Origin of the sequence: Orrella sp. JC864, assembly GCF_037026685.1 — a bacterium.
In the GTDB taxonomy this organism is placed as follows: domain Bacteria; phylum Pseudomonadota; class Gammaproteobacteria; order Burkholderiales; family Burkholderiaceae_B; genus Orrella.
In genome coordinates, this window is sequence record NZ_JBANET010000005.1 from 222268 (window position 1) to 277008 (window position 54741).

At 68.9% G+C, this 54741-nt stretch carries 52 protein-coding genes, 1 tRNA gene and 1 riboswitch (2 of these 54 cut by a window edge); of the genes, 35 read left to right on the top strand and 18 right to left on the bottom strand.

Annotated features, from left to right (window positions below; translation table 11 throughout):
• The 8 genes from grxD to V8Z80_RS07340 all read left to right on the top strand — a co-directional run.
• On the top strand, nt 1–20 hold the 3' portion of the coding sequence (grxD, locus tag V8Z80_RS07305) for a Grx4 family monothiol glutaredoxin (RefSeq protein WP_155197090.1). It extends 307 nt beyond the left edge of the window; the window shows 20 of its 327 coding nt (coding positions 308–327); the start codon falls outside the window, past its left edge; it ends in the stop codon at nt 18–20.
• Nucleotides 17–607 carry a UbiX family flavin prenyltransferase gene (locus V8Z80_RS07310; protein ID WP_336061534.1) on the top strand — a complete coding sequence of 197 codons (591 nt, stop codon included), beginning with the start codon at nt 17–19 and terminating at the stop codon, nt 605–607. The genes grxD and V8Z80_RS07310 overlap by 4 nt, the downstream gene beginning before the upstream one ends.
• Complete coding sequence (ttcA, locus tag V8Z80_RS07315) at nt 604–1521, top strand: tRNA 2-thiocytidine(32) synthetase TtcA (protein WP_336061535.1); 918 nt, start codon at nt 604–606, stop codon at nt 1519–1521. The genes V8Z80_RS07310 and ttcA overlap by 4 nt, the downstream gene beginning before the upstream one ends.
• Before the next feature lie 154 nt (nt 1522–1675).
• On the top strand, nt 1676–2854 hold the full coding sequence (locus V8Z80_RS07320; protein WP_336061536.1) for an acetyl-CoA acetyltransferase: 1179 nt from the start codon (nt 1676–1678) through the stop codon (nt 2852–2854).
• A 10-nt stretch (nt 2855–2864) separates the two neighbouring features.
• Nucleotides 2865–4457 carry a class I adenylate-forming enzyme family protein gene (locus V8Z80_RS07325; RefSeq protein WP_336061537.1) on the top strand — a complete coding sequence of 531 codons (1593 nt, stop codon included), beginning with the start codon at nt 2865–2867 and terminating at the stop codon, nt 4455–4457.
• A 42-nt stretch (nt 4458–4499) separates the two neighbouring features.
• Complete coding sequence (dctP, locus tag V8Z80_RS07330; protein ID WP_336061538.1) at nt 4500–5594, top strand: C4-dicarboxylate TRAP transporter substrate-binding protein; 1095 nt, start codon at nt 4500–4502, stop codon at nt 5592–5594.
• A 73-nt stretch (nt 5595–5667) separates the two neighbouring features.
• The gene (locus tag V8Z80_RS07335) at nt 5668–6198 is read left to right on the top strand and encodes a TRAP transporter small permease subunit (RefSeq protein WP_336061539.1); all 531 of its coding nucleotides are present in this window, start codon (nt 5668–5670) and stop codon (nt 6196–6198) included.
• Between the two features lie 10 nt (nt 6199–6208).
• The gene (locus tag V8Z80_RS07340; RefSeq protein ID WP_336061540.1) at nt 6209–7525 is read left to right on the top strand and encodes a TRAP transporter large permease; all 1317 of its coding nucleotides are present in this window, start codon (nt 6209–6211) and stop codon (nt 7523–7525) included.
• Between the two features lie 42 nt (nt 7526–7567).
• Here the strand turns inward: V8Z80_RS07340 and V8Z80_RS07345 are convergent, their stop codons facing one another.
• The gene (locus V8Z80_RS07345; RefSeq protein WP_336061541.1) at nt 7568–8128 is read right to left on the bottom strand and encodes a LuxR C-terminal-related transcriptional regulator; all 561 of its coding nucleotides are present in this window, start codon (nt 8126–8128) and stop codon (nt 7568–7570) included.
• A 76-nt stretch (nt 8129–8204) separates the two neighbouring features.
• Nucleotides 8205–9284: a DUF6817 domain-containing protein gene (locus V8Z80_RS07350; protein ID WP_336061542.1), complete on the bottom strand. Its 1080-nt coding sequence runs from the start codon at nt 9282–9284 to the stop codon at nt 8205–8207.
• A 146-nt stretch (nt 9285–9430) separates the two neighbouring features.
• On the opposite strand from V8Z80_RS07350, the gene V8Z80_RS07355 reads away from it, so the two are divergent.
• The gene (locus V8Z80_RS07355) at nt 9431–10222 is read left to right on the top strand and encodes a MetQ/NlpA family ABC transporter substrate-binding protein (RefSeq protein WP_336061543.1); all 792 of its coding nucleotides are present in this window, start codon (nt 9431–9433) and stop codon (nt 10220–10222) included.
• Here the strand turns inward: V8Z80_RS07355 and folB are convergent.
• A complete protein-coding gene (folB, locus tag V8Z80_RS07360; protein WP_155197094.1) occupies nt 10204–10587 on the bottom strand; it encodes a dihydroneopterin aldolase in 384 nt (127 codons plus the stop codon). The genes V8Z80_RS07355 and folB overlap by 19 nt on opposite strands.
• Nucleotides 10588–10697: 110 nt before the next feature.
• Here folB and V8Z80_RS07365 point away from each other — a divergent pair, with 110 nt between their 5' ends.
• On the top strand, nt 10698–11633 hold the full coding sequence (locus tag V8Z80_RS07365; RefSeq protein WP_336061544.1) for an NAD(P)/FAD-dependent oxidoreductase: 936 nt from the start codon (nt 10698–10700) through the stop codon (nt 11631–11633).
• A 43-nt stretch (nt 11634–11676) separates the two neighbouring features.
• Here V8Z80_RS07365 and V8Z80_RS07370 read toward each other — a convergent pair whose 3' ends face one another.
• The gene (locus tag V8Z80_RS07370; RefSeq protein WP_336061545.1) at nt 11677–13437 is read right to left on the bottom strand and encodes a M61 family metallopeptidase; all 1761 of its coding nucleotides are present in this window, start codon (nt 13435–13437) and stop codon (nt 11677–11679) included.
• A gap of 45 nt (nt 13438–13482) precedes the next feature.
• Between V8Z80_RS07370 and V8Z80_RS07375 the strand changes: the two genes are divergently transcribed.
• The 11 genes from V8Z80_RS07375 (at nt 13483) to V8Z80_RS07425 (ending at nt 23744) form a co-directional block, all read left to right on the top strand.
• The gene (locus V8Z80_RS07375) at nt 13483–14259 is read left to right on the top strand and encodes an enoyl-CoA hydratase (protein WP_336061546.1); all 777 of its coding nucleotides are present in this window, start codon (nt 13483–13485) and stop codon (nt 14257–14259) included.
• 179 nt (nt 14260–14438) lie between these two features.
• Entirely contained in the window at nt 14439–16007 is a 1569-nt protein-coding gene (locus V8Z80_RS07380) for a DUF1254 domain-containing protein (protein ID WP_336061547.1), read from the top strand.
• Nucleotides 16008–16312: 305 nt separating this feature from the next.
• The gene (locus V8Z80_RS07385; RefSeq protein ID WP_336061548.1) at nt 16313–16759 is read left to right on the top strand and encodes an ATP synthase subunit I; all 447 of its coding nucleotides are present in this window, start codon (nt 16313–16315) and stop codon (nt 16757–16759) included.
• Nucleotides 16760–16864: 105 nt separating this feature from the next.
• Nucleotides 16865–17746, top strand: a complete 882-nt coding sequence (gene atpB, locus V8Z80_RS07390) for a F0F1 ATP synthase subunit A (protein ID WP_155197471.1) — start codon at nt 16865–16867, stop codon at nt 17744–17746.
• Between the two features lie 85 nt (nt 17747–17831).
• Nucleotides 17832–18071 carry a F0F1 ATP synthase subunit C gene (atpE, locus tag V8Z80_RS07395; RefSeq protein ID WP_067757166.1) on the top strand — a complete coding sequence of 80 codons (240 nt, stop codon included), beginning with the start codon at nt 17832–17834 and terminating at the stop codon, nt 18069–18071.
• 136 nt (nt 18072–18207) lie between these two features.
• Nucleotides 18208–18678 carry a F0F1 ATP synthase subunit B gene (locus tag V8Z80_RS07400; RefSeq protein ID WP_336061549.1) on the top strand — a complete coding sequence of 157 codons (471 nt, stop codon included), beginning with the start codon at nt 18208–18210 and terminating at the stop codon, nt 18676–18678.
• A gap of 14 nt (nt 18679–18692) precedes the next feature.
• Nucleotides 18693–19232 carry a F0F1 ATP synthase subunit delta gene (locus V8Z80_RS07405; RefSeq protein WP_155196476.1) on the top strand — a complete coding sequence of 180 codons (540 nt, stop codon included), beginning with the start codon at nt 18693–18695 and terminating at the stop codon, nt 19230–19232.
• Nucleotides 19233–19263: 31 nt separating this feature from the next.
• The gene (gene atpA / locus V8Z80_RS07410) at nt 19264–20805 is read left to right on the top strand and encodes a F0F1 ATP synthase subunit alpha (protein ID WP_155196475.1); all 1542 of its coding nucleotides are present in this window, start codon (nt 19264–19266) and stop codon (nt 20803–20805) included.
• A 111-nt stretch (nt 20806–20916) separates the two neighbouring features.
• Complete coding sequence (gene atpG / locus V8Z80_RS07415) at nt 20917–21825, top strand: F0F1 ATP synthase subunit gamma (protein WP_155196474.1); 909 nt, start codon at nt 20917–20919, stop codon at nt 21823–21825.
• A 59-nt stretch (nt 21826–21884) separates the two neighbouring features.
• Complete coding sequence (atpD, locus tag V8Z80_RS07420; protein WP_155196473.1) at nt 21885–23306, top strand: F0F1 ATP synthase subunit beta; 1422 nt, start codon at nt 21885–21887, stop codon at nt 23304–23306.
• A 9-nt stretch (nt 23307–23315) separates the two neighbouring features.
• The gene (locus tag V8Z80_RS07425) at nt 23316–23744 is read left to right on the top strand and encodes a F0F1 ATP synthase subunit epsilon (protein WP_155196472.1); all 429 of its coding nucleotides are present in this window, start codon (nt 23316–23318) and stop codon (nt 23742–23744) included.
• A gap of 96 nt (nt 23745–23840) precedes the next feature.
• Here the strand turns inward: V8Z80_RS07425 and V8Z80_RS07430 are convergent, their stop codons facing one another.
• Genes V8Z80_RS07430 through V8Z80_RS07440 form a run of 3 tightly spaced genes read right to left on the bottom strand, consistent with a single transcriptional unit; the run spans nt 23841 to nt 27011 of the window.
• The gene (locus tag V8Z80_RS07430; RefSeq protein WP_155196471.1) at nt 23841–24578 is read right to left on the bottom strand and encodes an aspartate/glutamate racemase family protein; all 738 of its coding nucleotides are present in this window, start codon (nt 24576–24578) and stop codon (nt 23841–23843) included.
• Complete coding sequence (locus V8Z80_RS07435) at nt 24575–26020, bottom strand: N-acyl-D-amino-acid deacylase family protein (protein ID WP_336061550.1); 1446 nt, start codon at nt 26018–26020, stop codon at nt 24575–24577. The genes V8Z80_RS07430 and V8Z80_RS07435 overlap by 4 nt, the downstream gene beginning before the upstream one ends.
• 10 nt (nt 26021–26030) lie before the next feature.
• Nucleotides 26031–27011 carry a Bug family tripartite tricarboxylate transporter substrate binding protein gene (locus tag V8Z80_RS07440; RefSeq protein WP_336061551.1) on the bottom strand — a complete coding sequence of 327 codons (981 nt, stop codon included), beginning with the start codon at nt 27009–27011 and terminating at the stop codon, nt 26031–26033.
• A gap of 120 nt (nt 27012–27131) precedes the next feature.
• On the opposite strand from V8Z80_RS07440, the gene V8Z80_RS07445 reads away from it, so the two are divergent.
• The 6 genes from V8Z80_RS07445 (at nt 27132) to V8Z80_RS07470 (ending at nt 35812) form a co-directional block, all read left to right on the top strand.
• Nucleotides 27132–28076, top strand: coding sequence for a LysR family transcriptional regulator (locus V8Z80_RS07445; RefSeq protein WP_336061552.1), 945 nt, complete (start codon nt 27132–27134; stop codon nt 28074–28076).
• A gap of 217 nt (nt 28077–28293) precedes the next feature.
• Entirely contained in the window at nt 28294–29241 is a 948-nt protein-coding gene (locus V8Z80_RS07450) for an N-carbamoyl-D-amino-acid hydrolase (protein ID WP_155196468.1), read from the top strand.
• Between the two features lie 97 nt (nt 29242–29338).
• Nucleotides 29339–30187, top strand: coding sequence for a hypothetical protein (locus V8Z80_RS07455; protein ID WP_336061553.1), 849 nt, complete (start codon nt 29339–29341; stop codon nt 30185–30187).
• A gap of 30 nt (nt 30188–30217) precedes the next feature.
• Nucleotides 30218–31291 (top strand): uroporphyrinogen decarboxylase, encoded by a 1074-nt coding sequence (gene hemE, locus V8Z80_RS07460; protein ID WP_336061554.1) that lies wholly within the window; start codon nt 30218–30220, stop codon nt 31289–31291.
• A gap of 369 nt (nt 31292–31660) precedes the next feature.
• On the top strand, nt 31661–33730 hold the full coding sequence (locus V8Z80_RS07465) for a primosomal protein N' (RefSeq protein ID WP_336061555.1): 2070 nt from the start codon (nt 31661–31663) through the stop codon (nt 33728–33730).
• A gap of 9 nt (nt 33731–33739) precedes the next feature.
• The gene (locus V8Z80_RS07470; protein ID WP_336061556.1) at nt 33740–35812 is read left to right on the top strand and encodes a UvrD-helicase domain-containing protein; all 2073 of its coding nucleotides are present in this window, start codon (nt 33740–33742) and stop codon (nt 35810–35812) included.
• A gap of 228 nt (nt 35813–36040) precedes the next feature.
• Here the strand turns inward: V8Z80_RS07470 and V8Z80_RS07475 are convergent, their stop codons facing one another.
• Nucleotides 36041–36274 (bottom strand): hypothetical protein, encoded by a 234-nt coding sequence (locus V8Z80_RS07475; protein ID WP_336061557.1) that lies wholly within the window; start codon nt 36272–36274, stop codon nt 36041–36043.
• Between the two features lie 207 nt (nt 36275–36481).
• Nucleotides 36482–37447 (bottom strand): NAD(P)H-dependent flavin oxidoreductase, encoded by a 966-nt coding sequence (locus V8Z80_RS07480; protein ID WP_336061558.1) that lies wholly within the window; start codon nt 37445–37447, stop codon nt 36482–36484.
• A gap of 156 nt (nt 37448–37603) precedes the next feature.
• Here V8Z80_RS07480 and V8Z80_RS07485 point away from each other — a divergent pair, with 156 nt between their 5' ends.
• Nucleotides 37604–38833 (top strand): CaiB/BaiF CoA transferase family protein, encoded by a 1230-nt coding sequence (locus tag V8Z80_RS07485; protein WP_336061559.1) that lies wholly within the window; start codon nt 37604–37606, stop codon nt 38831–38833.
• 67 nt (nt 38834–38900) lie between these two features.
• On the opposite strand, the gene V8Z80_RS07490 is transcribed toward V8Z80_RS07485, so the two are convergent.
• A complete protein-coding gene (locus V8Z80_RS07490; RefSeq protein ID WP_336061560.1) occupies nt 38901–39887 on the bottom strand; it encodes a c-type cytochrome in 987 nt (328 codons plus the stop codon).
• 233 nt (nt 39888–40120) lie between these two features.
• On the opposite strand from V8Z80_RS07490, the gene V8Z80_RS07495 reads away from it, so the two are divergent.
• Nucleotides 40121–40195, top strand: a tRNA-Arg gene (locus tag V8Z80_RS07495).
• Nucleotide 40196: 1 nt separating this feature from the next.
• On the opposite strand, the gene V8Z80_RS07500 is transcribed toward V8Z80_RS07495, so the two are convergent.
• The 6 genes from V8Z80_RS07500 to gshA form a co-directional block, all read right to left on the bottom strand.
• Complete coding sequence (locus tag V8Z80_RS07500) at nt 40197–41462, bottom strand: PepSY-associated TM helix domain-containing protein (protein WP_336061561.1); 1266 nt, start codon at nt 41460–41462, stop codon at nt 40197–40199.
• Between the two features lie 36 nt (nt 41463–41498).
• On the bottom strand, nt 41499–44006 hold the full coding sequence (locus V8Z80_RS07505) for a TonB-dependent siderophore receptor (RefSeq protein WP_336061562.1): 2508 nt from the start codon (nt 44004–44006) through the stop codon (nt 41499–41501).
• Between the two features lie 167 nt (nt 44007–44173).
• Nucleotides 44174–45151, bottom strand: coding sequence for a FecR domain-containing protein (locus V8Z80_RS07510; protein WP_336061563.1), 978 nt, complete (start codon nt 45149–45151; stop codon nt 44174–44176).
• The gene (locus V8Z80_RS07515) at nt 45135–45647 is read right to left on the bottom strand and encodes a sigma-70 family RNA polymerase sigma factor (RefSeq protein WP_155196451.1); all 513 of its coding nucleotides are present in this window, start codon (nt 45645–45647) and stop codon (nt 45135–45137) included. Before V8Z80_RS07515 ends, V8Z80_RS07510 begins: the two co-directional genes overlap by 17 nt.
• A gap of 133 nt (nt 45648–45780) precedes the next feature.
• Nucleotides 45781–46299, bottom strand: coding sequence for a lipocalin family protein (locus V8Z80_RS07520; protein WP_336061591.1), 519 nt, complete (start codon nt 46297–46299; stop codon nt 45781–45783).
• 87 nt (nt 46300–46386) lie between these two features.
• Nucleotides 46387–47979 carry a glutamate--cysteine ligase gene (gene gshA / locus V8Z80_RS07525; protein ID WP_336061564.1) on the bottom strand — a complete coding sequence of 531 codons (1593 nt, stop codon included), beginning with the start codon at nt 47977–47979 and terminating at the stop codon, nt 46387–46389.
• A gap of 227 nt (nt 47980–48206) precedes the next feature.
• On the opposite strand from gshA, the gene V8Z80_RS07530 reads away from it, so the two are divergent.
• The gene (locus V8Z80_RS07530) at nt 48207–48722 is read left to right on the top strand and encodes a hypothetical protein (RefSeq protein ID WP_155196450.1); all 516 of its coding nucleotides are present in this window, start codon (nt 48207–48209) and stop codon (nt 48720–48722) included.
• On the opposite strand, the gene V8Z80_RS07535 is transcribed toward V8Z80_RS07530, so the two are convergent.
• A complete protein-coding gene (locus V8Z80_RS07535) occupies nt 48643–49008 on the bottom strand; it encodes a LuxR C-terminal-related transcriptional regulator (protein ID WP_442951949.1) in 366 nt (121 codons plus the stop codon). The two genes, V8Z80_RS07530 and V8Z80_RS07535, sit on opposite strands and share 80 nt — an antisense overlap.
• Before the next feature lie 21 nt (nt 49009–49029).
• Between V8Z80_RS07535 and V8Z80_RS07540 the strand changes: the two genes are divergently transcribed.
• The 3 genes from V8Z80_RS07540 to metW all read left to right on the top strand — a co-directional run bounded on the left by V8Z80_RS07540 (nt 49030) and on the right by metW (nt 52033).
• Nucleotides 49030–49926, top strand: a complete 897-nt coding sequence (locus V8Z80_RS07540; protein ID WP_155196449.1) for an AEC family transporter — start codon at nt 49030–49032, stop codon at nt 49924–49926.
• Between the two features lie 75 nt (nt 49927–50001).
• A riboswitch (SAM riboswitch) is annotated at nt 50002–50080 on the top strand.
• The gene (gene metX / locus V8Z80_RS07545; RefSeq protein WP_336061565.1) at nt 50071–51360 is read left to right on the top strand and encodes a homoserine O-succinyltransferase MetX; all 1290 of its coding nucleotides are present in this window, start codon (nt 50071–50073) and stop codon (nt 51358–51360) included. It overlaps the preceding riboswitch by 10 nt.
• 58 nt (nt 51361–51418) lie before the next feature.
• Nucleotides 51419–52033, top strand: coding sequence for a methionine biosynthesis protein MetW (metW, locus tag V8Z80_RS07550; RefSeq protein WP_336061566.1), 615 nt, complete (start codon nt 51419–51421; stop codon nt 52031–52033).
• A 102-nt stretch (nt 52034–52135) separates the two neighbouring features.
• Here metW and V8Z80_RS07555 read toward each other — a convergent pair whose 3' ends face one another.
• Nucleotides 52136–53008 carry a MurR/RpiR family transcriptional regulator gene (locus tag V8Z80_RS07555; RefSeq protein WP_336061567.1) on the bottom strand — a complete coding sequence of 291 codons (873 nt, stop codon included), beginning with the start codon at nt 53006–53008 and terminating at the stop codon, nt 52136–52138.
• Nucleotides 53009–53237: 229 nt separating this feature from the next.
• On the opposite strand from V8Z80_RS07555, the gene V8Z80_RS07560 reads away from it, so the two are divergent.
• Together V8Z80_RS07560 and V8Z80_RS07565 are read left to right on the top strand one after the other, a co-directional pair.
• The gene (locus V8Z80_RS07560; RefSeq protein WP_155197365.1) at nt 53238–53993 is read left to right on the top strand and encodes an SDR family NAD(P)-dependent oxidoreductase; all 756 of its coding nucleotides are present in this window, start codon (nt 53238–53240) and stop codon (nt 53991–53993) included.
• A 1-nt stretch (nt 53994) separates the two neighbouring features.
• Nucleotides 53995–54741, top strand: partial view of an ABC transporter permease gene (locus V8Z80_RS07565; protein WP_336061568.1) — the 5' portion only. It continues 132 nt past the right edge of the window; only the first 747 of its 879 coding nucleotides appear in the window; it begins with the start codon at nt 53995–53997; its stop codon lies beyond the right edge, outside the window.

A 54741-nucleotide genomic window follows, 5' to 3' on the forward strand; every position in this document is an offset into this window, starting at 1 on the left:
AATCCGGGGCCACGCAGTGACGCAGGCGCGCCGGCGGCTGGTCGTCGGCGTCACCGGCGCCACTGGCGCCGTCTACGCGGTGCGCCTGCTGCAGGCCTTGCGCACGCGGCCCGACGTGGAAACGCACCTGGTGGTCTCCACGGCCGGGGTGCTGAACCTGCAGCATGAACTGGGGCTGTCGCGGGCCGAGGTGCACGCCATGGCCGACGTGGCGCATGGCGTGCGCGAGGTCGGCGCCACGCTGGCCAGCGGCAGCTTCAAGACCGCCGGCATGGTGGTGGCGCCGTGCTCGATGCGCACGCTGGGCGCCATTGCCCACGGCCTGGCCGACAACCTGCTGACGCGGGCGGCCGACGTGACGCTCAAGGAGCGCCGGCCGCTGGTGCTGATGGTGCGCGAGACGCCGTTCAACCTGGCGCACCTGCGCAACATGACCGCCGTCACCGAGATGGGCGGCATCATCTTCCCGCCGCTGCCGGCCTTCTATCACCAGCCCGCCAGCATCGAGCAGATGGTCGACCACACCGTGGCGCGCGTGCTGGACCTGTTCGACATCGAGGTGGATGCGCCGCGCTGGCAAGGCCTGGCCGCCACGGACCCGCAATGAAAGCCTCCAACAATTTCTTCCGCCTGGAAAACCGCCTGCAGACGCTGGCCGGCAAGGCCATTGCCGACTACCGCATGATCGACGAAGGCGACCGCATCCTGGTCTGCATGAGCGGGGGCAAGGATTCGTACACGCTGCTGTCGGTGCTGCGGGCCCTGCAAAAGCGCGCGCCGGTGCGCTTTGACCTGATCGCCATGAACCTGGACCAGAAGCAGCCCGGCTTTCCCGAGCACGTGCTGCCGGCCTATTTCGAGTCCATCGGCGTGGACTTTCGCATCGTCACGGCCGATACCTATTCCATCGTCAAGGAGAAGGTGCCCGAGGGCAAGACCACCTGCTCGCTGTGCTCGCGCCTGCGCCGCGGCGTGATCTACCGCACCGCCAAGGAGCTGGGCTGCAACAAGATCGCGCTGGGCCACCACCGCGACGACATCGTCGAGACCTTCTTCCTTAACATGTTCTTCGGCGGCAAGCTCAAGGGCATGCCGCCCAAGCTGGCCACCGACGACGGCCAGCACGTGGTGATCCGCCCGCTGGCCTATTGCAAGGAATCGGACATCGCCAGCTACGCGCGCGACATGCAATATCCCATCATCCCCTGCAACCTGTGCGGCTCGCAGGAGAACCTGCAGCGCCAGAAGGTCAAGGAGATGCTGCTGCAATGGGAGCGCGAGACGCCTGGCCGCGTGGACAACGTGTTCCGGGCGCTGGCCAACGTGGTGCCCTCGCACCTGGCCGATACCGCGCTGTTCGACTTCCAGGGCCTGGCCACCGACCTGGGCAGGATCGACGAGGCCTCGCTGTTCGGCCGCGCCTCGCATCCGCAGGATCCGCTGACCTTCTCGCACGCCAGCGAGAACCGCATCGAATTCGTGCGCCCGGCCGCGCGCAACGAGTCCCTGGCCGCAAGCTGAGGTTCGCCGGTGGCCGTGTCCCCGCCGCGCGGGTACGGCCACGGGCTTGCGCGTTTTCCCCATACGTATTTTTGTACGTGGCTGCACGTATGGACGTACGGGAGGGCTGCATTCCACACTGGAAAAAAGAGAATTTCCATACGTGGAGACAGTCATGCAGGGCGATTCGATATCGATCGTGGGCAGCGGGCATACCCCCTTCGGGCGGCTGGACGCGCTGAACCTTGAGCAGCTTATCGTCATGGCCGCTTCCCAGGCCATCGAAGAGGCCGGCATCGAGCCGGGGCAGATCGACGCGGTGTTCCTGGGCAACTTCAACGCCGGGCTTGTCCCCGATGCCTTTGCCGCGTCGCTGGTTCTGCAGGCCTCGCCCGCCTTGCGCTTTCGGCCGGCCACGCGCTGCGAAAACGCCTGCGCCTCGGGCGCGGCGGCGCTGCACGCGGGCATGCGCGCACTGCAGGCCGGCGCGGCGCGCACGGTGCTGGTGGTGGGTGCGGAAAAAATGACCTCGCGCAGCACCGCCGAGGTGACCGAGGCCTTGGCCGGCGCCGGCTACAAGAACGACCCGCAAGAGTCGGGGCTGAGCTTCCCGCAGCTGTTCGCCCGGGCCGCCAGCGAGTATGCCCGGCGCTACGAAGACCCCTTGCCCGCCATGGCCCAGATCGCAGCCAAGAACCACGGCAACGCCATGCACAATCCGCTGGCGCAGATGCACCGCGAGGTCGATGCCGATTTCTGCAACACGGTATCGGACAAGAACCCCGTGATCGCCGCGCCTTTGCGCCTGACGGATTGCTCGCTGATCACCGACGGGGCGGCTGCGGTGATCCTGGCCCGCAGCCAGGATGCGGGGGGCTATGCCCGCGAGGTGCGCCTGCGCGCGGCTACCCAGGTCAACGACTTCCTGCCCTTGCGCGAGCGCGACCTGCTGGCCTTCGAAGGCCCCCGCCTTGCCTTGGCGCAGGTCTACGAGCAAGCCGGGATCCGGCTGGACGACCTGGACTTTGCCGAAGTGCATGATTGCTTCACGATCGCCGAGCTGCTGATCTACGAAGCGATGGGGCTGGCGCCGGCCGGGCGCGGGCGCCAGGCGCTGGACGAGGGCATCGTGCAGCGGGGCGGGCGCCTGCCCGTCAACCTGTCGGGCGGCCTGAAGGCCAAGGGCCATCCCGTGGGCGCCACGGGCGTGTCCATGCACGCCCTGGCCTTCCGGCAGCTGACCGGGCAGGCCGGCGCCATGCAGTGTCCCGGCGCCAGCCTGGGACTGGTGTTCAACATGGGCGGGGCGGCGGTGGCCAACTACGCTTCGGTGCTCGAAGCCGTGCGTGCCTGAGGGTCGGCCCATGAACATTGCCACCTGGCTGCATGCGGCGGCGCAGTCCCATCCCCGCAATCCGGCCCTGTACCGCGGCATGCGGCTGCATGCCGACTACGGCCAGTTCGCCGCCCGCGCGCAGGCGCTGGGCCGCTGGCTGGCCCAGGTCCACGGCGTGCGGGAAGGAGAGCGGGTCGCGCTTTTCATGAAGAACCGGGTCGAATACCTGGAACTGTTCTACGCCTGCTGGTGGATAGGCGCCGTGGTCGTGCCCGTCAATCCCAAGCTGCATCCCAAGGAAGTGGGCTGGATCCTGGACGACGCCCAGGCCGGCGTGGTGTTCACCGACGGGCTGGCCGACCTTCCCGCTGGGTGCGTGCCGCAGGCCTGCCGCCATCTTGCGGTGGACGGCGCGGATTATGCCCGGGCCGCGCAGTCGGGGGCCGGTCCTGCGCATGAATCCGCCGGGCAGAGCGCAGCGCCAAGGTTTTCCATCGACCCGCCCCGCACGCTGACGCCGCAGGCGCTGGCCTGGCTGTTCTATACGTCCGGCACCACCGGCCGGCCCAAGGGCGTGATGCTGACGCATCGCAACCTGACGGCGATGGCGTTCTGCTATGCCGTGGACGTCGAACCGGTCGGCCCCGGCGACAGCATGCTCTACGCCGCGCCCATGTCGCACGGCGCGGGCCTTTACCACTTCATGTACGTGCGCAAGGCCGCGCGCCACATCGTGCCCGACAGCCGCGGTTTCGATCCCGCCGAGATCCTGGCATGCGCGCGGCGCTGCGGCGCCATGTCGCTGTTCGCCGCGCCCACGATGGTCAAGCGCCTGGTCGAGCAGGCGCGCCAGGAAGGCAGCGACGGCACGGGCCTGCGCACCGTGATCTACGGCGGCGCGCCGATGTACCGGGCGGATATCGAAGAGGCGCTGCGCGTACTGGGCCAGCGCTTCGTGCAGATCTACGGGCAGGGCGAAAGCCCCATGACCATCACGGCGCTCTCGCGCGAGGTCATCGCGGACACGGGCCATCCGCGCTGGCAGTCGCGGCTGGCGTCGGTGGGGACGGCGCAAAGCTGCGTGGCGGTGCGGGTGGTGGACCAGGACATGAGGCCGCTGCCGCCCGAGGCCGAAGGCGAGGTGGTGGTGCGCGGCGATACGGTGATGGCCGGCTACTGGCGCAACGAGTCCGCCACCCGCGCGGCCCTGTCCGACGGCTGGCTGCGTACCGGCGACATCGGCCGGCTCGATGCCGAGGGCTTTCTCACGCTGACCGACCGCAGCAAGGACGTGATCATCTCCGGCGGCTCGAACATCTATCCCCGCGAGGTCGAAGAGGTGCTGGCGCGCCACCCCGCGGTGCGCGAGGTCGCCGTGGTCGGCGCGCCCAGCGAGCAGTGGGGCGAGGAAGTGGTGGCCTTCGTGGTGGCGCACGAGGGGCGCGCGCTCGATCCCGCCGAGCTCGACCAATGGTGCCGCCAGGAGATCGCGGCGTTCAAGAGGCCCAGGCGCTATTGCCTGCGCGATGCCTTGCCCAAGAACAGCTACGGCAAGATCCCCAAGACCGTGCTGCGCGATGACCTTCGGACCGGCGGCGCCGGACGGTCCGGCCAGGATTGAGGCGGGCGCGCCGGCGCTTTACCAACCACGAGGAGACAAGCCATGAAAAGAAGAGACTTCATCAAGACCGCCGGCCTGCTGGCAGGCGTGGCCGCTCCGGCGGTCTGGTCGGCACGCGCCTACGCCGCCAGCAAGCCGGTCAGCATCAAGTTCGACAGCTATATCTCGGAGACGGCCGGGCCCTCGCGCCTGGACGAATGGTTCCTGCAGCAGCTCGAGCAGCGCAGCAACGGCCAGGTCAAGGTGCGGCGCTATTGGTCGCAGTCGCTCAACAAGGTCGGCGAGCACCTGTCCGCCGTGCGCGACGGCACATCGGAAATGTCGCTGATCTCGCCGGGCTATTACCAGGCCCAGCTGCCCGTCACGCGCGGGCTGGAATGGTACTTCCGCATGCAGCGCGCCGATGCCTTGCAACTGGTGTGCCGCGACGTATACGAGCAGTTCGAGCCGTTGCGCACGGAATGGGAGCAGCGCTACCGGTCCAAGGTCATGTACTGGACCAACTGGTATTACGCGCCGCTGGTCACGCGCGAGCCCATCCGCTCGGTCGAGGACATCCGCGGCAAGCGGATACGCGGCTACGGGGTAGCCAACGACGTGATCCAGCGCCTGGGCGGCACGGCCGTGCCGATGGCCGCGCCGGAGGTCTATACCGCGCTCGAGCGCGGCGTGCTGGACGGCGTATACGGCTTTGACTTCATCACCGCCGTGGCCTACAAGCTGCACGAGATCGCGCCGCATTTCACCGATATCGGCGACGGTCCGCACGGGCCCTCGGCCACCATCATCAACCAGCGTACCTGGCAGTCGTTCCCCGATCCGGTCAAGGCGATCTGCGACGACATCGTCGCCGAGATCTACGCCGGCAAGTACAACGAGATCTTCGATGCGGCGGCGCGCCAGTATGTCAAGACCGCCCTGGCCGAGGGGGCGAAGTTCTCGTCCTTGTCCGACGAGGAAAAGGCGCGCGCCAGGCAGCTGGTCCAGCCCGCGCAGGTGCAATCCTGGGTGGAAAGGGTCGCCAAGCCGGCGGGCATCGATGGCGAGGGGATGCAGGCCCTGATCGGGCAGGCCATCGCCAAGTACGACCCGCAGGGCAAGCTGCTGCGTTTCGACGAACTGGCCGCCCAGGCCTGACCGCCTTGCGGGCAGCATCCTGGCCGGATGCTGCCCGCTCATCCCTGTTGCCGCGTCCTGCGCCGTTCGAACGATGACACAAGACACCCTGATCGCCCGCACCTTGCGCGCCGCCGCCAACCTGACCGGCATGGTGGCGCTGGCGTTCCTGCTGTTCATGATGCTGGGCACCACCGTCGATGCGGCGGCGCGGCTTGCCGCCGGCCGGCCTATTGCGGGCGTGTTCGAGATCTCCGAGCTCGCCATGGTGATGGTCGTGTTCATGGGCCTGGGCTGGACCCAGGCCGACCAGGCCCATATCCGCGTCACGCTGCTCAAGGACCGGCTGCCGCCGCGCGCGGCGCGCATGCTGGACGCATTGGCATGGCTGCTGGCCGCGGTGCTGCTTGCCGTGCTGGCGTATCCGGCCACGGGCGAGGCCATCGAGTCGGTGGCCATACGCGAATTCCGCTGGGGCTATGTCGAAGTGCCCATCTGGTGGGCCAAGCTGGCGGTCGCGGCCGGGCTGTGGTTCGGCGCCTTGCAGATGCTGGCTTGCGCGGCCGCGGCCCTGTGCCGCCCGGCGCCGCCGCCCGAAGCAGGCGCACGCGCGGCGGCGCATTAAGGAGCCCGGCATGGACGCAACGACCGCAACCCTTATCGCCACCGGCCTGATCTTCGTATTGCTGCTGCTGGGCGTGCCGGTATTCGCCGCCCTGGGCCTGGCCGGCGTGGCCGGCATCGTCATGATCGAGGACCTGGCCTTCGTCCTGAACCGCCTGAAGTCATTTTCCTATGCCCAGTCGGCCTCGTACCTGCTGACGGTGATCCCGCTGTTCATCCTGATGGGCGCTTTCGCCCACCATGCTGGCATCGGCTCGCGCCTGTTCGGCGTGGCCCGCAACTGGGTGGGCCATCTGCGCGGCGGGCTGGCCATGGCCAGCGTGCTGACCTGCGCCGGTTTCGCCGCGACCTCCGGCTCGAGCGTGGCCACGGCCGCCACGGTGGGCGCGGTGGCGATCCCCGAAATGAAGAAATCCGGCTACGACCCGCGCCTGTCGGCCGGGGCCATCGCGGCGGGCGGGGTGCTGGGCGTGCTGATTCCGCCCAGCGTACTGCTGATTTTCTATGCCGCGCTGACCGAGGTCTCGGCGGGCAAGATGCTGGTGGCGGGGGTGCTGCCCGGCCTGCTGTCCACGCTGGTCTTCATCGTCGGGATCTGGGCGGTGACGGCCAGCGGCAAGGTGCCGGCCCCGGCCGTGCCCCGCCAGGGCTGGAGGGTGCGGCTGGCCTCGCTCAAGGATGGCTGGCAGGTGCTGGCGCTCTTTCTGATCGTGCTGGGCGGCATCTACCTGGGCGTGGTGACCGCCACCGAGGCCGCCGCCGTGGGCGCCTTCGCGGCTTTGCTGATGCTGTTGTGCGCGCGGCAGGCCAGGCCCGCGCTGGGACGCCGGCTCTACGAGAGCTTTCGCAGCGCCATCACCACCACCGTGATGGTGCTGTTCGCCATGCTGGGCGCGGGCCTGTTCAGCCTTTTCCTGAGCCTGGCGCAGATCCCGCAGCAGATCGCCGAGGCCGTCGTGGCGTCGAACGTGCCGCCGCTGCTGATCGTGGCGCTGCTGCTGCTGTCCTATTTCCCGCTGGGCATGTTCCTTGATGCCTTCTCGATGCTGGTCATTACCTTGCCGATCATGTTCCCCACCGTGGTGTCGCTGGGCTTCGATCCGATCTGGTTCGGCATCCTGGCGGTAAAGATGTGCGAGATCGGCCTGATCACGCCTCCGGTGGGGCTGAACGTCTTCGTCATCGCCGGCATCGACCGCAGCACGCCGCTGACGCGGATATTCCAGGGCGCCTGGTGGTTCGTCATCATGGAGTTCGTGGCCACAGCGATCCTGTTCGCGTTTCCGGCCATCGTCACCGTATTGCCCGAGATGATGCTGGGCAAGTAGCGCCAGCCCGCGCGGCTGCACTGGCGGCCGCACGGCGGGCGGCTAGGTATTGCGGTGGACCATGATGATGCGCGAGACCAGTTCGGCCGTGTTCTTGGCTTCGAGCTTGCGCATGATGCGGCCCCGGTGCACCTCGACCGTGCGGTGCGAGATGTTCAGCCGCGCGGCGATTTCCTTGCAGCTCAGGCCGTTGACCACGTAGCCGGAAATCTCGCGTTCGCGCCGGGTCAGGTTGGCGGTCTTGGCCGGATTGTCGGCGATGCGCTCGAAGCTCCAGATCATCAGTTCGAAGGGATCGTCCGATGTCAGCGTGATGCCGCGCGCCCGCGCCCAGAATATCTCGCGGCTGCGGTGCTGCATGAAGCGCTCGTCCTCGTAGTAGCAGTTGCGCTGCAGGTGCCGCAGGCAGCGCTGGCCGATCTCGTGGTAGTCGGCAAACGAGGGATAGAGCTTGAGGATGGATTCGCCCACCAGCTCTTCGCGCTTGTAGCCGAACAGGTGCGCGAACGCATGATTGCATTCCGAGATGCGGCGCGCGCTGCACACCACCTGCGGAGCAGGGGACTCCTTGAATGCCAGCAAAGCCAGGTGTTGGTCGCTCATGCTCGTCTCCCTTGCGTTTTTCTCCTTGGCGCGCCACCGGAGCCGATTGTAGGTCGGCCCGGCCATCCGGGGGGGCCTAGCCCTGCACCAGCCCCAGCCCGTTCAGCCCGCCCAGCGTGGCCGGCCAATGCCGTTGCCGGGCGCTTTGCAGCAGGATGCGGCCCCAGGCCATCCAGCCGGTCCAGTCGATGCGCTTGTCCCAGGCCGTGCCCCATGCCTGCAGCGCCGCCAGGCCGTCCGCGGCATGTCCGGCGGCCCCGTCCCAGTCGCCGGCGGTCAGCGCCAGCTGGGCCAGCAGCAGGCGCGGCTCGCCCACCCAGGGATTGTGCGCGGCGGCCGCCTGCACGATATGGCGCACGCTGTCCATCTCGGTCAGCGGATGCATGCGGGTGATGGCCTGCCAATACAGGGCGCTGGCGGCCGCTTCGTCGGCGGCCTCCAGGGTGGCCGCGCAGCCGCCGAAGGCCGGCGGCACCGGCAGGCCCGTGCCCGAGAGCCGGGCCACCGGGCGCAGCAGGCGCGAGAGCATGTGCAGCACGTTGGCCGGCGGCTTGAGCGGCCCCGGCCACAGCGAGGCGGCCCAGTTCGGCGCCAGTTCGCGGCGCGCCTGGTGCGGATAGCCGGCGAAGATCTCGTCCTGCCAGCTGTGCCACTGCTCGGCCACGTCGGCGGCCGACACGATGGCGAAGGCGGCGACCTCGCGGCCCGACAGCGCATGGGCCTGGCCGTCCGGACCGGCCAGCGCCAGTCCGGCCGAAAGATCCTCGTCCTGGGCCTGGGCCTGCAGCAGGCGCTGCACGAAGGCCGTGCGCGGCATGGCGCAGAAGCGATGCACCCATTGCTCGGCCTCCTGGCCCAGCGCCTGGCGCAGCACCTCGCGCTCGCGGTCGCGGTCGAACAGGGTGAGATCGACGTATTCGTTGCCGTAGACGCTGTGGAACAGGCCCAGCAGGCGCACCTCGCGCGGCTGGTTCCACAGGGCCAGGGTGCGGTAGACGCCCAGCAGGTGGTGCTTGAACGTGCCGGCCTTGTGCCAGTCCTCGCCGGCGCTGCGCGCGAACAGCAGCGTCAGCAGCTCGGGCAGGTCGGCGTCGATGCCGCTGTAGTGGTCGGCCAGCAGGTCGCGGGCGTGGGGATGAAGCGTGAATTCGGCCATGAGCGCAGTTGCGGGATGATCGTTGTCGCGAAGGCGGCGCCGCCGCGCGGCGCCATGCCCTCTATTGTCGCCCAACGGCCGGTGCGCCGCAGGGCGCCATCCATCGTAAACTGCGCGCTTTCCTGATCGATACGGAGTCTTTTGCCATGCGCTTGCGCCATGCCGTGGCCGCCTGGGCGGCCGCCTTTACGTTTGCCCTGCCTGCCACCGCGCAGGAAAAACCCCTGGTGGTCGGCGTCACCGTCGGTCCCCATGCGCAGATCACCGAGGTCGCGCGCGAGGTGGCCCAGGCGCAGGGGCTGGCCGTGCGCCTGGTCGAATTTAGCGACTTCATCCAGCCCAACGCGGCCCTGGATGCCGGCGAACTGGACCTGAACATCTACCAGCACCGGCCGTTCCTGGAGGCGCAGAACAAGGCGCGCGGCTACAAGCTGGTGCCCGTGGGCAGCGCCGTGGTACAGCAGATGGGGGTGTATTCCAAGCGCCACGCCTCCCTCGATGCGCTGCCGCAAGGGGCCACCGTGGCCATCCCCAACGATCCGACCAACGGCGCGCGGGCCCTGCTGGTGCTGCAGGCCGCCGGCCTGATCGGCCTGAAGCCTGGCGTGACCGTCACGGCTTCGGTGTTCGACATCGTGGAAAATCCCAAGAAGCTCAGGATCGTGGAGATCGAGGCCGCCCAGCTGCCGCATTCGCTCTCGGACGTCGATGCCGCCGCGGTCAATTCCGCCTACGCCATTCCCGCCGGGCTGTCGCCGGCCAAGGACGCGCTGGCGCTGGAAAGCCGCGAAGCGCCGTTCGCGGTGGTGCTCATCGCCGCACGCCAGGACAACAAGGACGATCCGCGCGTGGCGCGCTTCGTCAAGGCCTACCAGTCCGAGCAGGTGCGCCAGTTCGTCGAGCAGACTTTCCCGGGCGCCTATTCGGTGTCCTGGTAATCCGGGCCGCGGGCCACCCGTACCTCCACGCCCACCGCCGCGCAATCCGAGAACGCCATCGGCTTGCTGATGCGCAGCCGCACCGCCTGGATGTCCGGAAAGTCGGCCAGCAGCCGCCTGGCCACCTGCTCGCACAGCGTCTCGATCAGGTTCACGTGCGCCTGGGTGCATTCCTGCACGATGGCTTCGCGCAGGTGGCGGTAATCGAGCACGCTATGGATATCGTGGTCGTTCACGGGGCCGGTCACGCGCAGGTCGATCTCGGCGTCCACGTGCAGCGGCTGGGTGGCGCGGCGTTCGTGTTCGAGGATGCCGATGCGGGCATCGAGCGCGAGACGGGAAAAGAAGATGCGGCGGGTGGACATGATGAAGGCGCGAATGAAGGTGCGCGAATTGTAGTGCGCCCCCGGGCCGCGCGCCGCGCTGTCTACAATCGCGCTTCATGAAGGGACAGCCGGCATCTGGGATGGAGCTCATGCAGCAGCACGGACACGCGCCGCAAGGCGAAATCGATGCGGCCATCGTCGGGGCCGGGCCGGCCGGCGCCTCGTGCGCCCTGTGGCTGGCCCGCCTGGGCCTGCGCCCCTTGCTGCTGGAGGCCGGCCACGCGCCGGGCGGCCTGGAGCGCGACAACCCCTATCCGGACCAGTGGATCGCGGTGCTGCCCGGGGTCACGGGCATGCAGGTGGCGGCCAACATCGGCCAGAGCCTGCGCGAGGCCGGCGTGCCCATGCGCTTGCGCCAGCAGGTCGTGTCGGCGCGGCGGCACGGGCAGGGCTTCGTGCTGGAGCTGGCCGATGCCGCCGGCGGCGGCCCCTGGCGGCTGCCGGCGCCGCGCCTGGTGATCGCCAGCGGCGTGCGCCCGCGCGGCCTGGGGCCGGGCGGGTGCTGCGAGCCCGCGCCGGGCGTGCTGTACGGGCCGGGCAGCCATATCGCCGCGCAGGACTACGCCGGCCTGTCGGTAGCGGTGCTGGGCGGCGGGGACAACGGTTTCGAGAACTACGGCTACGTGCGCGGCCGGGGCGCGCGCCAGGTGCACCTGTACGCCCGCAGCGTGCGGGCCCAGCGCCAGTGGGTGGCGCGGGCGGACGGGCGCGATGTCTTCCTGGGTCCGTATGAGGTGGACGTGCGCGCCCGCACCGTCAACGGGCGGCCCTACGACCTGATCCTGGTGTTCCACGGCTGGGCGCCGCAGGCCGGCTTTGCCGATCCGCTGGGCCTGGTGCGCGATGCGCGCGGCTTCATCCTGACCGATGCCGCCAGCGCCCGGGCCAGCGTGCCCGGGGTCTACGCCATTGGCGAGGCCGCCCAGCGCATGCATCCTTGCGTGGTCACCGCGCTGGCCGATGGCGTGGTGGCCGCCAAGGCGATCCAGGCCGAGGTGGAATCGGCCCGGCTGGCCGACGGCTAGCCAGGCGGGCCCCGACGGCCGGCGCGGCGCGCCCGGCCCGGGCTCAGTCCAGGCGGCATTCCAGCGGCGCGGGCTCGGCCAGCCGAAGCCTGAACAGGCGCAGCTCGTCGCGGCGGAATACGTGGATCGCCACGGTATCGCCGGGGCGGTAGCGCTGCAGCAGCGTATCCAGGTTGCCGCCTTCCACCTTGAGTCCGTCGATGGCCACCAGCACGTCGCCGGCCGACAGGCCCGCGCGGTGCGCCGCGCCATGCTCGTAGACCGTGGCCAGCGCCACGGATTCGCCCTGGCGGCGCGTGCGCACGTCCAGGGATGGCAGGCTCGACGCCGCTTTCCAGGTGGTGGATATGCCTTCGGCCGCCAGCAGCGCCTGCAGCGGCACGTCCTCGGTGCCTTCGACGTGGCGCCGCAGGAATGGCGCGACGTCCACGCCGGTGGCCTCGCGCACCAGGGCCGCCATCTCGTCCTCGCCCACGCCGCGCTGCGCCGCCCCGGCATAGAAGTCGCGGCCATAGCGGCGCCACATCAGGCGCATCACGTCATCGAGCGAGCGGCGCCGCCCCGTGGCCTGCCGGATGGTCAGGTCCAGTCCCAGCGCCACCAGCGCGCCCTTGGTGTAATAGCTGACCAGGGCGTTGGGCGAGTTCTCGTCCTGCTTGTAATAGCGCGTCCAGGCGTCGTGGGAGCTTTGGGCCACGGATTGCTTGCGGCGTCCGGGCGCGCGCATGACGCCGCTGATGGTCTTGCCCAGCAAATCCAGGTAGGCCGAGCGGCCGATCACGCCCGAGCGCAGCAGCAGCAGGTCGTCGTAGTAGGAGGTGAAGCCCTCGAACACCCACAGCAGGCGGGTATGGCTGGGAGCCTGCAGCCGGTAGGGCACGAAGGCGGCGGGCTTGATGCGCTTGACGTGCCAGGTGTGGAAATACTCGTGGCTGACCAGGCCCAGGAAGCGGCGGTAGCCCTCGCCCAGCCCGGCCTGCCCGCGCGCGGGCAGGTCCTTGCGCGCGGCCATGAGCGCGGTGGAAGCGCGATGCTCCAGCCCGCCGTAGCCGTCGGCGGTGACATGGGTCATGAAGACGTAGCGCCGGGCGCTGTCCAGGAACGGCGCGCGCCGCGTGCGCGGCTCGAAGAAGGCGATCTGCGCCTCGCAGATGCGCCGCACGTCCTGCGCGATGCGCGGCAGGTCCAGGTTGGGCGCCTGGCCGGTGAAGACCAGTTCGTGCTCGGCGCCGTGGGCGGTAAAGCCGATGACCTGCGGCGTGCCCATTTCGACGGGGTGGTCGATCAGGGCGTCGTAGTCGGGCGCCAGGTACAGGCCGAAGCCGTGGCGCCGCGCCGCGCCCGGCCAGCCGCGCGCCTCGGGCAGGCTGGTGTAGACCTTCCAGCCGGCGATGCCAGGCGGCTCGGCCAGGTCCAGCAGGCAGGGCAGCATGTCCTGGCCATGCACGCGCAGGAAAACGCTGGTGCCGTTGAAAAAGCCGTGGCTCTCGTCCAGGTGCGCGCCGCGCACCGACAGGTCCCAGGCGTAGACCGTGTACTCCAGCACCAGCGGCCCGGCGCACGGCGCGGCGCGCCAGCTGTGGTCGCCGATCTTTTGCAGCGGCACCGCGCGCCGGCCGGCGCGCGCGGACAGGGTTTCTATCTGGCGCGAGAAATCGCGGATCAGGTAGCTGCCCGGGATCCAGGCGGGCAGCGAAACCACCTGCCCGTCCGGGTCGGGCGCCTCGATGGCCAGCGTGACGCGAAAGCGGTGGCCTGCCGGATCGTAAGGCTGCAGGCGGTAAAGTAGGGGCTTGTTCTGCATGGCGCTATCTTACTTCCCACCCATCCCTGCAAGAGGAGACATCCCATGAGCGAATCCCTGGTGCTGACCGAGACGCGCGGGCGCGTGGCGCTGCTTACGCTCAACCGTCCCAAGGCGCTGAACGCCCTGAACGACGACCTGATGAACCAGTTGGGCGAGGCGCTGCTGCGCTTCGATGCCGACGATGCGGTGGGCGCCATCGTCATCACCGGCAGCGAAAAGGCCTTTGCGGCGGGGGCGGATATCGGCGCCATGCAGCAATGGGACTACATGGATGTCTATCGCGGCGATTTCATCACCCGCAACTGGGAGACCCTGCGGCGCGTGCGCAAGCCGGTGATCGCCGCCGTGGCCGGCTATGCGCTGGGCGGGGGCTGCGAGCTGGCCATGATGTGCGACATCGTCATCGCCGCCGAAACCGCCAAGTTCGGCCAGCCCGAGATCAAGCTGGGCCTGATCCCGGGCGCCGGCGGCACGCAGCGCCTGCCGCGCGCGGTGGGCAAGGCCAAGGCCATGGACCTGGTGCTGACCGCGCGTACCATGGACGCGCAGGAAGCCGAGCGTTCGGGGCTGGTCTCGCGCGTGGTGCCCGCCGAGCGGCTGCTGGACGAGGCGATGGAGGCGGCCACGGTGATCGCCTCGATGTCGCTGCCCTCGGTGCTGATGGCCAAGGAAAGCGTCAACCGCGCCTACGAGTCGTCGCTGGCCGAAGGCGTGCTGTTCGAGCGCCGCGTGTTCCACTCGCTGTTCGCCACGGCCGACAAGACCGAGGGCACCACCGCGTTCGTCGAGAAGCGCAAGCCCGACTTCAAGCACCGCTGAGGGCGGGCGGCGCTGAGACCTATTGATACCTTTGTCCTATACCTTGTTTCAGCCTCTTTGAATAAGCTGAAAAACCTGATCCCGGGCCGTGGCCAGGCGGGTCCCCAGGCGCTGCGCTGCGCCGGCAGGAAGGGGGAGATGGTGCGGTCCGCAAGGCAACAAGCACAAAGGAGTCCCTCATGCGTCGTCCCCTGTTCTCGAGTACGTGCTCGGCCGCGGTACTGGCCGGCGCCTTCGGCCTGGCCGTGGTCTTCGCCGCGCAGGCCCAGCCCCAGCACAGCCTGAGGCTGGTGTCCGAAACGCCCGTGTCCGGGCAGGGGGGCGCCCAGCCGCTGCAGCATTACGCCACGGTGGCGCCCATGTCGGGCCAGGAGCTGCGCGAGACGGCGGTCGATGCCTATGTCTATGCCTATCCCCTGGTGCTGCAGGAGGTCACGCGCCGCATCGCCACCAGCGCCGCCGGCCCGGGCCGCGCGCCCATCAACCAGTGGGGCCATACCAACGCCTTCCCCAGCGCCGACACCCCGCACGCCGCCTGGCCCAGCCAGGACATGCTGTACTCGAACCTGTGGTTCGACCTGACGGCCGAGCCCCTGATCGTGCACCTGCCCGATGCGGGCGGGCGCTATTACTTCGCCCCGATCTTCGACGCCTGGTCCGACCAGTTCGCCGTGCGCGGGCCGCGCACCACCGGCGGCGGCGAGCAGGTCTTCGCCCTGGTGGGCCCGGAATGGCGGGGCGCGCTGCCCAACAACATCGAGATCGTGCGCAGCCCCACCGCCACCGGCTGGATGAGCGTGCGCGTGCAGGCCAACGGCGCGAAGGACATCGCCAACGTGGCGCAGTTCCAGTCCGGCCTGTCGGCCACCCCCATGAGCCAGTCGCGCTATGCGGCCCCGCCCGCGCCGATGGGTCCGTCCGCCGCGGCCGGCGCCGGCCGTGCCTGGATGCCCACGCCGCTGGCGCAACAGCCGGCGGCGCAGCAGTCCCAGCAGCCCGTCTGGGATACCCAGACCCCGGCGGCCGAGCAGGTGGCGCGCATGGACGCCAACACTTTCTTTACCCTGTATGCCGAGTCGGCCCGCGTGAATCCGCCGCATGCCAACGACTATCCGATCCTGGACCGCCTGCGCCGCATCGGCCTGGACGCGCGCGGCGGCGTGCCCTTCGCCAACCTGGATCCCGTGGTGCAGCGCGCCCTGGCCGAGGCAGCGCCGGCCGCAGGCGAACGCATCCGCGAGGCGCTTACCCGCGCCGGCACCGGCTACAACGGCTGGCGCACCGTGCTGCGCGGCATCGGCACCTATGGCACCGACTATACCCAGCGCGCGGCCATCGCCTATGCCGGCCTGGGCGCCAACACCATCGAGGACGCCATCTATCCGGTGGCGCTGATGGACGAGGAGGGCGAGCTGCTCGATGGCCGGCGCGACTACGTCATCCACTTCCGCAAGGACGAGCTGCCGCCGGTCAATGCTTTCTGGTCGATCAACCTTTACGGCCCCAACCATGGCTATATTCCGAACCAGGCCAATCGCCATTCGCTGGGCAGCCGCGATCCGCTGACCTACAACCCGGACGGCTCGCTCACCTTGTACGTCAGCCATGACGCCCCGCGCGAGAGCCGCCGGGCCAACTGGCTGCCGGCGCCCGAGTCGGGCCCGTTCTCGCTGAACATGCGGCTGTACTGGCCCAAGGCCGACGCCCTGGACGGCAAGTGGGCGCCGCCCCTGGTGCGCAGGGACTGAGGCCGCCGCTTCGCAGGCGCAAACCCAAGCGGCCCGGCGGGCCGCTTTTTTGCCCCCGGGTGTTGCGCAAAAGTGACAGTCGCTTTCCTTTCCGGCGGCCTCTTGCGGTCCGGGTTAACACTTAGGCTTATTTGCCCGTCAAAAACGTTTCACGCTATACTCGTAGAGTTTGTCGCTTGCGGAAAAAGAACGTGGCTGGGCCAGAGCAGACGCCGAAGTACATGCCGGCTGCGCTGTCTGGATCCAGGCAGGGCGGGGCAGGCGGTAGCGAGACAAGCAGCAGTCCGGGGGATCCGGATCCAGGTATGCAGTCAGGCTTGCTGGGCACGACGCGTGCGCAAGGGCGCAGCGTGGTGCTGCAGCCGCACGAGCGCGCGGCGCTCAATGCCCGCGCGGGCCGTGGCCTGGTGGGCGCGCTGATTGCGCAAGGGGTGCTGGCGCTGGTTGCGGCCGGCGTTTCCTGGGCGATCGCCGGGACTGCGGCGGGCTTGTCGGCATTGGCGGGAGCGGGGGCATATTTCATTCCCAACACGCTTTTTGCCTTGCGGCTGCTGCTCGATGTCTACCGTCCGGGCGGGGCCCGCCCCTACGCGTTCCTGCTGGGCGAGATGCTTAAGATCGGCATGGCGGTCGTGCTGCTGTGGGTGACGGTCCGCGTGGGTGCGGACCGCATCGTGTGGCCGGCCCTGCTGGCCGGCCTGTTCAGTGCTATGAAGGGCTACGTGCTGCTATTGATGTTCCGCAGGTTGTAACAGACCGGCGGCAAAGTGTTCAACAAGACCGGGTGCCGCGCGGCCTGCGTGGCGACCGGCGTGGGTTCGGCTCAGTTTCGGCTCAGTTTCGGGGTAGGGAAGCAAATGGCTGCTGCAAGCGACGTATCGCCTCAGTCCTATTACATACAGCACCATTTGGTGCACTTCAACAATATCGGCGAGAAGCAGGAATCGATCGCCCAGTTCAACGTCATCAACTACGACTCGATCTTCTGGTCGCTGGCCATGGGCCTGATCGTCGTGTTGTTCCTGTGGCGCGCCGCCCGCCGCGCCACCGCCGGCGTGCCGGGACGGATGCAGTCCTTCGTCGAGCTCGTCGTCGACATGGTCGAGACGCAGGCCCGCAGCATCGTTCCCAACGAGCAGTCGCGCCGCTTCGTCTCGCCCCTGGCCCTGACCGTGTTCCTGTGGATCATCCTGATGAACGCGCTGGACCTGGTGCCCGTGGACCTGCTGCCGCGCATCTACGCCTGGACCGGCCTGGGCGCCGAGTACGGCGATCCGCTCTATTACCACCGCATCCTGCCCACCGCCGACCTGAACGTGCCCATGGGCATGTCGCTGGGCGTGCTGCTGCTGATGTTCTACTACGGCATCAAGATCAAGCACCCGGGCGGCTTTGTCAAGGAACTGTTCACCGCCCCGTTTCATGCGCACGGCATCATGGCCGTGCTGCTGGCGCCCGCGAACTTCCTGCTGAACCTGGTCGAATACGGCGCCAAGTCGGTGTCGCTCGGCATGCGGCTGTTCGGCAACATGTTCGCAGGCGAACTCGTGTTCATGCTGGTTGCGCTCCTGGGAGGCGCCTGGACGGGCCTGAACGCGGCCAGCGTGGGGTTGGGCATCGGCCATATCGTGGCCGGTTCCATCTGGGCGATCTTCCACATCATGATCGTCGTCCTGCAAGCGTTCATCTTCATGATGCTGACGCTGGTGTACATCGGGCAAGCGCACGAGGGACACTGAGTTAAACCCGCCGGTCCTGGCCGGCGGTAATCCAATCACCACCAATCCTGTTTTCTGCTTTCAGATTTTTAACCAAGGAGTTGTCATGACCAACGTCGCTTTCGTTGCTCTCGCTTGCGCTTTCATCATCGGCCTGGGCGCCATCGGCGCTTGCATCGGTATCGCCATCATGGGCGGCAAGTACCTGGAGGCTTCGGCCCGCCAACCCGAGCTGATGAACGCTCTGCAAACCAAGATGTTCCTGCTGGCCGGCCTGATCGACGCCGCCTTCCTGATCGGCGTGGGTATCGCCATGCTGTTCGCTTTCGCCAACCCCTTCGTCTGACCGGAACGGGTAAGCGCCCGCTGTCCATGCGGGACCAAGCAGCCGAAGCGGCAGGCCGGGCCTGCCGGCCCGGCAGAATCGAGTGCTTTGCGACGCATGCCGCGTCGCAAGCGAAAGGTGTTATAGGGAAACGACCGTGAATCTGAACGCGACGATCTTCTTCCAGATGCTCGTGTTCTTCGTACTGGGTTGGTTCACGATGAAGTTCGTGTGGCCGCCCCTGACGAAGGCGATGGATGAACGCCGCCAGAAAATCGCCGACGGCCTGGCCGCTGCCGAGAAAGGCAAGGCCGACCTGGCCCAGGCGCAGGCGCGCATCAGTCTCATCGAAGCATCGGCCAAGTCCGAGACGCACACCCGCATCGCCGAGGCGGAAAAACAGGCCGCCCAGTTGATCGAGCAGGCCCGCCGCGAGGCCGAGGCCGAGCGCGCCCGCATCCAGGCGCAGGCCCGGCAGGACGCCGAGCAGGAAGTCCAGCGCGTGCGTGATTCGCTGCGCGAAGAAGTGGCTGCGCTGGCCGTCAAGGGCGCCGAGCAGATCCTCAAGCGCGAAATCGACGCGCGCGCGCACGCCGAGCTGCTGAACCAGCTCAAGGCCCAGCTCTAAATTTCAGGAAAGCCATGGCTGAACTTTCGACCGTCGCCAGACCTTATGCCGAGGCACTGTTTGGTGCCGCACGTGACGATCGCGCGGGCCTGGCGGCCTGGAGCGAGCTGGTTGCGCAGATGGCGCAGGTGGCGGCCCACCCCGAGGTGGGCAGTGCCTTGTCCGATCCGCGCCTGTCCAGCGCCCAGCGCGCCGAGCTGTTCGCCGGCCTGCTGCGCGGCGAGCTGCCGCAGGCGGGGCGCAACTTCATCGTCCTGCTGGCCGAGAACGACCGCCTGCTGCTGCTGCCCGAGATCGCCCGGCAATTCGAGGCGCTGCGCAACCGCCACGAAGGCGTGGCCGTGGCCGAGATCACCAGCGCCTTCGAGATGGACGACACGCAGGTCAAGGAACTGCTGGCCGGACTCGAAAAGAAATTCGGCACCAAGCTGACCGCCCAGGTCAAGGTCGACCCGTCGCTGATTGGCGGCGTGCGCGTGGCCGTGGGCGACCAGGTACTCGACACTTCCGTGCAGGCCCAATTGGCGCGCATGCGCGACACGCTGGCGGCTTAAGGCCAGATAACAGGATTCCAGGAGTCTGAACATGCAACTCAATCCGTCAGAGATCAGCGAACTGCTGAAAAGCCGCATCGAAGGCATCGGCGCCTCGACCGACATCCGCACGCAGGGCACGGTCGTCTCCGTGACCGACGGCATCACCCGCATCCACGGCCTGTCGGACGTGATGCAGGGCGAAATGCTCGAATTTCCCAACAACGTCTTCGGCCTGGCCCTGAACCTCGAGCGCGACTCGGTGGGCGCGGTGATCCTGGGCGACTACACCGGGGTGTCCGAGGGCGACGCCGTCAAGACCACCGGCCGGATCCTGGCCGTGCCGGTCGGCCCCGAGCTGCGTGGCCGCGTGCTCAACGCGCTGGGCGAGCCCATCGACGGCAAGGGCCCGCACAATGCCAAGCAGACCGACGTGATCGAGAAGGTCGCGCCGGGCGTGATCGCCCGCCAGTCGGTGTCGCAGCCGCTGCAAACCGGCATCAAGGCCATCGACGCCATGGTGCCCATCGGCCGCGGCCAGCGCGAGCTGATCATCGGCGATCGCCAGACCGGCAAGACCGCCGTGGCGGTGGACACCATCATCAGCCAGAAGGGCAAGGGCGTCACCTGCGTGTACGTCGCCATCGGCCAGAAGGCGTCGACCATCAACAACGTGGTGCGCAAGCTGGAAGAGCACGGCGCGATGGAATACACCATCGTCGTGGCCGCCGCCGCGTCCGATTCGGCCGCCATGCAGTACCTGTCGGCCTATGCCGGCTGCACCATGGGCGAGTACTTCCGCGACCGCGGCGAAGACGCCCTGATCATCTATGACGACCTGACCAAGCAGGCCTGGGCCTATCGCCAGATCTCGCTGCTGCTGCGCCGTCCGCCCGGCCGCGAAGCCTATCCCGGCGACGTGTTCTACCTGCACTCGCGCCTGCTCGAGCGCGCCGCGCGCGTGAACGAGGAGTACGTCGAGAAGTTCACCAACGGCCAGGTCAAGGGCAAGACCGGCTCGCTGACCGCGCTGCCGATCATCGAGACCCAGGCCGGCGACGTATCGGCCTTCGTGCCGACCAACGTGATCTCGATCACCGACGGCCAGATCTTCCTGGAAACCGACCTGTTCAACGCCGGCGTGCGTCCGGCCATCAACGCCGGTATCTCGGTGTCGCGCGTGGGCGGCGCCGCCCAGACCAAGGTCATCAAGAAGCTCTCGGGCGGTATCCGTACCGACCTGGCGCAGTACCGCGAACTGGCCGCCTTCGCGCAGTTCGCCTCGGACCTGGACGAATCGACCCGCCGCCAGCTCGAGCGCGGCAAGCGCGTGGTCGAGCTGCTCAAGCAGCCCCAGTACCAGCCGCTGCAGGTCTGGGAACTGGCCGTCTCGCTGTACGCCGTGAACAACGGCCACCTGGACGACGTGGACGTCACGCAGGTGCTCAGCTTCGAGAAGGCGCTCAAGGATCACCTCAAGTCCAAGCATGCCGAGCTGGTGCAGCGCATCGAGGACAAGAAGGAGCTCTCCAAGGACGACGACGTCGAGCTGGCGAGCGCGATCCAGGAGTTCAAGAAGCACGGTGCTTTTTAAGGTCATTGACCGCTAGGAGCGGGACAGGCGCGGCAAGGATGGCCGCCGCGCCGCCCGCCCAAGACACGAGCCGGCAGGGTCCGCCCGTGTAGCGTCTAAACAGGAAGCGCAATGCCCGGAATCAAGGAAATCCGAACCAAGATCAAGAGCGTGCAAAACACGCGCAAGATCACCAAGGCGATGGAGATGGTGGCTGCATCCAAAATGCGCAAGGCGCAGGAACGGATGCGGGCCGGCCGCCCCTATGCCACCAAGGTGCGTGAGATCGCCACGCACCTGATGCAGGCCCATCCCGACTACAGCCATCCCTATCTGCAGCAGCCCGAGCAGCTGCGTTCGGTGGGCGTGGTCCTGGTCACGACCGACAAGGGCCTGTGCGGCGGCCTGAACACCAACATCTCGCGCCTGCTGCTGAACAAGCTCAAGGAGTTCGAGCAGCAGGGCGTCAAGGTCCAGACCACGGCGTTCGGCAACAAGGGCCTGAACCTGCTGACCCGCCTGCAGAGCAACCTGGTGTCGCAAGAGACGCAGCTGGGCGACGTGCCCAACCTCGAGCGCCTGCTGGGCGCGCTCAAGGTGCAGCTCGATGCCTTCCTGGAAGGCCGCATCGACGCGCTGTACATCGCCACCAGCCGCTTCGTGAACACCATGCGCCAGGAGCCCGTGTTCCTGCGCCTGCTGCCGCTGCCCGACGGCCTGCAGGATCCCTTCCAGGCCGGCGCCGATGGCCAGGCCGAGCAGAGCGCGCCGCAAAGCAAGTATGGCTGGGACTACATCTACGAACCGGATGCCGCGACCGTCATCGACGACCTGCTGCAGCGCTACGTCGAGGGCCTGGTCTACCAGGCCGTGGCCGAGAACATGGCCTCCGAGCAGTCGGCCCGGATGGTGGCCATGAAGGCGGCCTCGGACAACGCCAAGAAAGTCATCGGCGATCTGCAGCTGGTCTACAACAAGACCCGCCAGGCCGCCATTACCAAAGAAATCTCCGAAATCGTGGGGGGCGCTGCCGCCGTCTGACGCCCCGCGCCAGCCAGCCACAGCATTGCCTTCAGACAGTTATCAAGCAAGGAATCGACATGAGCATCGGAACCATCGTTCAGTGCATCGGCGCCGTGGTGGACATTCAGTTTCCCCGCGATCAGATGCCCAAGATCTACGCCGCCCTCACGCTGGCCGACGAGAGCTCGTCGTTCGCCGAAAAGGGCCTGACCTTCGAAGTGCAGCAGCAGCTGGGCGACGGCGTGGTGCGCACCATCGCCATGGGCTCGTCCGACGGCCTGCGCCGCGGCATGGCCGTCAAGGACACCGGCGCGCCCATCTCGGTGCCCGTGGGCACGGCCACGCTGGGCCGGATCATGGACGTGCTGGGCCGTCCCATCGACGAAGTCGGCCCCATCGAGACCGATGAGCGCCGCGCCATCCACCAGGACGCGCCGGCCTTCGACGAACTGTCGCCCTCGGTCGAACTGCTCGAGACCGGCATCAAGGTGATCGACCTGGTCTGCCCCTTCGCCAAGGGCGGCAAGGTGGGCCTGTTCGGCGGCGCCGGCGTGGGCAAGACCGTGAACATGCTCGAGCTGATCAACAACATCGCCAAGCAGCACAGCGGCCTGTCGGTGTTCGCCGGCGTGGGCGAGCGCACCCGCGAAGGCAACGACTTCTATCACGAGATGGCCGAGGCCGGCGTGATCAAGATGGACAACCTGTCCGAGTCCAAGGTGGCCATGGTGTTCGGCCAGATGAACGAGCCGCCGGGCAACCGCCTGCGCGTGGCGCTCTCGGGCCTGACCATGGCCGAGAAGTTCCGCGACGAAGGCCGCGACATCCTGTTCTTCGTGGACAACATCTACCGCTACACCCTGGCCGGCACCGAAGTGTCGGCGCTGCTGGGCCGCATGCCCTCGGCGGTGGGCTACCAGCCCACGCTGGCCGAGGAAATGGGCAAGCTGCAAGAGCGGATCACATCGACCAAGACCGGTTCGATCACCTCGATCCAGGCCGTGTACGTGCCGGCGGACGACCTGACCGATCCGTCGCCCGCCACCACCTTCCTGCACCTGGACTCGACCGTGGTGCTTTCGCGCGACATCGCCGCGCTGGGTATCTACCCCGCCGTGGACCCGCTCGATTCCACCAGCCGCCAGCTCGACCCGCAGGTGGTGGGCGAAGAGCACTACGCCGTGGCCCGCCGCGTGCAGCAGACGCTGCAGCGCTACAAGGAACTGCGCGACATCATCGCGATCCTGGGCATGGACGAGCTCTCGCCGGAAGACAAGCAGGCCGTGGCCCGCGCGCGCAAGATCCAACGTTTCCTGTCGCAGCCCTTCCACGTGGCCGAGGTGTTCACCGGCGCGCCCGGCAAGTACGTGCCGCTGGCCGAGACCATCCGCGGCTTCAAGATGATCGTGGACGGCGAATGCGATGCGATCCCCGAGCAGGCCTTCTACATGGTCGGCACCATCGATGAAGCCTTCGAGAAGGCCAAGAAACTGCAATAAGGATTCCCTATGGCTACCCTGCATGTAGACGTCGTCAGCGCGGAAGAATCGATCTTCGCCGGTGAGGCCAAGTTCGTGACGCTGCCTGGCGAGTCGGGCGAGCTGGGCATCCTGCCCGGCCACACGCCGCTCATCTCGCGCATCCGTCCCGGCACGGTCAAGATCGTGCGTCCGGACGACAGCGAGGAAAGCGTGTTCGTGGCCGGCGGCATCCTCGAGGTGCAGCCGGGCAGCGTCACGGTGCTGTCGGATACCGCCATCCGCGCGGCCGACCTGGACGAAGCCAAGGCCGTGGCCGCGCGCCAGCGCGCCGAAGAGGCGCTGCGCAACGCCACCGACAAGGCCACCATCGCCGCGGTCGAGGCCGAGCTGGCCATGCTGGCCGCGCAGACGCTGGCCGCCCGCAAGGCTTCGCAGGCGAACCGCTCGCATCACTGAAATCGCTGAACGTCCTGTGCCGCCCGCCGGCTCCAGGCAAGAAACCCACCGGCATGCCGGTGGGTTTTTTGTTTCAGGGGCGGCGGGCGCCGCTCGTCACGCTTGGGCAGCCGCCGTGCGGGCGCGCACGTAATGGTCGATCGCGGCCAGTGCCAGTGCGTCGATGGAGTCGGTCACGGGCACCGGCAAGGCCTGGCGCATGGCATGCGGCACCGCCAGCGGCAGTTCGGTGCAGCCCAGCACCACCGCCTGGGCGCCGCGCTGGGCCAGGCGTGCGATGCATTGGATGGCGGGGGCTTGGGCGTGCTCGAGCCGGTTGGATTTGACCGCCTGGATCGCCGGGATGCACAGGTCTTGCATTTCCTCGGGCGTGGGCAGCAGGCATTCGTAGCCCCGCCGGGCCAGGATGTCCTGGTAAAGGCCCAGCGCCAGCGTGGCGGCGGTGCCCATCAGGCCGATACGGCCGCTTGCCAGGCCCTGGCGCCGCAAGTCGTCGGCCGCCGCGTCGACGATGTGCAGAATGGGGGCCGACGAGGCCTGCTGCAGCGACTCGAACCACAGATGGGCCGTATTGCAGGGGATGGCGACGCATTGCACGCCGGCCGCATTGAGCTGGCGCAGGCCGGCCAGCATGCCGGGCAGCGGATCGGCGCCCTGTTGCAGCCGGGCGCTGCTGCGGTCCGGAATGCGCGGATCGTTGAGCAACAGGGTGGGGATGTGCTGCTGGTCCGTATCGGCGGGCGTCAGGGCGGCCAGGCGCAGCGCGAAGCTGGCGCCTGCCAGCGGGCCCATGCCGCCCAGCACGCCCAGAAAGCAGGGGCGCGGCGTATTCATGGCCGCGCCTGCGAGGCCGGCTGCAGCACCTGGCCGGGCCGTGCGCCGGTGGCCTGGCCGTTGGCCCAGACGCGTTGCCCGTTGACCCATACCCCTTCGATGCCGTGACTGGCCTGTACGGGATGCGAGAAGGTCGCGCGGTCCGAGACGGTGTCAGGGTCGAACAGCACCAGGTCGGCATGAAAGCCGGGACGCAGCAGCCCGCGTTCGGCCAGTCCATACTGCGCGGCGGCCAGGCCGGTCATCTTGTGGATCGCATCGGGCAGCTCCAGCAGTCTTTCCTCCCGCACCATGCGCCGCAATACCTGGGTGAAGGTGCCCCACTGGCGCGGATGCGGGTGGGGGTCGAACGGCAGGCCGTCCGATCCCACCATGGTCAGGGGATGTTGCAGGATGCGGTTCACATCCGCGGGATCCATCAGGAAATAGATCGCGCCGGCCGGCGACAGCCGGGCCAGCGTCGCCTCGTCGTCCAGCCCGAATTCGTGCATCAGCGCGTCGAAGTCGCGGCCGGCGGCCTGCGGATAACCCTTGGACCAGGTCACCATGGTGCGGCGGGCCAGCCGCACCCGGTCCAGCCGCAGCATGGTCGAGGTGGCAGGGTAGGGGTGGCAGTCCAGGCAGACCGGCTGGCTGGCCGATGCCGCCTCGATGCGGGCCAGGGTCTGGCGCGAACGGCCGTGATTGCGTTCGCCGGCCAGCTTGTGGTGCGAGAACACCACGCGAGCCTGGCAAGCCTGGCCGATGGCCAGCGCCTCCTCGATGGCCGCGTCGATGTGGTCGCTCTCGTCGCGCAGGTGGGTCGCATAGATGGCGCCGCGCCCGCGCAGCGGCGCGCAGACGTCGATGATCTCGTCCGTGGGAGCGGCCGCCGCAGGCGGATAGAAGGTGCCGGTGGAAACGCCGAAGGCGCCGGCCTGCATGGCCGCTTCCACCAGGTCGCGCATGCGGGCGCGCTCGGCCGCGGTGGCCGCACGGCTGGTGTCCTGCATGGTGGCCACGCGCAAAGTGGTATGCCCGACCAGCGCAATGACGTTGACCGCCGCCGGCGCCTGCCTGAGCGCCTGGAGCCAGCCGGCAAAGCTGTCGTGGCGAAACAGCTCGGGCGGGCCCAGCAGGTCCAGCGGCTGGGGCAGGGGCCGGCCGGCCAGCGGCGCCAGGCTGATGCCGCAATTGCCGGTCACCACGCTGGTGATTCCCTGCGACACCTTGGGCGTCATGTCGGGATGCACCAGCAGGTAGCCGTCGTCATGGGTATGCGAATCGACGAAACCCGGGGCCAGCGCCTTGCCGCCGGCATCCAGGACCGGGCCGCCCACCGGTACCGGGACATCGCCCACGGCGACGATGCGGCCCGCGCGAACGGCCAGGCCGCCGCGCACCGGTTTCCCGCCAGTGCCGTCGATCAGCAGGGCATTGGTGATGGTCAGGTCTGCTTGCATGGATGGCGCTTCAGTCGAGCTTTTCGATGTTGGCCGTCTCGATGATGTCCCGCCACTTGATGGTCTCGGCGTCGATGAGGGCCTGGAAGTCCTGCGGGGTGCCGCCGGCCGGGATGGCTCCCAGCGCATGCAGGCCGCGCTGCACCTCGGGTTGCCGCAGGGCCTGGTTGATGGCCGTGTTCAGCCGGGCGATGACGTCCTTGGGCGTGCCCTTGGGCGCGACCACGCCGCCCCAGGCGATCGTCTCGTAGCCCTTGACCCCGCTTTCGTCCAGCGTGGGCACGTCGGGCAGCTGCTCCAGCCGCTGCAGGCTGCTGACGCCCAGTGCACGGGCCTTGCCGCTTTGCACCAGCGGAAAGGCCTCCGAGGAGTTGATGAACATGAAGTCCAGCCGCTGGCCCAGCAGGTCTTGCAGGGCGGCGGGACCGCTGTTGTAGGGCACGAACAGCACGTCCACGCCGGCCATGCTCTTGAAAAGCTCGCCGCCCATGTGGCCGGTGGTGCCCACGCCCGAAGCGCCGTACGACAGCAGGCCGGGCTTGGCCTTGGCGGCGTCGATGATCTCCTGCACGGACTTGAACGGGGATTGTGCCGGCACGATCAGCACGTTGTACAGGTTGACCAGGTGCGCCACGGGTTCCAGGTCCGCCTCCACGTCGTAGGGCAGCGTCTTGAACAGCGAACGGTTGACCGCCAGGGTGTTGATGTTGCCGTAGCCGACGGTGTGGCCATCGGCGGCGGCGCGCTTGATCTGCAGGATGCCGATATTGCCGGCGGCGCCGGGCCGGTTCTCGACGACAAAATTGGCGCCGCCCAACTGCTGGGCGGTGTGGTTGGCCACCAGCCGTGAAAGCACGTCCGGCGAGCCGCCCGCGGCCGAAGGCACGATGAACGTGACGGGTTTCTCGGGCCAGGCCGCATGGGCGGCGCCGGCGGCAAGCAGGCAGGTCAAGGCGGCGGCGCGCAGGCCGCGGCTGAGCAGGCGTTTCATGTGATCCCCTTGTGGTTTGGTGTCAAAGCCGAGGCAGGTTATCACCGGGGTCGGCGCGCGCCGTCATCGAAAAATGTCCCAAACCTATAATCGCGGGTTATCGCAATCGAGGGATGCGCCATGCAGGAAGATGCACCGATGGGCGAGGCCGCGGCGGCGGCCGGCACGGGCGGGCGGCCGCTGAACCTGAGGCAGATCGAGGTGTTTCGCGCCATCATGATGTCCGGCTCGATCAGCGCCGCCGGCCGTGCGCTGCACGTATCCCAGCCGGCGGTCAGCCGCGTGCTGGCCTTGACGGAAAGCCGCCTGGGCTACGCCTTGTTCGAACGGGTCAAGAGCCGCCTGGTCCCCACGCCCGAGGCGCGGCGGCTGTATGGCGAGGTCGAGCGCGTGTACGGCGGCATCCAGCGCGTGAACGACCTGGCCGCGTCGCTGGGCCAGCATGGCGCCGGCGCGTTGCGGGTGGTGGCCAGCGCCACCTTCGGGCAATGGCTGGTGCCGCACGCGCTGCAGCGCCTGCTCCAGCGTCATCCGCAAGTGCGCGTGGACTATCGCAGCGTCACCTTCGACGAGATGGAGGGCTACTTCCTCAGCGGCAGGGCCGACGTGGGCCTGTCCATATCGCAGCCCGAGCATCCCAACCTGACGGCGCAGAAGCTGGGGACCGCGCAGACCGTCTGCGTGCTGCCTGCCGATCATCCCCTGTGCCGAAAGACGCATGTCGGCGCGGCCGACCTGTCGGCCGGCGTGCCGTGGATAGGCTATCCGCCCGATACGCCGCTGGGACGCGCGTTGCGGCCCTTCCTGGAAAGCGGGCCGGCCAGCCCGGCGGCCATCGAGGTGCATTCGCCGGTCACCGCCCTGGCCTTCGTGCAGCAAGGGCTGGGTCCGGCGCTGGTGGACCGCTATTGCGTGGCGGGTGAGCCGGGCGCGCGGATCGTGGTCCGGCCCATCGAACCGGCCGTACAGGTCGATATCTGGGCCACGCATTCGAACCTGGAGTCCTTGCCCTTGCTGGGCAAGCGGTTTCTGACGGCGGTGGCCGGCGTGCTGGCCCAGGCCTGAGCGCGGCGGCTATCGAACTTTGTGCGCAAGGCATAACGCGGGGTTATTGCAGGGTGCCGGGCTGCCCGGGCGTGGAGCCAGCGCCGGCGCGGGCTGCCGGCCGGCGGGCGGGCGGGCCGCAGCGCCGGCCCGGCGGTTTTACCGCTTGCCTGTTACGCGGCAAGCTGGCGGGCTTCGCACGAACGAGCAAGCGCCGCACAAAGAGGAGGCCCGCGCAATGAGCAAGACCCGCAACACCCTTGGATTGGCCGTTGCCCAGATGGGCCCGGTGCACCTGGCCGACACGCGCCGGCAGGTCGTGGGCCGGCTGCTGGACATGCTGCGCCAGGCGCATGCGCGCGGCGCGCGGCTGGTCGTGTTTCCCGAGCTTGCGCTGACCACGTTCTTCCCGCGCTATTGGATGAGCGAGGACCAGGCGCAGCAGCGGTTCTTCGAGCGCAGCATGCCCAATCCCGAGGTGCAGCCCCTGTTCGACGAGGCGCGCCGGCTGGGCGTGGGCTTTTACCTGGGCTATGCCGAGCTGACCGCGCAGGGGGTGCCCTACAACACCGCCATCCTGGTGGACGAGCAGGCGCGCATCGTCGGCAAGTACCGCAAGATCCACCTGCCCGGCCACGACGAGCACAAGCCCGATGCCCCGTTCCAGCACCTGGAGAAAAAGTTCTTTCGCGTGGGCGACCAGCCCTTCGGCGTGTGGGACACGATGGGGGCACGCATCGGCATGTGCCTGTGCAACGACCGCCGCTGGCCCGAAACCTGGCGCATGATGTCGCTGCAAAGCGCCGAGCTGGTGGTGCTGGGCTACAACACGCCTTCGCACAACATCCACTGGCCCGAGCCGGCACACCTGCGCATGCACCATCACCTGATCACCTTGCAGGCCAGCGCCTACCAGAACTGCGTCTGGGCGGCGGCGGCGGCCAAGTGCGGCGCGGAGGACGGCCACCACATGATCGGCGGCTCGGTCATCGTGGCGCCGACCGGCGAGATCGCCGCGCAGGCCATCACGGAAGACGACGAAGTGCTGGTGGTGCAGGCCGACCTGGGCGTGGCCGAGGCTTTCCGCCGCCATGTCTTCGATTTTGCGCGGCACCGGCGCCCCGAGCACTATGGCCTGATTACCGAGCGGGTGGGACCCGGGCCGGCGCTGCCGCGCACGGAGTAGGCCGGCCGTACCGTATTGCCCGCTTGCGTATTCTGCGCATAGCCGGATCGCTGTCGCCGCCTTACGCTGGAGGCCTCGTATCAAGGAGTCCAAGCGTATGCGCAGCACCCTGGATTGCGCAGTGTTGATCCCGCCCGCGCATGCGCAGTGGGCACAGGCCTGGCTGGCCGAGCATGCCGATCGCCTGGGGCGGGTACGGCTATGGCCCGTGCCGCTGGCCGGCGAGCCCGGCGGTGCCGTGTCCGGCGGCCAGCCCCCTGGCGCGCAGGTGCTGGCCCGCCTGGGGCCGGTGCTGCAACGCTACGACGCCTGCCTGCTGCCGGTCACGCCCGCCACGCTGGCCTGGAGCCGGATGGCGCTGGCCTGTGCACGAGGCGCGATAAGCGTGCCGCTGCTGGCGCTGGCGCGCGAATTGCGCGCCGCGGCCATGCAGGACCTGTTCGACCTGGGCGTGCAGGACTTCGTGCATGACCGGGCCGGCGCCGAGGAAACCGCGGCGCGCCTGCATGCGCTCCGGCGCCGGGCGAGCGGCGCGCCGGGGTCCGGCGTAACGACGCCCGGCGTTCAGGCACCCGGCCTGCCGGCGTCCGGTCCCATCCAGGGGCGGGCAGGGCCGGGCGTGGCGCTGGCCGAGCCGCCTTCGCCCTATGCTGCGTGCGCCGCGTTATCGCCGGGCGGCGAATCCCATGGCCAGGCCGGCGCCGAGCCGCCTTCCTTTCGCAGCGCCAAGGCCCAGGTCGTCTCGGCCTTCGAGCGGCAGTACATCCGCGAGGCGCTGGCCCGTTCGGCCGGCAACATCGCCGTGGCCTCGCGGGCCGCGCGCAAGCACCGGCGGGCCTTCTGGGCCTTGATGCGCAAGCATCGCATCGACGCGGCGCCCTATCGCGAGGCGGCGCTGGCGCCGCAGGTCCCGCCTGGCGCCGGCGCATCCCGGCGGTGCGGGTAAAATCGCCGCTTGCCAGAAACAAGGAAGGCCGTGTCCGCTCCCGTCCTCAAGAACGATGTCTTTCTGCGCGCCTTGCTGCGCGAGCCCGTGCCCTACACGCCCGTCTGGCTGATGCGCCAGGCCGGCCGCTATCTGCCCGAATACAACGCCACGCGGGCCCGCGCCGGCTCCTTCCTGGGGCTGGCCAAGCACCCCGAGCTGGCCTGCGAGGTCACGTTGCAGCCCCTGGCGCGCTACCAGCTGGATGCGGCCATCCTGTTCTCCGATATCCTGACCGTGCCCGACGCCATGGGGCTGGGGTTGAACTTCGTGGCCGGCGAAGGGCCGCAGTTCGCGCATCCGGTGCGCACCGAGGCCGACGTGGCCCGCCTGGCGGTGCCCGACCTGGAACGGTTGCGCTACGTCTTTGACGCGGTCTCGGTGATCCGCCGCGAGCTGCAAGGCAGGGTGCCGCTGATCGGTTTTGCAGGCAGCCCCTGGACCATAGCCTGCTACATGGTCGAGGGGCGGGGCAGCGACGATTACCGCCAGATCAAGAGCATGCTGTATGCGCGCCCCGATCTGCTGCACCGCATGCTCGAGATCAACGCCCAGGCCACTGCCCAGTACCTGAACGCCCAGATCGAGGCCGGCGCCCAGGCCGTCATGATCTTCGACAGCTGGGGCGGCGTGCTGGCCGACGGCCTGTTCCAGCAGTTTTCGCTGGCCTATACGCGCAAGGTGGTGGCCGGCCTGGTGCGCGAGCGCGACGCAAGGCCGGTGCCCGTCATCGTGTTTACCAAGGGCGGCGGCCTGTGGCTCGAAGAAATCGCCGCCTGTGGCTGCGATGCGGTCGGGGTGGACTGGACGGTCAACCTGGCCCAGGCGCGCCGGCGCGTCGACGACCGCGTGGCCTTGCAGGGCAACCTGGATCCCATGACCCTGTTCGGCGGCGAGGCGGCGGTGCGCGCCCAGGCGCGGCGGGTGCTGGACGACTATGGCCCGGTGGGCGCCGGCGGCCATGTCTTCAACCTGGGGCACGGCATCTCCCAGCACACGCCGCCCGAGGCCGTGGCCTGGCTGGTGGACGAGGTGCACGCTTATAGCGCTGCCTTGCACCGTTGACAAGGGGTGTGCTCTCGCCCGCCGGCATGGGGGGTAAGTGCCTGCTTGCGTCGGGAAGGGCCTATCGAGCACATCGCGTCGCCCGACTTGTGCACAGCGGAATTGCAACCGAGGGAAAACCCGTGCCCCGCGCGAGACGAAATCCAGATTTTCTTGCAAGTGATTGAATTAAAAAGAATATTCAGTTCTGGAAAAAGTGTCTTTGACCATCCGCGAGAGCTGTGCTAGCTAGGAAGCGTCAGGGCGCGCATCATTTTCCCCAAAGTTATCCACAGACCTGTCCCGGGATTTCATTTTTCTTGCGGACGATTCGTTTAGCTACACATCCCAGATTCCACTTTAAGTTCTTGCTGCCCCAACGCCCCTCCCATGGCTGACTCCCACGCCTCCGATCGCTCCTGCCGCTGGGTCCGCGTGGTCCTGGACGTGCCGCTGCCCGGGCCTTTCGACTACCGCCACGACGGCCCCATCGAGGCCGGCACGCGGGTGATCGTGCCGTTCGGCCGGCGCAAGCTGGTGGGCGTGGTGGTGGACAACCCGGCCGAGCCGGCGTTCGATCCGGCGCAGATCAAGGCGGTGGAGGCGGTGCTGCAGGACCTGCCGCCGCTGTCGCCCGATTGGCTCAGGCTGGCGCGCTTTGCGGCCGACTACTACCAGCGGCCCTTGGGCGAGGTGATATTGCCCGCCTTGCCGGGGCCTTTGCGCAAGGTCTCGGCCTACCAGGGCAAGCGCTCGGCCGGCGGGCCGGTGGCGCGCCAGTCGCGCCGCCGCCGCGCCCAGGCCGGGCAGGATGCCGCCGCGGGCGAGCCGCCGGCCCTGAACGCGCCGCAGCAGGCGGCCGTCGATGCGCTGCTGGGCTGCCAGGGTTTCGGCGCATGGCTGCTGCACGGCGTGACCGGCAGCGGCAAGACCGAGGTCTACCTGCGCGCGGCCGAGGGCGTGCTGGGCCGCGGACTGCAGGTGCTGATGCTGGTGCCCGAGATCAACCTGACGCCGCAGTTCGAGGCGGCCCTGCGGGCGCGGCTGCGCCACGTGGCCGGAGAGGACGGGCTGGCCGTGCTGCACAGCGGCCTGGCCGATGGCGAGCGCCTGGCCTCCTGGACGCGGGCGGCCAGCGGCCAGGCCCGCATCGTGCTGGGCACCCGCCTGGCGGTGTTCGCGCCGCTGCAATCGCCGGGCCTGATCGTGGTGGACGAAGAGCACGATCCGTCCTACAAGCAGCAGGACGGCCTGCGCTATTCGGCGCGCGACCTGGCCGTCTGGCGCGCGCGCGACCAAGGCGTGCCGGTGGTGCTGGGCTCGGCCACGCCCTCGCTGGAGACCTGGCATCACGCCCAGCGGGGCCACTACCGGCTGCTGAGCCTGCCCGACCGGGCGCGCGCCAGCAGCCTGCCGGCCGTGCGGCTGATCGACACGCGGCGGCTCTACATGGAAAACGGCATGTCGCCGCAACTGCTCGAGGGCATAGGCGAGCGCCTGGCGCGCGGCGAGCAGTCGCTGGTTTTCCTGAACCGGCGCGGCTATTCGCCCGCGCTGCATTGCCCTTCCTGCGGCTGGGTCAGCAAGTGCCCGCGCTGCACGGCCTTCTCGGTGCTGCATCGCGGGCCGCATGGCAAGCACAGGCTGCAATGCCATCATTGCGGCCACCAGGCCCGCGTGCCGCACGCCTGCCCCGATTGCGGCGACCAGGACCTGCGCCCCATGGGGCGGGGCACCCAGCGCATCGAGGAGACGCTGGCGCAAGCGTTTCCGGCCGCGCGCATCGCGCGCATCGATGCCGACAGCACGCGGCGCAAGGGCAGCGCCCAGGCGCTGTTCGCCCAGGTGCATGCCGGCGAGATCGACATCCTGGTGGGCACGCAGATGGTGGCCAAGGGACACGATTTTGCGCGCCTGTCGCTGGTGGGCGTGCTCAATGCCGACGCGATGCTGTTCTCGCAGGATTTCCGCGCGCCCGAGCGCCTGTTTGCCCAGCTGATGCAAGTGTCGGGCCGGGCCGGCCGCCACGACCTGCCCGGCGAAGTGCTGATCCAGACCGGCTATCCCGAGCAGTTCGTCTACCAGGCGCTGATGCGCCACGACTACCAGGGCTTTGCCCGCCACGCCCTGCAAGAGCGCGAGGCCACCGGCATGCCGCCTTATGCCTACCAGGCGCTGCTCTCGGCCGAGGCGCGCGAGCTGTCCGTGGCCCTGGATTTCCTGCAGGACGCCCGCGAGGCGGGCCTGGCCGGCGCGGCCCCGCCCGAGGGCATTACACTCTACGACCCGGTCCCGCTGCGCATCGTGCGCGTGGCCGACATCGAGCGTGCGCAGCTGCTCGCCGAAAGCGGCTCGCGCCCGGCGCTGCAGGCCTTCCTGCGCGGCTGGGTGCGCCGGCTGCCCGAACTGGCCGGCAGCCGGGTGCGCTGGCAGCTCGAGGTCGATCCCCTGGAAATCTGAAGAAGCCTCATGTCCAATTCCGTTCCGGCCGGCTTGAACCCCGCGCAGCGCGAGGCCGTGCTGTACCTGGACGGCCCGTGCCTGGTCCTGGCCGGCGCGGGCTCGGGCAAGACGCGGGTCATCACCCAGAAGATCGCCTACCTGTTGCAGGATTGCGGCTACATGGCCCGCAACGTCGTCGCGCTGACCTTTACCAACAAGGCCGCGCGGGAGATGGACGAACGGGTCAAGACGCTGGTCGATCCGCGCATCGCCAAGGGCCTGACCATCAGCACCTTTCATTCGCTGGGCGTGCGCATGCTGCGCGAGGAGGCCCGCCATGCCGGCCTGAAGCCGCAGTTCTCCATCCTGGACGCCGATGACGCCATGGCCATCATCCAGGAGATGCTGGCCACCACCGACCGCGGCCGGCTGCGCGCCGTGCAGTCCACCATTTCGCTGTGGAAGAACGCCCTGGTGGGGCCGGACGAGGCCGAGCGCAGCGCACAGACCGCCGGCGAGGCCGAGGCCGCGCGCATCTACCGCAGCTACGATGCCACGCTGGCGGCCTACCAGTCGGTGGACTTCGACGACCTGATCCGCATTCCGGCCCTGCTGATGGCGCACAACGAAGAGGTGCGCACGCGCTGGCAGAACCGGGTGCGCTACCTGCTGGTGGACGAATACCAGGACACCAACGTGTGCCAGTACCAGCTGGTGCGCTGGCTGACCGGCTTGCGCGACCAGTTCACCGCGGTGGGCGACGACGACCAGGCCATCTACGCCTGGCGCGGCGCCACCATGGAGAACCTGGCCAAGCTCACCACCGACTACCCGGGCCTGAAGGTCATCAAGCTCGAGCAGAACTACCGTTCGGTGCAGCGCATCCTGCTGGCGGCCAACAACGTCATCCAGAAGAATCCCAAGCTGTTCGAGAAAAAGCTGTGGTCCGACCTGGGCGTGGGCGAGCCCATCGAGGTCGTGGCCATGAACGACGAGGAGGCCGAGGCGCAGAGCATCGCCATGAAGATCTCGGCGGCGCGCTTCGAGCGGCGCGCGCAATGGCGCGATTTCGCGGTGCTGTATCGCAGCAACCACCAGGCGCGCGTGATCGAGCAGGCGCTGCGCACCGCCAAGATCCCCTATACGATCGCCGGCGGGCAGAGCTTCTTCGACAAGGCCGAGATCCGCGACGTGCTCAGCTACCTGCGCCTGATCGCCAACGACTCGGACGACCCGGCTTTCATCCGGGCGGCCACCACGCCGCGCCGGGGCATCGGCCAGGCTACGCTGCAGGCGCTGGGCCAGTACGCTGCCGAGAGGCAGGTCTCGCTGTTCGAAGCCGCTTTCGAGCAAGGCCTGGAGGCGCGGCTGGCGCCGCGCCAGATCGAGCCCCTGCGCACCTTCGCCGAGTTCATCCAGCGCATGCAGTGGCGGGCCGGGCGGGGCGCCGAGGGGCGTTCGGCCAGGCCGGCCGAGCCGGCCGGCCAACTGCTGGACGACCTGATGGCGGCCATCGACTACGAGCGCTACCTGTACGACACCCTGGACGAGAAGCCCGCGCAGACGCGCTGGCTGAACGTGCTGGAGCTGACCGGCTGGCTCAAGCGCAAGGCCGAGGAAGACGGGCTGAACCTGTTCGAGCTGGTGCAGCACGTGGCCCTGGTCACCATGCTGGAGCGCCAGGGCGAGGAAGAGCCCGACGCGGTCAAGCTCTCCACCCTGCATGCCTCCAAGGGGCTGGAATACCCGCATGTGTACCTGGCCGGCGTCGAGGAGGGGCTGCTGCCGCACCTGGGCAAGGACGACGAGCAGGGCGATCCGGCCCGCGCCGCCGAATCGCTGGCCTCGCGCATCGAGGAAGAGCGCCGGCTCATGTATGTGGGCATCACGCGCGCCCAGCGCAGCCTGTGCCTGAGCTGGTGCAAGAAGCGCCGGCGCGCGCGCGAGGACGTGGTGCGCGAGCCGTCGCGCTTCATCGAGGAAATGGGGCTGGGCAGCGGCGGGCCGCAAGAGGACGATGCCACGGCCAGGCTCAGCCCGAAGGAGCGGCTGGGCATGCTCAAGGCCTTGCTGGCCAAGGGGCCGCAGAAGGTCGGCTAATACGCTGCAGAGGGGAAATCAGGAAAGGTCGCTGCGCGGCATGGCGGCCATTTCGGCGGAAATGGTGGCCTGCGCAGTCTGCCGGACGCCCGAAGAGGCCGGAACGGCGGGAGCGATGGCGGCAACAGAGGGCGCAAAGCGCCGGGGAACTGGCCCTACCGCAGTCGATGCGGCAAAGGCGCCAACGATGACGGGCAACGCCAACCGCCCGTCATCGTCTTGCGGACCTTACCAATCGGAACCCGAACGCAGGCCGTGGACCTTGCGGGCCCGTTCCATCTCGGCGTTGACTTCGTCGAAGAAGGCGACGGTGGCGACCAGGCCGCGCAGCGTGCCGCGGGCGGCGCGGGCGAGCAGGCCGCCGGCGTTCAGGGAGGATTGGCGGGCCATGGCGCTACGGACCACGTCGCGCTCGAGCGTGTCGGTCAGGCGGGCATTCGGGGAAAGAGTAGCGTGGCTCATGGCGTTTCCTTGTGTGTGTGAACTAAGTGAATACCAGTATAGGGTATTCCCTAGGTGCGGTGCAACAAAAACCTAGGGGTAACCCTAGTTGTGTGGTATATCCACACACGCTAGGCCTATTTGCCCGGGTTTAATCCGGAAAAACGCCGGTCCAGGGCCGGGCGCGGCGGCAAGGCCTTGCCGCGCCGCAAGGGTGGGCGGGCCGGCTCAGCAGCCGCCAGCCAGGGCGTGCCGGGCCGCCAGGTATTCCTGCTCCAGGCGGTCGACGATGGCGCTAACCGGTTCGATCGCCCCGGTGTGGCCCACGCCCTGGCCCGCGCCCCAGATGTCCCGCCATGCCTTGCTGCGGCCCGAGCCGAATACCGCGCCGGCCGGGCCGGGGGCGGGCAGCTCGTCCGGGTCCAGGCCGGCGGCCTGGATGCTGGGCCGCAGGTAGTTGCCCGGGATGCCGGTGAAACTGGGGGTGTAGACGATGTCGGCGGCCCGCGCCTGGACCACCATCTGCTTGTAGGCCGGCGCCGCGTGCGATTCCTCGGCGGCGATGAAGCGCGTGCCCATGTAGACCAGGTCGGCGCCCAGCGCCTGGGCGGCCAGGATGCCGCGGCCCGTGCCGATGGCGCCGGCAAGCACCAGCGGGCCGTCGTAGAAGCGGCGGATCTCCTCGACCAGGGCGAAGGGGCTGAGCGTGCCGGCATGGCCGCCTGCGCCGGCGCACACCAGGATCAAGCCGTCCACGCCGGCCTCCAGCGCCTTCTCGGCATGGCGCACCGTGGTGACGTCGTGCAACACCCGGCCGCCCCAGCCGTGGATGGCGCCCACCACCTGCTGCGGCGCCCGCAGGCTGGTGATGACGAAAGGCACCCGGTGGCGCGCGCAGGTTTGCATGTCGTGCTCGAGGCGCTCGTTCGAGGGATGGATGATCTGGTTGACCGCATAGGGCGCCACCGGGCGCCCGGGGTGGGCGCTGCGCCAGGCGGCCAGGCCCTGTTCGAGGGTGTTCAGCCAGTTGTCCAGTTCCTGGGCCGGCCTGGCGTTCAGGGCCGGGAAGGCGCCCATGATGCCGCTGGTGCACTGGGCCAGCACCAGTTCGGGCTGGGACAGGATGAACATCGGCGAGCCGATGACAGGCAGGCGCAGGGTCCGGCAAAGCTCCTGGACGAGCGGCGAGGCCATGGCGTGGTTCCTTGGTGTCGGCAAAGGCCCAAGCATGCCACGAGAGCGCCGCGTGCGTCACAGCGCCGTTTCCGGGCCGGCCGGCTGACCGCCGCCGCCGGACTGGGGCACAATGCGCGTTTGCCGTTAGTCTTTACTTATTGGATAGGGGAAACCATGCCGATACGATCTGCGCCGCTGGACGGGATCCGGGTGCTGGACCTGACGCGCGTGCTGGCCGGGCCCTGGTGCACGCAGAATCTCGCCGACCTGGGCGCCGACGTGATCAAGATCGAGCGGCCCGGCGGCGGCGACGATACGCGGGGCTGGGGGCCGCCCTACCTGAAGGATGCGCAGGGCCAGAGCACCGGTGAAGCCGCCTATTACCTGTCGGCCAACCGCAACAAGCGCTCGGTGGCCATCGACATCGCCACGCCCCAAGGCGCCGAGGCGATCCGCCGGCTGGCGGCCGACAGCGACGTGCTGGTCGAGAACTTCAAGGCGGGCGGCCTGAAGAAGTACGGCCTGGATTACGCCAGCCTGAAGGCCGTCAATCCCCGCCTGATCTACTGTTCGATCACCGGTTTCGGCCAGACGGGCCCCTATGCCTCGCGTCCGGGCTACGACTTCATGATCCAGGGCATGGGCGGCCTGATGAGCATCACCGGCGAGCGCGACGACCTGCCCGGCGGCGGGCCGCAGAAGGCCGGCGTGGCGGTGGCCGACCTGATGACCGGGATGTACGCCACCACGGCCATCCTGGCCGCGCTGCACGAGCGTCACCGCAGCGGCCTGGGCCAGCATATCGACATGGCCCTGCTCGATTGCCAGGTCGCCATGCTGGCCAACCAGAACCTGAACTACCTGACTTCGGGCGTGGCGCCGGCGCGGGCCGGCAACGCGCACCAGAACCTGGTGCCCTACCAGGTCTTTGCCGCGCGCGACGGGCACCTGATCGTGGCGGTGGGCAACGACAGCCAGTTCCGCGCCTATTGCCAGGTCATCGGCATGCCCGAACTGGCGCAGGATGCCCGCTTTGCGACCAATCCGGGACGCGTGGTCAACCGCGAGGCGCTGGTGCCCATCCTGGCCGAGCGCATGCGCGACGGGTTGCGCGATGACTGGCTGCAAAGCCTGGAACGGGCAGGCGTGCCCGCCGGGCCGATCAACACGCTGGAGCAGGTGTACGAGGACCCGCAGGTGCAGGCGCGCGAGTTGCGCCGCGAATTGCCCCACCCGCTGGCCGGCGCCGTGCCGCTGACGGGCAGTCCCCTGCGTTTTTCGGATACGCCGGTGCAATACCGCCGTGCCCCGCCGCTGCTGGGCGAGCACACGCAGGAAGTGCTGCGCGAGCGGCTGGGGCTGTCGGACGAGGAGATTGCCGCGCTGCAAGGAGGCGGACGCTGACAGCGTGCCCCCTCATCCGCAGGGCCGCCGGATCGGCGGCGCCGCGGCGCGCTTTGCTTGACGGAATTTACTTGACGGAATTGACCATGTAGCGGATGGCCGCGCGCAGCTCGTCCTCGCTGGCGTTGGCCGCGCCGCCCTTGGGCGGCATGATGCCCTTGCCCTTGATCACCACGGCCAGCATGGCGTCTTCGCCGGTTTCGATGTATTTGTCCCAGGCGGCTTTGTCGCCGAGCTTGGGCGCGCCGCCCACGCCGGTGCCGTGGCAGGCGAAGCAGGTGGTCTTGTAGAGCTTTTCGCCAGCCGGATCGATCGCGGCTTGCGCCTCGCCCGCCGCGGGCTTCTGGCCCGCCGCCGCGGCCTGGGCCGGTTCGGCCTGCTGGCCTTGCGGGGCCTGCTCGGGCTGTCCTGGCTGCGGCTGTCCTTGCTGCTGGGCCTGCTGGGGTTGCGCGGCCTGCTGCGCCGGGGCCGACGCGGCGCCGGTGCCGGCCGGGGCCTGGTCCTGGCCTTCGGGCTGGGCGCCGTCTTGCTGCGCCTGGGGTGCCGGTTCGGCCGGTTCTTCCAGATTGGCGCCCGACTGGTTGGCCATGTAGACCACCGCGCGGGCCACTTCCAGGTCGTCCAGGGCGGGGTTTCCACCCTTGGGCGGCATGGCGCCCTTGCCCTCGATGGCGACCTTGAGCATGGTCTCGTAGCCTTCCTTGATGTACTTGGCCCAGCCTTGCTCGTCGCCCAGCTTGGGCGCGCCGGCTACGCCGGCGCCATGACAGCTGGCACAGGTGGCGTTGTAGACCTGCTCGCCGGTTTGCAACACGCGCGGCGCATTGGCGTCGACCAGCTCGAAGCCGGCCACCGGCGCGATGCGCCGGGCCGTGGCTTCCGCGGTAAGGGTGTCCGAGCCGGCCCCCACCCGGGTTCCCGAGGCCACCAGGTTCACCAGCAGCAGGATGACGATGATGGGCACCAGAAAGGCCAGCACCACCGTCACGATCAGCTGCTTGGGGGTCTTGATGAGGGAACCGTGTTCTTCTGCGTGTTGTTGCTCTTGTCTCATGCCTAATAATCCTGCGAAAGCGGATACCGGGACGCCCGCTCCATCGGGCGACAGCATTTGGAGATTGCTGTTTCTGCTTCTTGTACTGAGTGCAGGCTGCCCGGAAAGCATGGGCTGGCTGCGTGCAAACGCCCGATTATAGCGGTATCTGGCGCCGGCCCGCCGGCCTGTTTGCCCGGCCTTCGGAGCAGGCCGGGCACGTTCCTTGCAGACGCGCTACAATAGCGGGCTACGCGCCCGTAGTTCAATGGATAGAATGAGAGTTTCCGAAGCTCTTGATACAGGTTCGATTCCTGTCGGGCGCGCCAGTTATTCCGGCGTTGTCCGCCCCTGCATTGACGCGGCCCCCCGCCGCGCGCGCCGCTTGCGGTGCCACACCAGCACGCCGGTAATGCTGAGCATCGCAGTGGCCAGGCCCGCCAGCGCCACGAAGACCTGCCAAGGCCGCCCGAACACGTGGGCCATGTGCAGGGCCCCCAGCCAGTTGCTGACCGTGTTGCCCGCCGGCCCTCCGGTGGGCAGCCAGCGTCCGCGCGGCTGGCCGGTGTCCGCGTCGATGAGTACCGCGGTGTTGCCCACCACGGGGCGCAGGTCCAGGCTGGAGTGCACCAGGTAGGCATAGACGCCGCGCCGGCGGTCCAGCAGCAGGCGTTCCTCGGTATTGACGCGCAAGCCCGTCTCCTGCGCCAGGGCCAGCATGGCCGCGCGCGCGGCACGATGGGCGGCCGGCCAATCCAGCCCGGGTGCCAGCACGGGCCGGGGGCGCGGCGGCACCGAGCGCCACGAGTCGTCGAATTCGAACACCAGGCCCATCACGGGCCGAAACACCGGTTCGCGCAGGTTGAACATGACGCTGGACCAGGCAAAGAGCAGCAGCACCGCCCAGCCCCACAGGCCGCCCGCACGATGCAGGTCCAGCGTGGCGCGGTAGGCGCCCGAGCCCCATTTCAACGTCCATGCCGGCCGCCATTTCTGCAGGAAGGGACGGCCCTTGGGCAGCGTCAGCCAGGCCCCGGCAAAGCAGTCCACCGTCCACAGCAGCGAGACCAGGCCCAGCAGCAGCGTGCCCCACCTGCCGGGCAAGGCCAGCGAATGGTGGATGACGAACAGCGACGGCACGAGTTGCGCGGGATGCAGGCCCAGCCCTTCGCGCCGGCGCGTGCCCTGCACGCGTCCGGTGTGCGGGTCGGCATAGGCCTCGTCGTAGCCCAGTGCCGCCAGCCTGCCGGTGGCGGGGTCGGGATTCGGTGCCACCGGGAAGCGCGCCGTCTCGCCCGGGCGCAAGGCCAGCACCAGGGCGTCCACCCGCGCCTGCGGACCCAGTTGCCGAGCCACGCGCTCGCGCAGGGTGTAGGCATCCAATAGCGGCGCGCGCGGGTCGCTGCGGGCCACGAAAAGCTCGGGCGCCAGCCAATGGTCCAGTTCCTCGCGAAAGGCCAGCAGCGAACCGGTCAGCGCGGCGACCAGCAAGAAGCCCGCCATCGCCAGGCCGACGTAGCGGTGCAGCAGCACGACGTGCCGCCGCTGCACGCGCGGCAGCGCCCGGCCCGCAGCGCGCAAGACGCGCGGCGTCACCGGCCGGCTCCTTTGCCGCGGCCGCGCCGGCCGGCCCTACCAGCGGTATGCCGCGCGGGCGATGGCGCTGCGCCCTTCGCCATAGAAGCAGGTCGTGGTGGCGTAGTAGCAGGACTGCACATAGCGCTTGTCCAGCACGTTGTTGACGTTCAGCGTCAGCGACCACGGTCCCCGCTCATAGCCCAGCATGGCGTCGATCACGGTGTAGGAAGGCAGCCGGTCGCGCGTGGGCGTGGCGCCCAGCACGTAGCCGCTGGTGCCGATGACGTGGCGCGCGCCCGCGCCCACCCTCAGGCCCGGCGCCGTGGCTTCGCCGAAGCGATAGACGCCCCACAGCGCCAGCGTGTGGCGCGGCACGCCGGGCGGCGACGTGCCTTCGTCGCCGGCGTTGCTGCGCAGGATCTTGGCGCGGGTGTAGGTGTATGCGCCGATCAACTGCCATTGCCGGGCGATGTCGGCCCTGGCCTCGAGTTCCAAGCCGCGCGAGCGGATGGCGCCGGTCTGCACGGAGTAGCCCGGGTGGTCCGGGTCGGCGGTCAGCACGTTGCTGCGGCGCAGGTCGTACACCGAGGCGCCGAACATGTAGGGGCTGGAGGGCGATTCGAACTTCACGCCGATTTCGTATTGCCGGCCCTTGGTGGGTTCGAACGCGTTGCCCTCGAAATCCACGGCGCCCGATTCGGGTTCGAAGGACGTGGCGGCGCTGACATAGGGCGCCCAGCCGCTTTCGAAGAGATAGACCAGGCCCGCACGGCCCGTGGTGGCGCTGTTGCGGTCGCGCAGGCTCAGGCGGCTTTCGGGGCTGTTGGCCGCGCCGGTGGTCAGCACGCCGTCGATGTGGCTGCGGCTGCGGTCGTGGCGCAGGCCGGCCAGCACCACCCAGCGCCCGGCGATCTTCATCTGCTCCTGCAGATAGAACCCCAACTGCGAGGCGTCGGTGTCCAGCACGCGGCTCGAGCGCGCGTTGGGCACGACGGGCGAGCCATAGACCGGGTCGTACAGGTCCAGCGGCGCCACCTGGCCGCGCTTCTCGTCGCGCAGCCACGGCGTATAGGCATAGTCGATGCCGGCCAGGGTGGTGTGCTCGATGTTCCCATGCCGCCAGTTGGCCTGCACCTGCGTGTCCAGCGTCAAGGACTTGTATTCGTCGGCCCGGATGAAGCCGAAGCGGTTGAGCAGCCGCTGGTTGGGCTGCATGCCGGCACCGTAGGCCGAGTCCCAGATCATGTCGGAGTGGTAGTAGCGGGCGTTCTGGCGGAAGGTCCAGGTGTCGTTCAGGCGGTGCTCGAAGAGATAGCCCACCGTCCACGTCTTGGTGTCGTAGTCGTCGAAGTCGGGCTCGCCCGTGAAACGATGGCGCGGCAGCCGGCCGTTGGGGTTGTCGTGCAGCGTGCCGGCTACCGGCAGCCCCCAGTTGTACATGGTGCGGGTGTGCTGGTAGCTGGCCAGCAGCGTGAGCGAGGTGCGCGCCGAGGGGCGCCAGGTCAGCGCCGGCGCGATGTACTGGCGGTCGTTGGGGATGTAGTCGGTCTGCGTGCCGGCATCGCGCGCCATGGCGGTCAGGCGGTAGGTCCAGACACTGTCGCGGTCCAGCGGCCCGCCCAGGTCCAGGCCTGCCTGCTTGTGGTCGTGGCTGCCGCCCTGCACCTCGATCTCGCGCAGGGGTTCGTCCGTGGGCCGTTTGGTGGTCACGTTGATCAGGCCGCCGGGCGTCACCTGCCCGAACAGCACGGACCCCGGGCCGCGCAGCACCTCGATGCGCTCCAGGCCGTAGGGTTCGACGGTGGAGGCGTACATGGCGGGAGACTGCCGCATGCCGTCGCGGAACACCGGCGTGTTCGAAGTGGTGGCCAACCCTGCCGCGAAGCCGCGCATGTTGAACGAGTCATCGGTCAGGTTCACGCCGCGCGTGCCGATCAGGCCCGGCGTGTAGCGCAGCGCGTCCTGCAGCGCCGGCGCGGGGCCCTGGTCCTGCATCTGGTCGCGGGTGACGACGCTGATGGCCTGCGGGATCTCGATGTTCGGCGTGTCGGTCTTGCTGCCGGTCAGGCCGCGGCGCGCCAGGTAGCCGGCCAGGGGCGCGGTGGGGTTTTCCTGCGCGGTGCCGACCACGGTCAGCGGAGAAAGCGTGGTGGCCGCGCCGGGGCCCGCCGCGGGTATCGCCCGCAGCGTATAGGCGCCATTGGCGCCGCGCACGGCTTGCAGGCCATGCCCGCGCAGCAGGGCCTCGAAGCCTTCGGCCACGCCATAGCGGCCGGACAGGCCGGCGCTGTTGCGGCCTTGCAGCAGGGCGCCGGGGGCGGCCAGTTCCACGCCGGCCTGGCTGGCGTACCGGGTCAGCGCGCGGTCCAGAGGGCCGGCGGGTATGTCCACCTGCCGGGAGGCGGGGGCGGCAGCCGGCGCGGCCTGGGCCCACGCCGGTGCGGGGCTCGCGGCCAGCGCCAGCGCCATGCTGGCCGCCATCAGCATGGCGGGACGGGAAGAAAGGGGCAAGCAGCGGCGCAGCGCGGGCAGCGTGGCGGGAGAGGACGGGCAGGGCGCCATGATGGACGTTTTCCTCCAGGAAAAGACAGCGGTTCTGCCTGTATCCCGAACGAGGGGCCGCCAACCCGTAATGATTGCGCAGGGAAATTTGTAACGGAAGGAAGAGGCCTTGCAGGCACCGGGCGTTTGCACGTCCTGGCGCCCGTCCCGGCATCCGGGGCACGCGTTCAGGCCGGCTGCAGCGCCACCCAGTAGCGGGTCAGGGTTACCAAGCGCAGCCCCAGCCCTGCTGCCAGGTTGGCCAGCGTGCGGTCGGTGTCCGACAGCGAAAAGACGCCGGTTACCCGCAGGTCCGACAGGCTGGGGTCGTGGCGCAGGATGCCCGGACGGTAACGGCTCAATTCCGCCAGCAGGTCCGCCAGGCGCATGTCCTGGGCCACCAGTTGGCCGCGCCGCCAGGCGGTCTCGTCGGCCGCCAGCGGGCCGGGCGGGGCGGCCTGGCGCACCGAGAACGACGTGCGCTGTCCCGCATGGGCGCGCAGCACCGCGCCCGGCGCCTGGGCGGGACGGATTTCCACCGCGCCTTCGTAGACCGACACGCGCGATACCTCGATATCCTGCTGGACGCAGAATACCGTGCCCAGCGCCTGGACCAGGCCTTGTGCGGTTTGCACGCGCAGCGGCCGTCCGGCGGGATCGGTGGCGGTCTCGATCAGGACGCGGCCCCGCAGCAGAACGATGCGCCGCTCGCGCGCGTCATAGCGCAGATCGACCGCGGTGGCCGTGTCCAGCACCAGACGGCTGCCGTCGGGCAGCATGGATTCGCGGATCTGGCCCGTGGCGCTGCGCGCGTCGGCAGCCAGGGCGCGCAGGGCGGGCGTGCGTCGGGCGACGGGATAGGCCAGGGCCCCGGTGGCGGCCAGGCCTAGCCCGGCCAGCACCCGCCGCCGCGCCGCGGGCTTGGGCGCGGGCTGGCGCAGCGCATGCCGGGCGATGTCGGCCGGCACGCCGCCGAATTTTTCTTCCACGGCCAGCAGCCGCCGCCAGGCCAGTTCGTGGTCCGGATGGGCGGCGCGCCAGCGCGCGCAGGCCGCGCGCTCCGTCTCGCCGGCCTGGCCGGACCACAGGCGGGCCATCCATTGCGCCGCCTGCTGCACGACGGCCTCGTCCGGGCCGCGCGCGCCGGCTTCAGCCGCGCCCGTCATACAAGGCCTGGTAGCAGGCGCGCAGTGCCGTGGCGATGTACTTTTCCACGGAGGACAGCGAGACCTTCAGGCGCCGGGCGATTTCGGCATAGCCCAGCCCGTCCAGCTTGCACAGCAGGAAGGCCTCGCGCGCGCGGGGCGAGAGCCCGTGCAGGATGGCGTCCAGTTCCACCAGGGCTTCGATGGCCACTGCGCGATCTTCCTCGGAGGGCGCCAGCGGCGCCGGCAACTGGCCGACCGCCTCCCGGTAGGCCGCCTCGATGCGACGGCGCCTGTGCAGGTCCACCACCAGGCAGTTGGCGATGCGGGCAAGGTGCCGGCGCGATTCTTCGCGGGGTGGGGTGCGGCCCGTGGCCAGCACGCGCACATAGGTATCATGCGCCAGGTCGGCGGCGTCGGTGGCATCGCCCAGGCGCTTGCGCAGCCAGCCGCGCAGCCAGCCGTGGTGATCGGCGTACAGGGTCTCGACGGCCTGGACGGAGGAAAGGGGCGGCATGGCGGCGGGGCGGGCAGAGGCCGGAGAACGGCTGTGATAATGAGAATAAGTTTCGATTATCTTGAAGAAAGCGCCGCCAGGCAATACCGCGGCCGGGCATGGGCCGCGTGTCTTGTTATTCCGCCTCTCTTTTTTACTCTTTCGCCTTGGACTGCGCCGTATATCGCAGCGCCTTCAAGTCGTAGCCCTGGGCCCTTGCGGCATCCAGGGCTTTTTTCAGTTCGCCCTCGGGCAGGCTGGGCGTGCGGGACAGTATCCAGAGATACTTGCGCGTGGGCGAGCCCACCACCGCCCAGCGGTAGTCCGGGTCCAGCCCGATGATCCAGTAGTCGCCCTTGAAGGGCCAGAAGAACGAGATTTCCAGCTTGGCGTTGCCCGAGCCGGGCACCACGGAGGCCTGGCCGTCGGCCTCGTCGATGCCGCCCTTCTTGTTGCGGCAGCGGTTCAGCACCTCGATGCTTCCGTCCTTGCGCGGCATGTAGTGGGCGGTGGTGTCGCCCACGCAGTTGCGCTGGAACACCATCGGATAGTTGGCGATCTCGTACCACATGCCGCCATAGCGTTGCAGGTCCACGCTGGGCACCGTCCGGACGGTGCTGGCGGCGGCCTCCTGGGCGCTGGCCCGCAGGTCGGCGTCGTCGCCCCCGCGCATGCCGGAGCAGGCGGCGCAGGCCAGTGCCAGGGCTGACAAGGCAAGGTGGCGGATCATGCGGTCTCCTTGGGTGTGCGGGCGGCGCGCTCAGCCTGATGCCGTGCAGGGCCCCTTGGAGGGATTTTCCAGCGCGGCGTGGTAGCGCGCCACATATTCATCGAAACCGATCGTGTCTCCCGCCTCGAGCGCCGCCTGTTCGCGCAGCGATTGCTCGGCCATCTCGCGATAGGCCGCCAGCCGCGCGGCCGGCAAGGGCTCGGCGCGCAAGGCCTGGGCGTGGGCCTGGCTGGCGGCCAGCGTGACGGCGTGGAAGGACTGGCCCTGCTCGCGCAACTGCGCCAATATGCGCGCCGAGGGCGTGGCCTGGGGATCGTCGAGCTTGCCGGCCTGGGCCGCCACGGCCTGGCCGTAGGCCTGCGTGCCATAGGCGCGGTCCAGCAGCGCCGCGCTGGCGCCGATGCCGGCCAGCAGTTCGCGGCCCCAGTCGGCCAGCGGCACCTGCGCGCCGCCGCGCGAGAGCGTCAGGCCCGGACGCCGGCCCTCGCGCACCACGCGCGCGAAGTTCTGCGGGCTTTCGTTGCAGTGGCCGTCCTCGGGGAACAGCGGGCTGTCCTCCAGCGCGCAATGCAGCAGGAAGGCGTCCATGAAGCGCGCGGTCTGCGCCGAGATGCCTATGGGCGAATACGGATCGATGTCCAGGCAGCGCACTTCGACGTACTGCACGCCGCGCGCGGCCAGCGCCGTGATGGGGCGTTCGCAGCGCCCGGTCGAGCGCTTGGGCCGGATGCTGGAGTAGTACTCGTTCTCGATCTGCAGCAGGTTGGCGTTGAGCTGGATCCATTGCCCGTCGCGATGGGTGCCGATCCGCTCGTAGGCCGGCCAGGGCTGGGTGACCGCCTCGTACAGCCGCGATAGGAAGCTGCGCAGGTCGTTGTAGCCCAGCTTGAGCTTGGACTGGGCCTTGTTCTGGTAGCCCAGGTCGCTCATGCGCAGGCTGGTGGCGTAGGGCAGGTACAGCGTGTGCGCGTCCAGCGGCTGCAGCTGCGCGTCGGCCTGGGCCAGCAGCCCGCGGCTGATCGCGGGCGAGGCGCCGAACAGGTACATGAGCAGCCAGCTGTAGCGCGTGAAGTTGCGGATCAGGGCGATATAGCCGGCCGAGCGCCGCTCCTGGGCGGTGGCGCCGGGCAGCTCCAGCTGCTCCCAGAGCGCGTCGTCCAGCGAGAAGTTGTAGTGCAGGCCGGCGATGCACTGCATGGTCTTGCCGTAGCGCTCGGCCAGGCCGCGCCGGTACACGTGCTTGAGCATGCCGGTGTTGGAGGTGCCGTACCAGCCGATCGGGATGTCGGGCTCGGGCGGCAGGCGGGCCGGCATGGAGTGGTTCCAGACCAGTTCGTCTTGCAGGGTCTGGGCCACGTAGCGATGGATCTCGGTCAGCTCCTCCAGCAGCGCATCCACGTCGGTGTGCGTGCCGGTGATCAGCTCGAGCAGCGATTCCGAATAATCGGTGGTGATGCGCGCATGCGTCAGGGCCGCGCCGAGCGCCTGGGGATGGGGGGTAAGCGCCAGGCCGCCTTGCGGATCCACGCGCAGGCCTTCTTTTTCGATGCCGCGGCGCGTGCGGGCCAGCAGCGTCAGGTGGGCTTGCAGCGCGGCCAGGCGGTTGCTTAGGACTTCGGTCACGGACGACCCTTCGTTTGGTGGTGAGGCAACCGATTTTACGGGGTCGGAGCCCGTTGCCCGCCGATTGGCCGCAGCCTGCAGGGGGAATTCATCCGGGCCGCCGCTGGGCCTGGGGACGGCCCGCTGGCAAAATCCTTGGTATAAAGCCCCGGCCCGGGGCGGCCCGCGCGGGCGGGCTCGTCCCGCACCCGCCCGGCCGGCGGCCTCGTTTCGTAGCGGAGTGGACCGTGTCGTTGACAATTCGGATGCGCAGGCTTGCCGCCTGCCTGGCGCTGGGCCTGCTGGCGGCCTGTTCGCCGGAGTATGACTGGCGCGAGGCCGACGTGGCCGACGGCCGGGCGCGCACGGCGTTTCCGGCCAAGGTGCAGACCGAGCAGCGGCAGGTGGCCCTGGCCGGCGTGCAGCTGCCTTTTACCTTGACCATGGCGCGCAAGGACAGCTTCATTTTTGCAGTGGGCCATACCGTGGTCCCGCCCGGCGCCGACGCCGGGATGCTGGCGCAGGCGCTGATGGCCTCCTGGTACGTGAATACCGGCGCCAACCCGCCGGCCACGCCCCCGGCCCTGGGCCAGGAAGTGGACCTGGTGTCGGCGGCCCGGGGCGTTTCGCTGCGCTTCATGGCGCGCGCCATCGTCACCGACGGCGCGATCATCGAGGCGATGGTCACGGGCCCGTCCGAACGTTTTCCCGAGGCGCAGGCGCGGGAGTTCCTGCGTCTGCTGCGGCCGCGCAAGGGGCCTTGAGCAGGCCGCGCCACGCGGCCTGGGCGACCGCGGCGCGGCGCCCGCGCACCTTGAGCTTGGCGCAGGCGTTGTGCAGGTGGAAGTTGACCGTGCGTTCGCTCAGTCCAAGCAGGGCGGCCGTCTCGCGGCTGGTCCGCCCGCAGGCCGAATGCTGCAGGCAGGCCAGTTCTCTTTGGGACAGGGGGTGTGGCATCATCATGGGTCGGAGGCAGGCAAAGAATAAAATGATGGACAGGCTCCGCCCATCGATGCAAATCATGATGCGGAAGAGTATTAATTTCCCCATGTTTGCAGGAATTGCCCGCCGATGGGTCCGGTCATCCAGTTCTATTTCTCGGCCGCCACGCTGCTGGCGCCGCTGGTCATCTGCGCTTCGGTCGGCGCGGTCTGGGCCAAGCGCGATCTTCCGTATTCCGGTCCTTTCGTCACGGTGCTGGTCACCACGGTGACCACGCCGGCCCTGGTCTTTCACACGCTGGTCTCCACCGAGCTGGACAACGCGCTGCTGGCGCAGGTGTTCGGCGCCTCCGTGCTGGCGCTGGCCGTGTGCGGGATCCTGTGCACGCTGGCGCTCAAGCTGTGGGGCCAGCCCGTGCGCAAGCTGCTGCCCACGGCCTGGATGCCCAATGCCGGCAACCTTGGCCTGCCCATGTCGCAACTGGCCTTCGGCGACGCGGGCCTGTCGGTGGCGGTGGCTTTCTTCGCCATCTCATCCTTCGTGCAGCATACCGTCGGCGTGCGCATTCTCAGCGGCGCCGGCAGCTGGCGCGCGCTTCGCACGCCCGTGTTCCTGGCCTGCGCCGCCGCGCTGGCGGTGCGCCTGCTCGCGCTGCCCGTGCCCGGGCCGCTGCTGTCCTCGGCCCAGTTGCTGGGGACCCTGACCGTGCCGCTCATGCTGTTCAGCCTGGGCCATGCCCTGGCGCTGATCCCTTCCTCGGGCCTGCGGGTAGGCAGCGGGGTAGGGGTGCTGCGGCTGGCCGCCGGCCTGGTCTCGGGCCTGCTGGTGGCCTGGGGCCTGGGCCTGGACGAGGTCCTGGGCGGCGCGCTGGCGCTGCAGATGGCCATGCCGTGCGCGGTGGTCAGCTATATGTACGCCCGCCGCTTCACCGACCTGGGCGACGTGTCGGCCGGCGCGGTGCTGGTGTCCACGGCGCTGTTCCTGCTGGCCGCGCCGCTGCTGCTCTGGGTGGCCGGCGGCGCCTGAGGCGCCGCGCGTCCCGGCGCGGGCAGGCTTGGCCGGCGAGCCGGTGGTGCTAGAATGCACCGCTATTTCCAGTTTTCCGTTTTTGGCGCCGATTTGCTTGATCCGCTTGCGGGCGCCCGATAAATCCCGCTAAAGAGGTCCGTCGTGACGACTTCCCTTCCGCATCCCGACCGGGATCCTGCCTGCGCCGTGTCCGGCGCGCCCGCCGCCCAGGGTTCCCTGGGCATCGTCGAGCCCCGCTACCTGTCCTTCGACGAGCCGCTGCAGCTTGCCAGCGGCCAGGTGCTGCCCGCCTACGAGCTGGCCGTCGAGACCTATGGCGAGCTGAACGCCGAGCGATCGAACGCCGTGCTGATCTGCCACGCGTTGAATGCCTCGCATCACGTGGCGGGCATTTCGGCTTCCGATCCCAAGGACGTGGGCTGGTGGGACAACATGGTGGGGCCGGGCAAGCCGGTCGATACCGACCGCTACTTCGTGATCGGCGTGAACAACCTGGGCTCGTGCTTCGGTTCGACCGGGCCGGCGAGCATCAACCCGGCTACCGGCAAGCCCTGGGGCGCGGCCTTCCCCGTGCTGACGGTGGAGGATTGGGTGCTGGCGCAGGCGCGCGTGGCCGATCACTTCGGCATCGAACGCTTTGCCGCCGTCATGGGCGGCTCGCTGGGGGGCATGCAGGCCCTGAGCTGGGCCATCACCTGCCCCGAGCGCGTGGCCCATTGCGTGGTGATCGCCAGCACGCCGCGGCTGTCAGCGCAGAACATCGGCTTTAACGAGGTGGCGCGGCGCGCCATCATCACCGACCCGGATTTTCATGGCGGCGACTACTACGCGCACAACACCGTGCCGCGCCGCGGCCTGTCGGTGGCGCGCATGGTCGGCCACATCACCTACCTGTCCGATGCCGACATGGCCGAGAAGTTCGGGCGCGCCCAGCGCGAGCCCAGCGCCAGCGGCGCCTATCGCTACGGCTACGACGTCGAGTTCGAGGTCGAGTCCTACCTGCGCTACCAGGGCGAGAAGTTCTCGCGCTATTTCGACGCCAATACCTATCTGCTGATCACGCGGGCGCTGGATTATTTCGATCCCGCCCGCACGCACGGCGGCGACCTGGCCGCGGCGCTGGCGCCGGCCCGCGCCGATTTCCTGCTGGTGTCCTTTTCCACCGACTGGCGCTTTCCGCCCGAACGCTCGCGCGAGATCGTGCGCGCCCTGCTCAAGAACGGCCGGCCGGTCACCTATGCCGAGATCGACGCGCCGCACGGCCACGACGCTTTCCTGCTGGCCGACCCGCGCTATCACGCGGTGGTGTCGGCCTATTTCGACCGCATCGCGCTGGCGCAGGGGCTGCCCGCCCGGGCGGCGGCCCACGGCGTGGCCGCGGTGGCCGCGCCGGAATCCTCCACCGCCCTGCTGGGCCAAGGGGCGCTATGAAGGCGCCGGTCCCCTCCAAGCGCCGATGCCGGCGAACGCAGCCTGAAGGAGACGCGCAATGAACCCCGCGCCCCGCAATCCGGTGCCGCCCGTGCTGCGGCCCGACCTGGCCCGAATCGCCCAGTGGATCGCGTCCGGCAGCAAGGTGCTGGACCTGGGCTGCGGCGATGGCACGCTGCTGGCCTATCTGCGCGATGCGCGCGAGGTGCGCGGCGTGGGCGTGGAGATCGCCGACAACTGCGTGATCCGCTGCGTGCAGCGCGGCGTCGAAGTCATCCAGCAGAACCTGGAGGACGGCCTGGCGCTGTTCGAGGATGCCGAGTTCGACACCGTGGTGCTGTCGCAGACGCTGCAGGCCATGCACCGCACCGAGCACATCCTGCGCGAAATGGCGCGCGTGGCGCGCCACGGCGTGGTGTCGTTTCCCAACTTCGGCTACTGGCCGCACGGCTGGTCGCTGCTGCGCGGGCGCATGCCGGTGACCGGCCAGATGCCCTATGCCTGGTACGACACGCCCAACATCCACCTGTGCACCCTGCGCGACTTCGAGGACCTGGCGCGCAAGCTGGGCCTGCGCATCCTGTCGCGCGCCACCTTCAACGAAGGGCGCGAAGTGCACGTGCTGCCGGGCTGGCGCAGCACGCTGGCGGTGTACCGCTTCGCGAGCCACTGAGGCGCGCCATGGCCGGCCCGGCCGGGCATGGCCGGGCTGCGCTCACTGGACTCCCTTCGTGTTGCGCACTCCGGTATTCGCCCTTGGGGCGGCCCGGCGGGCTCATTCGTTCAGCGGCCCCTGCTCGATGAAGGTGTCGAACATCTTCCAGATGGCGTCGCCGCGGCGCAGCAGCGCGCCCATTTCCTTCTTGCGGCTGAGCGCCACGGCCGAGATCAGCGCGTTGCTCAGGCCGAAGGCCGCCGTATAGGAATCGAAGGGCGAGGCGCTGGCGGTGCGGATCAGCATGCGGTGGTCCGACAGGGCCGCGATGGGCGAGAGCGGGCTGTCGGTGACGGCCAGCACGGGCGCGCCGATGTGCCGGAAATAGCGCGCGGCCTGCACCACCGCGCGCGAATAGCGGCGGATGGTGACGGCCAGCAGGGTATCGGTCTGGCGCACCCACATCATGCTGTCGGCCAGCATGGACTGGCGCGTGTCCAGCATCTGCACGTTGGGCAGGCACATGTTCAGGTGCGTGTGCAGGTAATGCGCCACCGGGTAGCTGTTCTTCTCGCCCACCACCAGGATGCGGCCGTTGCCGCGGGTCAGGCGCCGCACGAAGGCCTCCATCTCGGCCATGTCCAGCCCCTCGCGCGTGGCGTTGAGGTTCTCCTTGTCCAGCAAAAAGGCATTGTCCACCACGTGCTGCAGCGACTGGTCCTGCCCCAGCGTGATCCCCACCCGCTGCACCGGGGAAGACAGCTTGGAGGAGATTTCCGTGCGGGCCTCGCGCTGCACATCGGCGAACGAGGGGTAGCCGAGCTTGGCGAAGTAGCGCACCACGGTGGAGGCGCTGATGCCTACCTTGCGTGCAATATCTGTTGCAGATTCCAGTGCGCCGTGCGGATAGTTTGCGATCAGGTAGTCGGCCAAGGCTTTTTCCCGCTGCGTGAGGGTGGCCGATCCCTTGGCGATCCGGTCAAGAAGTTTCATGATTTTCATCCTCTTGGTGCGCATTCTCTTCTTTTTGGGGAGGATTGGGTAGCCGCGCGCCCAAAGATTGTGCAATGAGGAATTCATGATTTACTAAGCTATGATTTTTCTATTGCATAATCGCCGGCGTCATGGTTTCATGAGGCTTGTTCGCCAATGGACATCGGCGGCGGGTGCGGCACCGGAAGGCGCCGTCCGGCGCACGACGCAACAGCAAGGGGAAAACGCCATGAGCGGCAATGAACGCAAAGTGGCCGTCGTCACGGGCGCGGCCCGCGGCATCGGCCTGGCCTGCGCGCAGCGGTTGTCGGCAGCCGGCTACGCCGTTGCGCTGGCCGACCAGCCCGGCCCGGCGCTGGAGCAGGCCGTGCAGGCGCTGCGCGCGCAGGGCCGCCAGGCGCTGGCCCTGGCCGGCGACGTCAGCGACCACGGCGCGGTGCAGGCGCAAGGCCAGTACGTGCTGGCGCAGTGGGGGCATGTCGATGCGCTGGTCAACAACGCAGGCATCTCGCAGCCCAAGACGCTGCTGGAAATCTCCGAAGCCGAATGGGACCGCACCATCGCGGTCAATCTCAAGGGCTACTTCAATTGGTGCAAGGCGCTCGCCCCGGCCATGCTGGCCCGGCGCAGCGGCCGCATCGTCAATATTTCGTCTGTCAGCGCCAATACCGGCGCGGCGCCTTCGGCGGTCAGCAAGTTCGCCTATTGCTCGGCCAAGGCCGGCGTGCTGGGCATGACCCGCGGGCTGGCCAAGGAGCTGGCCCCGGCCGTGGCCGTGAACGCCATCTGCCCGGGCTCGATCCGGACCGACCTGACCGAGCAGTTGATCCAGTCCCGCCAGGACGACATCGTGCGCACCATTCCGCTGGGGCGGATCGGCACGCCGATGGACGTGGCGGTGGTGGTCGAATTCCTGGTCACGGTCGAACCGAACTACATGACGGGCGAGGTCATCGATGTCGACGGCGGACAGTGGGTCAACTGAAATGGGCGCGAGGACCGGCAGCCGTGCGCCCGCACGCCGCGACCGTGCGCGCCGATTGCGCCTGCTCGGGCTGGCCGGGCCCGGCGTGCTGCTGCTGGCGGCCGGGCTGCTCTGGCCGTTCGCGGCCATGCTGGGCATCTCGCTGCACGACGTCTATCCGGACCCCCAGGCGCTGACCGCGCGGCACTACCTGCAGTTCGTCGAGGATCCGTATTTCCTGAACATCGCCCTGCGCACCTTCCTGCTGGCGATCACCGTGACCGCCGCCACGGCGGTGATCGGGTTCCCGGTGGCCTGGTACCTGGCGCGCAGCGCCTCGCGATGGAAGCACCTGGTGTTTCTCGGCGTGGTCTCGCCGCTGTTGGTCAGCATCGTCGTTCGCACCATCGGCTGGACCATCATCCTGGGTAACGAGGGGCTGGTCAATTCGCTGCTGACCGGCCTGGGTTTGATCGAAGAGCCCCTGCGCCTGATGCAGAGCTTCTGGAGCGTGGCGCTGGGCATGACCCACGTGCTGCTACCGTTCATGGTGCTGTCCATCGCCAGCGTGCTGGGCAAGATCGACGGCTCCGTGCTCGAGGCCGCATCGGTGCTGGGCGCCACGCCGGCGCGCCGCTTCGTCAAGGTGGTGCTGCCGCTGTCGGTGCAGGGCCTGGCCGCCGGTTCGGTCATCGTGTTCTGCCTGACCATCGGCGCCTACATCACGCCGATCTGGCTGGGACGCGGGCATGTCACCACCATGTCCATT

Excerpts from the sequence above, each read along its gene's own strand:
- V8Z80_RS07345 (WP_336061541.1), bottom strand. The coding sequence starts at position 8,128 with ATGAGCGACCAACACCTGGCTTTGCTGGCATTCAAGGAGTCCCCTGCT.
- V8Z80_RS07485 (WP_336061559.1), top strand. The coding sequence starts at position 37,604 with ATGCCGATACGATCTGCGCCGCTGGACGGGATCCGGGTGCTGGACCTG.
- V8Z80_RS07335 (WP_336061539.1), top strand. The coding sequence starts at position 5,668 with ATGACACAAGACACCCTGATCGCCCGCACCTTGCGCGCCGCCGCCAAC.
- V8Z80_RS07555 (WP_336061567.1), bottom strand. The coding sequence starts at position 53,008 with ATGAAACTTCTTGACCGGATCGCCAAGGGATCGGCCACCCTCACGCAG.
- V8Z80_RS07480 (WP_336061558.1), bottom strand. The coding sequence starts at position 37,447 with ATGGCCTCGCCGCTCGTCCAGGAGCTTTGCCGGACCCTGCGCCTGCCT.
- V8Z80_RS07505 (WP_336061562.1), bottom strand. The coding sequence starts at position 44,006 with ATGGCGCCCTGCCCGTCCTCTCCCGCCACGCTGCCCGCGCTGCGCCGC.
- metW (WP_336061566.1), top strand. The coding sequence starts at position 51,419 with ATGAACCCCGCGCCCCGCAATCCGGTGCCGCCCGTGCTGCGGCCCGAC.
- V8Z80_RS07540 (WP_155196449.1), top strand. The coding sequence starts at position 49,030 with ATGGGTCCGGTCATCCAGTTCTATTTCTCGGCCGCCACGCTGCTGGCG.
- V8Z80_RS07465 (WP_336061555.1), top strand. The coding sequence starts at position 31,661 with ATGGCTGACTCCCACGCCTCCGATCGCTCCTGCCGCTGGGTCCGCGTG.
- atpE (WP_067757166.1), top strand. The coding sequence starts at position 17,832 with ATGACCAACGTCGCTTTCGTTGCTCTCGCTTGCGCTTTCATCATCGGC.
- V8Z80_RS07380 (WP_336061547.1), top strand. The coding sequence starts at position 14,439 with ATGCGTCGTCCCCTGTTCTCGAGTACGTGCTCGGCCGCGGTACTGGCC.
- V8Z80_RS07325 (WP_336061537.1), top strand. The coding sequence starts at position 2,865 with ATGAACATTGCCACCTGGCTGCATGCGGCGGCGCAGTCCCATCCCCGC.
- ttcA (WP_336061535.1), top strand. The coding sequence starts at position 604 with ATGAAAGCCTCCAACAATTTCTTCCGCCTGGAAAACCGCCTGCAGACG.
- V8Z80_RS07510 (WP_336061563.1), bottom strand. The coding sequence starts at position 45,151 with ATGACGGGCGCGGCTGAAGCCGGCGCGCGCGGCCCGGACGAGGCCGTC.
- V8Z80_RS07475 (WP_336061557.1), bottom strand. The coding sequence starts at position 36,274 with ATGAGCCACGCTACTCTTTCCCCGAATGCCCGCCTGACCGACACGCTC.
- V8Z80_RS07350 (WP_336061542.1), bottom strand. The coding sequence starts at position 9,284 with ATGGCCGAATTCACGCTTCATCCCCACGCCCGCGACCTGCTGGCCGAC.
- V8Z80_RS07375 (WP_336061546.1), top strand. The coding sequence starts at position 13,483 with ATGAGCGAATCCCTGGTGCTGACCGAGACGCGCGGGCGCGTGGCGCTG.
- V8Z80_RS07450 (WP_155196468.1), top strand. The coding sequence starts at position 28,294 with ATGAGCAAGACCCGCAACACCCTTGGATTGGCCGTTGCCCAGATGGGC.
- V8Z80_RS07440 (WP_336061551.1), bottom strand. The coding sequence starts at position 27,011 with ATGAAACGCCTGCTCAGCCGCGGCCTGCGCGCCGCCGCCTTGACCTGC.
- V8Z80_RS07340 (WP_336061540.1), top strand. The coding sequence starts at position 6,209 with ATGGACGCAACGACCGCAACCCTTATCGCCACCGGCCTGATCTTCGTA.
- V8Z80_RS07425 (WP_155196472.1), top strand. The coding sequence starts at position 23,316 with ATGGCTACCCTGCATGTAGACGTCGTCAGCGCGGAAGAATCGATCTTC.
- V8Z80_RS07405 (WP_155196476.1), top strand. The coding sequence starts at position 18,693 with ATGGCTGAACTTTCGACCGTCGCCAGACCTTATGCCGAGGCACTGTTT.
- V8Z80_RS07515 (WP_155196451.1), bottom strand. The coding sequence starts at position 45,647 with ATGCCGCCCCTTTCCTCCGTCCAGGCCGTCGAGACCCTGTACGCCGAT.
- atpD (WP_155196473.1), top strand. The coding sequence starts at position 21,885 with ATGAGCATCGGAACCATCGTTCAGTGCATCGGCGCCGTGGTGGACATT.
- V8Z80_RS07320 (WP_336061536.1), top strand. The coding sequence starts at position 1,676 with ATGCAGGGCGATTCGATATCGATCGTGGGCAGCGGGCATACCCCCTTC.
- atpG (WP_155196474.1), top strand. The coding sequence starts at position 20,917 with ATGCCCGGAATCAAGGAAATCCGAACCAAGATCAAGAGCGTGCAAAAC.
- atpA (WP_155196475.1), top strand. The coding sequence starts at position 19,264 with ATGCAACTCAATCCGTCAGAGATCAGCGAACTGCTGAAAAGCCGCATC.
- V8Z80_RS07445 (WP_336061552.1), top strand. The coding sequence starts at position 27,132 with ATGCAGGAAGATGCACCGATGGGCGAGGCCGCGGCGGCGGCCGGCACG.
- folB (WP_155197094.1), bottom strand. The coding sequence starts at position 10,587 with ATGTCCACCCGCCGCATCTTCTTTTCCCGTCTCGCGCTCGATGCCCGC.
- V8Z80_RS07535 (WP_442951949.1), bottom strand. The coding sequence starts at position 49,008 with ATGGGGAAATTAATACTCTTCCGCATCATGATTTGCATCGATGGGCGG.
- V8Z80_RS07490 (WP_336061560.1), bottom strand. The coding sequence starts at position 39,887 with ATGAGACAAGAGCAACAACACGCAGAAGAACACGGTTCCCTCATCAAG.
- dctP (WP_336061538.1), top strand. The coding sequence starts at position 4,500 with ATGAAAAGAAGAGACTTCATCAAGACCGCCGGCCTGCTGGCAGGCGTG.
- V8Z80_RS07455 (WP_336061553.1), top strand. The coding sequence starts at position 29,339 with ATGCGCAGCACCCTGGATTGCGCAGTGTTGATCCCGCCCGCGCATGCG.
- V8Z80_RS07365 (WP_336061544.1), top strand. The coding sequence starts at position 10,698 with ATGCAGCAGCACGGACACGCGCCGCAAGGCGAAATCGATGCGGCCATC.
- V8Z80_RS07385 (WP_336061548.1), top strand. The coding sequence starts at position 16,313 with ATGCAGTCAGGCTTGCTGGGCACGACGCGTGCGCAAGGGCGCAGCGTG.
- atpB (WP_155197471.1), top strand. The coding sequence starts at position 16,865 with ATGGCTGCTGCAAGCGACGTATCGCCTCAGTCCTATTACATACAGCAC.
- V8Z80_RS07355 (WP_336061543.1), top strand. The coding sequence starts at position 9,431 with ATGCGCTTGCGCCATGCCGTGGCCGCCTGGGCGGCCGCCTTTACGTTT.
- V8Z80_RS07520 (WP_336061591.1), bottom strand. The coding sequence starts at position 46,299 with ATGCGCGGGGGCGACGACGCCGACCTGCGGGCCAGCGCCCAGGAGGCC.
- V8Z80_RS07430 (WP_155196471.1), bottom strand. The coding sequence starts at position 24,578 with ATGAATACGCCGCGCCCCTGCTTTCTGGGCGTGCTGGGCGGCATGGGC.
- V8Z80_RS07560 (WP_155197365.1), top strand. The coding sequence starts at position 53,238 with ATGAGCGGCAATGAACGCAAAGTGGCCGTCGTCACGGGCGCGGCCCGC.
- V8Z80_RS07435 (WP_336061550.1), bottom strand. The coding sequence starts at position 26,020 with ATGCAAGCAGACCTGACCATCACCAATGCCCTGCTGATCGACGGCACT.
- V8Z80_RS07470 (WP_336061556.1), top strand. The coding sequence starts at position 33,740 with ATGTCCAATTCCGTTCCGGCCGGCTTGAACCCCGCGCAGCGCGAGGCC.
- V8Z80_RS07370 (WP_336061545.1), bottom strand. The coding sequence starts at position 13,437 with ATGCAGAACAAGCCCCTACTTTACCGCCTGCAGCCTTACGATCCGGCA.